We start from the raw sequence: 57671 nt of genomic DNA, 5'->3' as shown, positions 1-57671 counted from the left end.
CGACCGCGCCGGCTTTGCCGGAGCCGATGGTCCTACCCACCACGGCTGCTACGACCTGGCCTACATGCGCTGCATCCCCAACATGGTAGTGGCCGCTCCCATGAACGAGGAGGAACTGCGCAACCTGATGTATACCGCTACGCTGCCTGAAAACGCCGGCCCCTTCAGCCTCCGCTACCCGCGCGGCGAAGGCGTGATGCCGGAGTGGCGCAAGCCTCTGAAGAGACTGGCCATTGGCACCGGCCGCGTAGTGCGCGAAGGCCAGGGAGTGGCGGTGCTCAGCATTGGGCACATTGGCAACTACGCCGTAAAAGCCACCCAGAAACTGGTAGCAGAAGGACTCAACCCCGGGCACTACGACTTGCGCTTCTGCAAGCCCCTGGATGAGGAAATGCTCCATGCCATTGCGCGCCAGTACAAAGCCATTGTGACGGTAGAAGATGGCTGCCTGCAAGGAGGATTTGGCGCGGCTGTGCTGGAGTTCCTGGCCGACCACGGCTACAGCCTCCCCGTAAAGCGTCTCGGCATCCCCGACCGGATTGTAGAGCACGGCACCCAGGATGAGCTCTACAAAGAATGCGGTTTCGACGCCGACGGTATTGCTGCCGCCCTGCGCGAAATGGCGGGAAAGGTAGAAGCAACCACAAGGCCTGAACCCACCCTGGTCTAGCAGGGATGCCCCTGAATGGTTTCCTTATAATTTGATGTTCTGGTAAAAGGACAAGTCCCTTGCGTGAAATAATGCCTTTGGTGATTGGAATAATAATGTATTCAAAATAAACTATGGAATAGTGAACCAATATGAGGAGCTTAACCGTTCATGTGCGGAACACAGTTCTCTTAATTACCAGATAACCCTTCGCATGAAGATTTTCTACAACCTCACTTTCTTGGTGGTTCTGCTTCTGGGTGGCACTATTCATGGTGCACTGGCACAGTGTTCCTCCAACTTTTCGTTGGTTGCCCCCAATTCTGTTACCGGGCAGAAGGTAACCAATGGTACCAACCTGGGAAGTTTCACTTACTGTCCAGGCACATCATCTTCCACTTCCAATCGTGTTATCATTACGCTGGAAGCCCAGACTGGAGAATCAATTTTTGAACTCCGGGATGCTGCGGGTATTGCTGTGCCGCAGGGCAGCGGTAACGGTGGGAATTTCACGGTTACGCTTGGGCCAGTGTTACAAACGGCGACGCTCGACAACCTCGTTGCCACGGCTAATACAAACACGGTCACGTTTACGCTGCCTACTGCTTCCTCCGGCCGCACGTATCAGCTTACCAGCCGTCTTACCAGTTGCTCCAACGATAAGTTCGACGTAATAGCCTTCAGTTCTAGCCCGGTTCTGAGCCTGACGGCTTCGCAAAGCGGCTCTACCGTTAGTGGTACCGTTTGCCCCAATACCACGGTGCGGTTGACGGCCGCCGTGAACGGCGAGACCCCGCCGGCTGGTACCATCTACACGTTCTACACCATCAACGCCAGTGGTACCGAGACCATTCTGAAATCTTCTACGGATTCGTTTGCAGATGTTGTTCCGACCACTAGCACCAACTACTACGTGCGCGCCAATACCACTACCTGCGGTAACAACACGGTGCAGACTATCAATGTAGCCACCAACCAGATTACAGTAGCATCCAATGCCGTGGGGGCTGTTTGCCCCGGTACGCCGGTTACAATATCGGCCAACAATCTGGTGGCCAACTCTTCGTATACGCTTGTAAATGCGGCCGGTACTACGGTGGCCACAGCAACTTCTACCACCGGCGGAACGGTTTCATTTACGGTTACACCCAGTGTTACCACTACGTACACCGTCAGAGGGGCTATTCCGAGTTGCTCCAGCGGCGCGGCGCAAGGCTCCATTACAGTCAATGCCAACAGCCTGTCCCTGACTTCCAACGATGCCGATAACACCATCAGCCGCGATACTCCCCAGTCGGTGACACTTGCGGCCGCCAATGGCGCCTCTGGTTCTACCTACACGTGGACGGCTACGATAGGGGCTACCACCACTACGCTGCCTACCACCACCAGCTCCATCACGGTGACCCCCCAGCGCACGACTACGTACGCGGTGACGGGTACTACGGCCGCTGGCAACTGCACCAGTACACAGAATCTCACCATTACTGTGACTGGCACGCTGCCCGTTGAACTCACTGGCTTTAAAGCCGTGTGGAGCGCCGCGGGCCCCAGAATAGTTTGGGCTACGGCCTCCGAGCGCGACAACCATTACTTTGAGGTGCAGCGCAGTATAGATGGGCAGACCTTTGTGGCGGTGGGCAAGCGTAGCGGGGCCGGCTCCACGGTAGCCCGCACCGATTACAGCTACGTCGATGAAGCCATGGCCAAGGCTCCTTTCGCCCGGCTTTACTACCGCCTCAAGCAGGTTGACCGAAACGGAACGGCTGCCTTATCTGATGTTAGCACGGTGCAAATACCCGTTAGCGGCCGCCCTTTGCAGGTAACGGCTTATCCTAACCCTTTCGAACAGACGTTAAAAGTGTCGTTGGGTGAGGCCGCTACCGGTACGGCTCTGGTACGGGTATATGATATGATGGGCAAGTTGGTGCTCACACAGACTTTGAGCATCAAGGCTGGCGTGAGCGTGTACGAAGTTTCCCGTCTTTCGAGTCTGGCCCCCGGCCTTTACTACTTGTCCGTGCGCCAGGGCGAGCAGCAGCAGATGCTAAAGGTGCGTCGTCGCTAGTCTTTCTTTCTCCTACCACAAAAAAGCCAGGCCTACCGGTCTGGCTTTTTTTGTGACTGCCTGTTTTCTCGCCTCACCAGTCGTAAGGAGCAAAAATGCCTGTGGGGCTTCAGTAACGAATTTTTACTCCGTCCCCAGCTCGGCCTGCAGCGTGTGCAGCTCCTGCTGCATGTGGGTGATGAGCTCTTCGAGCCCGGCCACAGTTTCCGAAATTCGTGGTAGCAGCACGGCTGCGTCGAAGGGCTGGCGCCAGACGTCCAGCTCCTGCACGGTGGGCAGCAGGCGAAACACTTCCAGGTGCTCCAGGCTGGGCTTGAGCTTGTGGGTGGCGGCGCGCATAGCATCCGAGCTTTGGGCGGCAACGGCCGCTTCCAGCTCCGTAATGGCTTCCTGGCAGCTTTCGATAAAAGACTCCAGCATCAGCACGGTAAAGGAGGCGTCGCCCTGCCCGATTTTGTGCACAATGTCGAGGTTATACAAAGCCGGGGCCGGGGTGGGCGCCAGAGCCGTAGCCGGTGCCGGGCCTGGTTCCAGGGTGCTTTCGCCAAGGGTCCAAAGGCACAGGAGCTTCAATAGCTCTTCTTCCTGGAAAGGCTTGGCCAGGTAGTCGTTCATGCCCGCTTTCAAGCATTTCTCCCGCTCTCCTTTAATGGCATTGGCCGTGAGGGCAATAATGGGCGTGACAAGGCCCAGCTGGTGCCGCAAATAGGCCGTCGCTTCCAGCCCGTTCATAATCGGCATCTGCACGTCCATCAGAATCGCATCGAAGGCGTGGTCGCGGGCCAGCTCCACGGCGGCGGCCCCATTCTCGGCTTCCACTACCACCAGGCCGGAGTTTTGCAGGAAGCCTTTGGCAATCTGCCGGTTGAAGTGGTTGTCTTCCACGAGCAGCACCCGCTGGCCCCGCAGTCTTTCCCGGGTGGCCGAGGTAATCAGCGTTTTCTGGGGCAGATCGGCGGCCGTACCAATGGCTAGGCGCAACGTAAACTGGCTGCGCGTGCCCTGGTGCTTCTGGCTGTCGATTTCAATTTCTCCGCCCATCAGGTTTACCAGCCGGCGACTAATGCTCAAACCCAGGCCCGTACCGCCAAACTTGCGCGTCACGGAAGAGTCTTCCTGGCTGAACTCATTGAAGATATCCACTAGGTAGTCGGCGTCGATGCCAATACCCGTATCAGCTACCACAAAGCGCAGCAGCACATCCGTATCGGTGGCGTCCAGCAATTCGCACCGGATGGCTACGGCGCCTTTTTCCGTGAACTTGATGGCGTTGCCAGCCAGGTTCAGCAGCACCTGCGTGATGCGGTACGGGTCGCCCAGCAGCACGGGCGGCAACTGGTCGTCGGCCACTACGCCAAAGCTGAGGCCCTTTTCTTCGGCCCGGAAGTGCAGGCTTTTTTCCACCTGCTTCAACAAGGTCACGGCGCTGAACCCGATGCGCTCAATCAAGAGCTGGCTAGCCCCGATTTTCGACAAATCGAGGATGTCGTTCAGAATAACCAGCAGGTTTTCGCCGGAGGTGGCAATGGCGTGCAGGTAGTTCTGCTGCTCGGCGTTGAGGGGCGTTTTGGCCAGCAGCTGGCCCATGCCCAGAATGGCGTTCATGGGCGTCCGGATTTCGTGGCTCATGTTGGCCAGAAACAGCTCTTTGGCCCGGGCCGAGTCCTCGGCCTGGTCTTTGGCGGCGCGCAGATGGTTTTCCAGGCGCTTTTGGTGGGTGATGTCGAGGGTGATGCCAATGGTGCCGAATACCTTGCGGTCGTCGCCGTAGAGGGGTGCCGCACTCACCAGGAGCCATTTGGTGTCGCCGGTTTTGCTGGTAATCACCAGCTCGTAGGTTTCCGATTCGCCCAGCTGCCGGCGCCGGTCTTTCTGGCGCATCATCTCCAGATCCGTGGGGCTAAGCATGTACATCATCACGGGCTGAGCCTCAAATTCCTCCCGGGAGTAGTCGGTGATGTCGCAGAATGCTTGGTTGACGTAGGTTACCCGCAGATCGAGGTCCATTTCTACAAGGCCCAGGTTCATGTTTTCGATGATGCCTCGGTATTTCTCCTCCCGCCGGCGCAGCATGTCCTCGTTGTTTTTGCGCTCGGTAATGTCCTCAAACTTCCAAAGGTGACCGATGTAGCGGCTTTCTACGAAGATGGGCGCGAAGTCACACTGCAGGGTGCGGCCGTCATCCAGCACAAACAGCTCCCCGGTAACCAGCTGGCGGCTTTGCACAATGGCCGTGTAGCGGGCCAGGAATGCTTCGGGCTGCAGAAACCGGTGCTGGATATCCTGGCCCAACAGGGAGGTATCGTAGCCAACCAGCTGCTCGGCCGTGGCTTCCAGCCGAAAAATGCGGCATACGGCTTCATTGGCCAGCACCACGCGCCGGTGCTCATCTTCCAGCAGAATGCCCTCCTGGAAGTTGGAAATAGTAGTATACAGGCGCAGGGTGCTGGCCTCCAGGGCCGCCGTGGCCTGCTTCACGGCTGATATATCGGTGTGTACCCCCGTCATGATGAGCGGGTCGCCCTGAGCGTCGCGCTTGGTGATGATGCCGCGCGTGAGCACCCATTTATAGGAGCCATCCTTGCAGAGCAGGCGGCGCTCTACCGAATAAAGCGGCGTTTCGCCGCGCAGGTAGGCGTTGGCCGCTTCCAGGCTCAGGGCCTGGTCGTCGGGGTGCACGTGGTGCTGCCAGGTAGGGAGCTTGGCAAACTCCTCCTCGCTGTAGCCCAGCATGGTGCGGTACGCTTCCGAGAAGTAATCCTCCCCGGTTTGGTAGTTGAACTCCCAGGCGCCGTCGCCGAACCGCTCAATGGCCGAACGCCAGCGCTGCTCGTTGGCCTGCACGGTTTCCTCGGCGTTTTTTAGGTCGGTTACGTCCAGCAGAATGCCGCTGTAGAGGCGGCCGTGGGTGGCAGACGGCGAGCAAACGGCGCTGCCCCGGCACCAGCGCATGGGCTGTCCGGGTACCAGCAGGCGCCCCTCAAACGACCATTCGCCGCCCAGGCGGCGTACCTGGCGCAGGGCTTTATGCCAGCCGGGGCGGTCCTCTGGATGCAGAAAATCAACCAGATGGTACACCTGCTCGGGCAGCAGGCCAAAGATATTGGCAAGCTGGGGGCTGATGTAGCTGAGGCCAAATTGTTCGGGGCTCAGCTCACGCCACTGAAAGAGTACGCCCGGAATGTGTTCGGTGAGGTAGCGGAACCGCTCTTCCCGCTCCAGTAGCATATCTTTCCACTCGGCAATATCTTCGAGCAGACCCACAAACAAGTCCTCCGACCCGTGGCTTGCCGGCAGGGGCTGCACTTGCAGACGCATCCAGCGGAGGGCGCCACTAGCCTGCTGGAACGGCGCTTCGTAGCGCAGGCGCCGGGCCGTAGCCAGCTGCTGCCGGAACACTTCCGGGGTGGTGCCGGTACCAGCCAGCGCACTGATAAGCAAATCGGGGACCTGCTGGGGTGCCGTAAACCCAAACAGCTGCTGAAAACCCGCATTTATCCACGTAAGCTGCCCGGCGGAGTTGAGCACAACGACGGCATCAAATACTTCTTCCAGCAAAGCAAAATCCCGTTGCCAGGAATCAGCTGGTATTATAGGCGGTGCATTCACGGACGAATAGAGCGGGCGGGTAAACGAATGGGGTAGGTGTGAGTCCCAAGAAGTAAGGTACTACTTGCCACGCTATATACTAGAAGCCGCCGATGGGATTTCTAAAAAAGGCCGGACTATGCTTTGTTGGGGGAAGCCTAGCAGCTTCCAAACCTGGGCAACTACACTGCGGGAGCGGTAGACAAAAAATAAATAGATGTATGTACACGTATGTAGGTACATTATTCATATCTTTGTTCTACTACTCCGCCACCCAGCGCGTAGGTTATTTTCTTCGTCTACCCTCACTTTTTCCTTTCAGCACCATGGCTACTACCAAATGGGTTATCGACCCCACACACACTGAAGTTCAGTTCAAGGTAAAACACCTCGTCATTTCTACGGTTACGGGCTCGTTTAAGCAGTTTGCCGGGGAAGCTGAAACCGAGGAGGATGACTTTGCAACGGCTAAGGTTCGTTTCACGGCCGATATCAGCAGCATTGATACCAACCAGGAGCAACGTGACCAACACTTGAAGTCGGGGGATTTTTTCGACGCAGAGTCGTACCCTCAGCTCATTTTCGAATCTACTTCGATGCAGAAAACCGGGGAAGGGGAGTACCAGCTGTTGGGCAACCTCACGCTGCGAGGCACCACGAAGCCCGTTACTTTGCAGGTGGAGTACGGCGGCTCGGCTACCGATTTTTACGGCAACCAGAAAGCCGGTTTTGAGGTGAGCGGTAAGATCAGCCGCAAAGAGTTTGGCCTTACTTGGGACGGGATTACCGAAGCCGGGGCCATTGTGGTGGGCGACGAGGTAAAGCTGTTTGCCAATGTGCAGTTTGCCAAGCAAGCCTAGTAAGCCGCGCCCGCCGCAAAAAAAAGACTCCCGGCCCCGGGAGTCTTTTTTTTGCGGCGGGCGCGGCTTATACGAATATCAAAGGCGCCAAGTTGCCTATCTGTGGCGTAAGCACCGCCGTAAAAGTGCGTTCAGAAAGTGAAAAACAAAGGTAGGTGCCCATAGCAGGACTTGGGCCCACGCAAGGTGTGATTTGTGTTATTCTAATATAATGTAACCAAAATACGAGTTGATTTTCGGCTTAACTACCTGTTATGCTGCAATAGCAGACAATCGTGAATTATGAAGTATTGAAGTAAATTTTGTATATTTGTGGACAGGTTTCTGCGCTGTGCCCTTACCACTTCGTTAGCAGTCTGACACTTAAAAAAATATATTATGAAAAACTGGTACTCCCTTTTGAGTTTGCTGAGCCTGTTGCTATGGGCAGGCCTAAGCACCAGCTATGGCCAGTGTTCGGGAAAGCTGGACCTGATTTATCCCACCACTACCGGTACGGCCACGCTTACGGTAAACAACGGTAACGGCTCGGCCACTACCACTACCTGTCCTACTACAGCAAATGGTGGCGCAGTATTGCTGTCGTTTAATGGGGATTCAGATTCCAATATCTTGGTTGAGGCGATAACCACCGTGAATGGTGTCCAGCAAACCACGACGGTGCAGTCCTATTCTAACGTGCCGGCCTATACTGTGAATAGCATCACGGTGACGCCGAGTACCACTACTACCTACCGGGTAACTGCTACTACTACGGCATGTCAACAGACGAAGACAACTGTTGCTTCCATCTCCGTTACGCCTTCGCTCAGACTCAGCGCCACCAACAATGTCACCACTATTTGCTCGGGCACAAGCACGGTACTCACGGCTACGGGCGGCGTGGCCGTGCCTCCGGCAACCCAAGCTGTGTATACTTTCTCGGGTCCCGGTATCACTACACAGTCAAACACGACCGGCACCCTTACGGTAACGCCCACTGTTACTTCTACCTACACCGTTACGACCAACACGGCCAGCTGCGGCACTGCCACCCAGCAGATTACGCTGGTGGTGCCCACCCTCACGGTAACGCCCGCAGCGCCCGGCATTTGTGCCGGTAGCCCGACTACCCTCACGGCCGCTTCAAACCTTACCGGCGGCACGTACACCTGGACGATTCCGGCCACTGGAACCACCGTGGGCACCGGGGCTGCCATTACCGTAAGCCCTACGGCTACTACCACGTACCGTGTAACCTATAGCGGGACTACCTGCACCAATGCGCAAACGAGAGACGTAACGGTAACGGTAACGTCGACGCCGACACTGGCCGTAACGCCTACGTCGGCTACTACCTGTGGCACGGGCTCTACCGTGCTCACGGCTAGTTCCAACATCACGGGGGGCTACCTTCACCTGGTCGCCGGCTACGGGCCTGAGCGCCACCACTGGCGCTACGGTTACGGCTTCTCCATCCGTTACAACCACCTATACTGTGACGTCGGTAGTGTGCGGCCAGACGCTAACCAAGCAAGCCACTATAACGGTACTTACACCCCCAACGATCACGCCGATTGTAGTCAGCCCTAGTACAACTATTTGTCAAGGCACGCAAATAACCTTATCAACCTCTGGAGCAGCAAGCTATACTTGGACAGTAACTACTTCGAGTGGTACGTCGACAATTTCATCGACCGCGAGTACAATTAATCAAATACCCTCAGGGACCACCACATATTCCGTGATAGGAAGGACGTCTGCAGGTAGCAATTGCACCTCAACTGCTCAACAAATTACGATTACCGTGAACCCCACGCCCGTTATCAGCAACATTGCCGTAAGCCCCCCTTCCACGGTGTGCTCTGGCACGCAGGTGACGCTGACGGCTACGGCTAGCAATGCGACATCGTATGCCTGGACGGCGACGACCAATGGTGTGACGACTTCTGCTGGCACGACGGCGGCCATCACCGTGACGCCTTCAGCCACGACGACCTACTCGCTGGTAGCCAGCAATGCCAACTGCTCCTCCACTGCCCTGACGCGTACCATCACGGTCAATCCCACGCCCACTATTACGGCTATAACGGGTGGTCCGGCTTCCGGAGCTACCTGCTCGGGCACGCCCTTCACGCTGGCTACAACCAGCGCAAATGCTACCTCCTATACCTGGACGCAAAAGATTGGGAGTGCTAACGCTACTACCCTGGCCGAAACCGGTAGCACGCTTTCCGTAACACCTACGGCTTCTACCGCTACTACGTACGTATATACAGTAGTCGGCAGAACGGCGACCTGTACCTCAAGCTCACAAACCCTGACATTTACGGTCAACCCCCAGCCGACCGTAAGCGCTACGGCTATTGCCCCCGAAATCTGTGAAGGCAATGGGACTGTGCTGAATGCCCTGGGCGCTTCTACTTATACCTGGTCGCCCAGCACGGGGCTGAGTGCAACCTCCGGCTCGTCGGTATTCGCTTCGCCGACTACCACCACCACGTATACCGTAACGGGGACCAACAGCAGTGGCTGCACCAACACGGCTACTGTTACGGTAACCGTAAATGCGGTGCCTACCATCGTGGTAACGCCGGCCTCGGGTACCAGCCCAGCCACGCTCACGGCCAGCGGAGCAAATACTTATAGCTGGTCGCCGGCTACGGGCCTGAGTTCTACTACTGGTGCTACTGTGGTAGCCACCCCGACCACCACCACCACCTACACCGTGACGGGCACTTCCGGTACCTGCACCAACTCCAAGCAGGTGACGGTGAGCGTACCACTGCCGGTGACACTGGTGAGCTTCACGGCTACCTGGACCGGCACCAGCGCTAAGCTGGTCTGGGTTACTTCCTCGGAGAAAAACAGCGACTATTTCGCCATTGAGCGCAGCCTCGACGGAAAAAACTTCCGTACCATTGGGCAGCAGAAGGGCGCCGGCAACACGCTGGCTCGCACTACCTACCAGTTCGTGGATGGCAGCATTGTAGCGGCTCCCGGCAGCCTAGTGTATTACCGCCTGCGTCAGGTAGATGTGTCGGGGGAGACCAACTTCTCGGATGCCAAGACACTGCAATTGCCCGCTACAGCGCAGGCTTTCAAAGCAACAGTATTCCCCAACCCCTTCGAGCAAGACGTGACGGTGCAGATATACAGCGTAGGTCAGGTCCCCATCACCTGCACCGTGCAGGATGTACTGGGCCGGACGCTGCTTACCCGTACGCTAAAGACGGCTACGGTAGGGCTGCAGGAGATTCCGCTGCCGCAAAGTGCTGCACTCGGGGCCGGAGTTTATTACCTCACCGTTCAGCAGGGCACGCAAAAGCAGGTGTTGAAGCTGAGCCGCAAGTAAGCACATTAGCTTAAAAGGCCACAGAAAAAGCCAGTCACCTTTGGGGCTGGCTTTTTCTGTGGCCTTTACCTTTACGGGCAAATCCTGGGGTTACCAGGCTCACGTCGTTGTCGTGTTTTTGCTGCTATGTCTACTTCTTCCCCTGTTATTCTGTTTCTCCACGGTTTTGCTGAGTCGCGCGAAGTGTGGACGGAGTTTACCCGCGAGTTTCCCGATCAGTACCGTCTGCTCACCCTGAATCTGCCCGGACACGGTACCAACGTACACGACATCCGCGACTACTCTATGGAGGCGCAGGCCCGCTACGTAGCTGGGCAGTTGCGCCAGAAAAATGTACCACAGGTTTTGCTGGTGTGCCACAGTATGGGCGGGTACGTAGCGTTGGCCTTTGCCGAGCGCTACCCCGAGATGGTAGCCGGGCTGGTGCTGTTTCACTCCACCGCCCTTCCCGATACCGAGGAAAAGAAAAGCAACCGCGACAAGAACATTGACTTTGTGCGCCGCCACGGGGTAGCCCGGTTTATGGAGTCTTTTATCCGGCCGCTGTTTGCGCCCGCCAACCGGGAGCGGCTGCTGGAGCCCCGGCAGCTGCTGGAAGACATTGGCCGCTCTACCCCCGAAGCCACTGTAGTAGGCATGTTGGAAGCCATGAAAAACCGACCCGACCGCACCCACGTGCTGCGGGAGGCCGCGTTTCCGGTCTTGTTCATAGCCGGCAAAGACGATGTAGCCGTACCCATCGACAGCCTGCTGCCCCAGCTGCTACTGCCGTCCCAAAGCCACGCATTGCTGCTCGATACTGTAGGGCATCTGGGCTATTTCGAAGAGCCGGAGCTGACGCGCCGGGCGGTGGTGGACTTTGCCGGGGTGGTCTTCGGGGAGGTGTAACGGAGGGTTTGCCGAGCTAGGCCTGGGCAGTGGCGGCGTTGTGGTTGCGGCGTCAATCAAGTAAAAAAGGCAGAACGCCTTAATTGCTCATGAACACGGACCAGTCGCCGGGCTCATAAATAGTGAATTGCAACCGAATGGGGACACTATTGACTAAATAGCTGATAGTGCCCTGGAAGGGAAACACCACGTTACGGAAGCCAACAAAGCCACTATTCTGGATACCACTCTGCTCCACGTTGCCACTGCTGCCCAACAGCTGTAGGTTAGTGATATTGGCGCCAGTGGCGTTCTGGGAGCGTACCAGCCGAATGGTTTGGCCTTCGCCCACGCGCTGAATGTTGGCGCGCGTTACGTTTTGTTGCTCTGTGATTTTAAAAGAGTTTAAGGCAACTGCTAAACTGTCGCGCTTGGTCCCACCGGGTATCTTACGCTTGTCCAAGGCAAAATAATACGTAAGCCCGGCCTGAACATTCATCATCTTGGTGAATGGCTGCCGGTTGATGATCTGGCTGAAATCCTGGTTAAACCGCACGTCCACCCCGAAGCCACCCGGAAGTTGGTAAGCGGCCTGGGTAATAAATCCTAGAGTTGAGTTGCTGTATACCCGATTCGAATTATCCGTTTGCCGGAAATATTCTACCTCGCCACTTGGCAGCAATGTGCGTTGTACGTTGCGTTGCGTTTGTAGCAGGATGCTATAGCGGGGGCCAAGTCCGAGGCTCCAGTTTTTGCCTTGGTAGTGAGCCAGTAACGGAATGTCCAGGTAATCCAGTTGCGCGTTGTCCTGCTCCAGATAAGAAGAACTACCTGCGTTGATGAGGGCGCCAGACTTGCTTTTATATCCTTTTCGTACCCATTCCAAGCCACTTTGCAAGGTTAACTGCTGCTGGGCTCGAAAAATCAGATTCACCCCGGCATATTGGTGAGAAACCGAACGGTACCGGTTGCCTTCAAGGCCGTTTAACCGCGAAAAACTCATGCCAGCCCGTGGTCCAATAGCTACGCGCTGGGCATAAACGGCTGTAGAAAAAGTTATTAGTATTGAACAGAGGGCGGGAGTGAAAAAACGCATCGGTTTCAATAATGAGAAGATAAAAAGTTGAAAATTTTTTACGGAGCTAAAAGTACTCCACAGGAAACGCGCAACAAGCAGCCGGCACACCGAACCCCAGCGGGTATGCTGGCTTGGTAAAGCTGTAACTAGACAGATCTTAGTGAACCATTATGAAAATCGACGTTTGTAGAAGACTAGGCAATCTGTACCAGACCGATTCATCTGCAGGAAAAAGCGGGCAATGGAAGCTGCTCGTGCCATAGAGTTGATTGGGCACCAAGGACTGCCTCAAGCAATTCTTGCCACCAGTCTGCAAATACATGCATTTGTTCTACACAACATTGGGTAAGTGTTTCAGTCGATGAATAACGACCTGCCACCCGAGTACGTAGCACAATCTCACCCACGAGTACAAAAAAGCCCCGGAGCAATTGCTCCGGGGCTTGTAAGGCTACCACTCGGGGTTACTTCAGCAGCCCCATCTCCAGCATTTTCTCGGCAATCTGCACGGCGTTGGTGGCGGCCCCTTTGCGCAGGTTGTCGGCCACTACCCACATATTGAGGGTGCGAGGCTGGGACTCGTCGCGGCGGAGGCGGCCCACCAGCACGGCGTCTTTGCCGTGGGCGTCTTTGGGCATGGGGTACACGTTGTTCTTCACGTCATCCACCAGTTCTACGCCCTCGGTGCGGGCCAGGATTTCGCGCACCTCGTCCAGGTCAAATTCCTCGGCAAATTCCACATTCACGGCTTCGGAGTGGCCGCCCATGACGGGAATGCGCACGGTGGTAGCCGTTACGCGGATGGAGTCGTCGCCGAAGATTTTCTTGGTTTCCTTCACCATTTTCATTTCCTCCTTGGTGTAGCCGTTGTCCTCGAACACGTCGATGTGGGGCAGCACGTTCAGGTCGATGCGGTGGGGGTAGGCCGGGTTGGAAGCCGTCTGCCCGGCCCGCTCTTCCAGGAGCTGATCCACGGCCTTTTTGCCGGTACCCGTTACGCTCTGGTAGGTGCTCACCACAATGCGCTGCACTTTGTAAGCGGCGTGTAGCTGGTTGAGGGCCACCACCATCTGAATGGTAGAGCAGTTGGGATTGGCAATGATTTTATCCTCGGGGGTGAGGTCTTTGGCGTTGATTTCCGACACCACCAGCTTTTTGGTGGGGTCCATGCGCCAGGCCGAAGAGTTGTCGATAACTACGGTACCCACGGCGGCAAAGCGCGGGGCATGCTCCTTGGACGTAGTGCCGCCCGCCGAGAAAATGGCTACCTCCGGACGGGCCGCAATGGCGTCGTCCATGCTCACCACCTTGAATTTTTTGCCCTGGAACTCGATTTCCTGACCCACCGATTTCTCGGAAGCCACCGGAATTAATTCCGTGACGGGGAACTGGCGCTCGGCCAGTACTTTCAGCATTTCACCCCCGACCAGGCCGGTGGCGCCAACGACAGCTACTTTCATACGATTTACAGGGTTTATCGGGTGTAAATGTACACTAGCATCCGGATTGATTTCTCGGTATATTTCTCCCGTCTCCGATTTCTAACGACGCATCTGCTACCCTAAACGGCTGTCCCTGTGCGCTTACTCTTCTGTTGTCTGCTCGCGCTTCTGGCGCTGCCCGCTGCCGCCCAGCTAACGGAATCATTCACCGACGGCAACTTTACCCAGAACCCCGCTTGGGCCGGCGACGCCGCCAGCTTCGAAGTAAATGCGCAGCTCCAACTACAGACGAACGGACCCGCTACCACCGGCACGGTGCTGCAGCTGTCCACGGCCAGCACCACGGCCAATGGGGCTACCTGGGAGTTTTATGCCAATCTGAAGCTGGCCACCAGCTCGGGCAATTATGCCGATGTGTGGCTGCTTTCGGAGCAGGCCGACTTGAAAGGAGCCGGCAACCGCGGCTACTTTGTGCGGCTGGGCGGTACCCCCGATGAGGTGAGCCTGTTTCGGAAAGACGCTACCGGCAGCCCCGTGTACGTGGTAAATGGCCGTGACCAGAGCCTGAACTCCGCCACCAACAACCTCGCACGGGTGCGAGTCACCCGCTCCCTGGCCGATGGCTGGACGCTGGAAGTAGACTACACCGGCACGGGGCAAAGCTACCAGCTGGAAGGCATCGGCGAAGACAATACCTACCTGCAAAGCAACTACCTGGGCGTGCTGCTCACGTATTCGTCCAGCAACAGCCGCAATTTCCTGTTTGATGATTTCAAAGTGACGGACCGGCTGGCCCCAAGCGTGGTGCGCGCCACGCCTACCGCCGCCCGCCAGCTCGACGTGGTGTTTGATGAGGCTGTAGCCACCCCCCAGGCCACTGGCAGCTACCAGCTCAATGGCGGCCCCGCGGTGCTCACGGCTACGCGGGATGCGCAAAACCAGAACGTAGTGCACCTCACCCTGGCCGCTGATCTGCCGACGGGCAGCAACGCCCTCGTGCTGCGCAACATTGCTGACCTGGCCGGGAACGTACTAGCAGGGCCTTTTACGCTGAGCTTTACCAACAGTGGCTTCGCCATCCTGCCCGGCGTAAACCAAGTCATCATCACCGAAATACTGGCGGATGAAACGCCGGTAGTGGGCCTGCCCGCCTCGGAGTACCTGGAAATCTACAACCCCACCGCCAACATCATCAACCTGAGCGGAGTGCGCCTGCTCAAGCCCGGAAGCAGTGGCAACCCGGCCGTGTTTCCGGCTACCGCTACTTTGCTGCCCGGGGAGTATGCGGTGGTGTGCGGCAGCACCCGTGCCGAGCAGTTTGCCAGCTACGGCAAAGTGTTCGGGGTAAGCAATTTTCCCAGCCTCAGCAACGGGGGCGACCAACTGGTGCTGCGCAGCCCTACGAGCCAAACCCTGTTTGAGGTGCGCTACTCGGATACCTGGTACAAGGATTCGGAAAAGCAGGAAGGAGGCTGGGCGTTGGAGATGATAGACACGACTAACCCGTGCGGGGGCCTCGAAAACTGGACTTCCAGTACCGACCCCAGCGGGGGCACACCGGGGCGGGCCAACGCCGTGCGTACGGCCAACGCCGACAATCGGCCGCCGGCTTTGCAGCGCGCCCTGGCTCTCACAGCTGCCTCCATTCGGTTGTTCTTCAGCGAAAAGCTGGACAGCGTAGCAGCAGCCAACCCGGCGCTGTACAGCGTCAGTGGGCAGAGCATTGCGCAGGTAGCGCCCATCAGCCCCGATTTTCGCGCTATAGACCTGACCCTGACTTCGCCTTTGCAGCCCAGCCAGCCCGTAACCGTGAGTGTGCAGCGCGCCACCGACTGCGTGGGCAATGCGACGGGCGCGGCTGCCACGGCTACGGTGGCCCTGCCTTCCGCCGCTGCGCGTGGCGACGTAGTCATAAACGAAATCCTGTTTAACCCCCGCACCGGCGGCTACGATTTTGTGGAGCTGCTCAACCGTTCGGCTAAGTACATCAACCTGCAGGGCTGGCAGCTAGGAAACGAGAAGCCTGATGGCGTCGTGGATGCCTCCGCCATCAGTGAGGTGCCTTTCGTGCTAGCCCCGGGGCAGCTAGTAGTGCTTACGGAGCGGCCCGATGTGGTGCAGGCCCAGTACCCGACCAGCGCCGAGCCAACCGCCTTCCTGGAGGTCGATGACCTGGCTACGTTTCCCGATGATGCGGGCATCGTTACGCTGTTTGACCGGAGCGGGGCGCCTTTCGAGCGGGTACCGTACAGTGCCAAGCAGCACTTGGCTTTGCTCGATGATGTAAACGGCGTGTCGCTGGAGCGCATCCGGGCCGATGGGGGCAACGACGCGGCCAACTACCACTCGGCGGCGGCCAGTGTGGGCTATGCCACGCCGGGCCGGCGCAACTCGCAGTTGCAGGAAGACCCTGCCGGCACCAAGCTATTCAGCGTAGAACCGGAGCTGTTCACGCCCGACGCCGACGGCCAGCAGGACTTTACAACCCTCAACTACACGCTCGACCAAACGGGGTATGCCGCAAGCGTGACCATCTACGATGCCCAGGGCCGGCCCGTGCGCAAGCTGGTGCGCAACGAAACCCTGCCTACCAAAGGCTTTGTGCAATGGGACGGCCTCACCGACCAGGGCCGCAAAGCCGGGGTAGGCATCTATGTGCTGCACATTGAGCTATTCCGGCCTAATGGTGGCACCAAGCGCGAGTACAAGCGCACCGTGGTTGTAGGGGCGCGGTTCTGATAGCAGCTCGGGCCTTGGCTTGCGGGCGATGGATAGGAATGAATGGTACCTGTAAACCTGCCTACGCGTGCTAGTGCCGGTACGTGAAGCCCACGAAAAACTCCCGCTCTGCTTCTCTGGAAAGCGCCAGGTGAGTGCCCAGGTCGGCCTGGAAGTTCTCCCCAATGGAGATGATGGGGGCTAAGTTGAGGGAAGACCGCCAGCCTGCGTGGTGGGCATCCCATTGCGTAACGCCTTCAACCAGGAAGCTGAACATCTCCGTGAACTCGTGGTCCAGCGCTACCGACGGCATTACCCGCACATAGTGGCTGTGCGCTTCCTGGTCGTAATTCAAATCTGACTCCAGCTGCACATCGAAGTTCCATTTATGTGGGAGCTCCACGTTCATGGGCACAATGAGGCCGCCTTCCACCGCCCCCTGCCCACTGGTAGGTAGGCGGGTGTAGGCTATGGTGGCCAGGGCAACAGGACCCTGTTGGTCGTCGCCCAGGAAATTATGCTTAAGTCGGAACGCCATATCGCCGAAGCTGGCTTGCCGCTGCCAGGGCGCATCGGGGGCGGGGCGCTCCTTGGCTATTTTATAGAGCGGCACTTCCAACTGCACATCGGTGCGGCGGCTCAGGCCCAGCTTGGCTACGGCATACGCGGCTTTCCAGGTCCGCTGCTGCTTGCCGTCCTCGCGCGAGTTAATCAGGCGCAAGGCGTCGGTTTCGAGCTGAAAATGGCCGGCATCCACCGTAAAGGGGCTTTCGGTTACCCCGGGCCGGTCGGGCCGCAGGGGGCGCAGCTGGGTGCGCGGTACGGGCTTAAACAGATTGAAGTGTGCGGAGTCGTAAGGGCAGCTCTTGGGCTTGTCCTGGGCCTGAGCTGCGCCCGAAATCAACAGGCTAGCTGCGGCCAACACGTAAAAAGTATGCATGGAGTAAGGCGGGAAGGAGGGAGGTGCCGCCTGATACGTACCCATGTCAGAAGAGGGTGCAAGTGTCGAGCTGCCTTTTTACCCCATGCAGATACAGCGCCGCCTACAGCGCGTAGCGCACTCCCAAAAACACACGTCGGCCCTGCAAAGGAGCGTAGTTGTAGCTTGTATCGAAGGTATATCCCTGGGGATTATCGGTTCCCACCTGCTTGTCGAAGGGGTCGAAGGGGCGCAGCAGCACGTGGCGCGGCAGGAAGTTGAAAAGGTTTTTGATGCCGCCGTACAGCTCCAGGCCTTCCCGCAGCTTGTGCGTTGCCTGCACATTCTGGAGGGCAAACCAAGGCGAGCGGCTGGGGCGGGAGTCATTGGGGAAAACCGGTAGGGGCATAGGACTACTCACCTGCCCGGTATAATCCAGCGCCAGGCCCAGCTTCTGCAGGGTGTAGCTGATGGCCCAGGTGCCGGAGAAAGGCGGAGAATGTACCTGGGCCACCCGCCGGCTGGGTTCCTCGGCCGTAGCGCGCTCCTGCCGGAAGACATCCAGTAGGGTTACGCCCAGCATTACCTTCAGGGGGCGGGCAAAGGCAAACTCCGTGTTCAGCGTGAGCCCGCGACTGACGGCATACCCTGCCAGGTTGCGGTATACTATCTGGTTGGGGTTGGTGTCGTAATCGGGGCTGATTTTGTTGGTGAAATAGGTGTAGAACGCGCTGGCATCGAAGGTAATGGTGCCGCCCGATGCCGTGGGCAGAAACCGGTTGTAGTTCACGTTCACGTTCCAGCTGCGCTCGGGCTTCAGGGCTTCGGGCACTACCACTTCGCGGGCCCCGGTTAGCGCCGCGTGGTCTTCGGTGAACAGGTTTACCACCCGGTAGCCGTTGCCTAGCCCCACCCGCCACACGCGGCTGCCGTCGGGGCGGCCCCACTTGTAGTTCAGACGGGGACTCAGGATGCTGCCGTGCCGGGAGTTGTAATCGTAGCGCAAGCCAGCCAGCAGCGTAGCATCGGGGGTAAGGCGCCATTCATCCTGCACAAAGGCTCCGGGCAACTGAATGAGGTCAGGCTGGTTTTGGGCGGGCTCGGTGCCGCTGGCCGTAGCCGGGGTATTGTCATCGTACCAGGTGGTGCGGTAGGTGGCGCCCGCCAGCAGGCTGTGCCGAATGCTGAGCTCCCGCGCCCAGGTGAGCTGCCCAAAGCCTACGCGTTGCGTGGCCCGGTAAAGCGTGGTGCCATAAGCCGAGTTCTGCTGATGCTGGTTGAAGGTGCCGCTGACGATAATGCGCTGGCCGCGCACTGGCAGTTGGTACTGCCCCAGCAACTCGTAGCGGCTGGTGTACACGCTTTCCCCGTAGATACTGTCGCCCCCGCGGTAAGTAGGATTCCAGCCCAGCTGCCCGCCAAACCGGTCCTCGTAGTAGTAGCGGCCGGCCACATTGGCCACGCGCTGCTCGGGCCGCGTCCAGCTCCATTTGTTGAACACGGATACGCGTTGCTGGGTAGGCACGTCCGTGAAGCCGTCCTCGTTCACGTCGCGGCGCTGGGTGTAGTGGTACAGGCTGGTGCTAAGCAGGGTGGAGGCCGAGCCTATTTTGCGGGCAATGCCGAGGTCCAGGTTGGCGTCGCGGTGGGAGGTGGCCAACACGTCCACGGAAAGGCGCGGGGCTTTTGCCGGATTTTTGGTGATGACGTTGATGAGCCCGCCCACGGCTTCGGAGCCGTACAGCGTAGAGGCCGGCCCTTTCACTACTTCCACCCGCTCAATCAGGCTACTCGGAATGCCGCTCAGGCCATACACCGTGCTCAGGGAGCTAACCAGGGGCATACCGTCAATCAGCACCATGGTGTAGGGCCCTTCCAGCCCGTTGATGTGGATGTCGCCGGTGCCGCACACGTTGCAGTTAAGCTGCGGCCGTACCCCATTAATCATGGCCAGGTTTTCAAATAGGCAGACCGCCGGGTTTTTGCGAAACAGCTTCGGCGAGTACAGCTCCACCGCCACCGGCGACTCCCCACGCACCACCTCGTTCAGGGTCCCGCTCACCACTACCTCGCCCAGTGCATTGGAATTGGGGTTGATGGTCAGGTTAAGCGTAGCAGTTTGCCCGGCGCTGATGGTTACGTTGCGCTCCGCCGTCAGATAGCCCACGGCGCTGGTTACCACCGTGTAGGTACCAACCGGCAGCGCCAATAGGTGGAAGTGGCCGTGCTCATCGGCCGTGGTACCCAGGGTCGTCCCTTTCAGGCCAACGCTGGCAAAAGGTACTTCTTTGCCATCCGCGCGCACCACGCCCTGCAGCTTGCCGGTGCTTTGTGCCTGCGCAAGGATAGCCACGCATAGTCCTCCAATAAGCAGTAGCAGGTGTTTCATTTTAGTGGTGTCTATTCTTTTATTTAGATGCGTCTAAAATCTTGGTCAAAAAGAAAGCGCGACTTCGAACGAGCCGCACTTTCCGTTATCAGCCGAAGAACGTCTCGTACAGCAGGTACAGGTTCAGGGCGATGATGATGGCCGAAACCAACCACGCCAGCCCCTGCACCCAGGGACGATTGACGAACACGCCCATTTTGGCCTTGCTGCCCGTGAACATGACCAGCGGCACCACGGCAAAGCTCAGCTGCAGGCTCAGAATCACCTGGCTCAGCACCAGCAGCTCGCCCGTACCTTTTTCCCCGTAGATAAGCGTAACCACCAAGGCCGGTACTACGGCAATGGCGCGGGTAATCAGGCGGCGAAGCCAGGGCCTGAGCTGCAGGTTTAGAAAGCCTTCCATCACAATCTGCCCGGCCAAGGTTCCCGTTAGCGTAGAGTTCTGGCCCGAGGCTAGCAGCGCCACGGCAAATACCACTGAGGCAGCTCCCGCGCCCAGCACCGGCGTCAGCAGCTCATAGGCCTGGTTGATATCGGCTACATCGTGGCGGCCGTTGTGGTGAAACGCCGCAGCGGCCGTAATCAGAATGGCGGCATTTACGAAGAAGGCCAGAAACAAAGCCACCGTGCTGTCGATGGTAGCAAATTTGATAGCCATGCGGCGGCCGGGCTCGTCCTGTACAAAGGCTCGGGTTTGCACAATGCTCGAATGCAGGTAGAGGTTGTGAGGCATCACCGTGGCACCCAGAATTCCGATGGCCACGTAAAGCATGCCCGGAGTGGTGACTACCTCCGGCCGAGGCACCAAGCCCGCCAAGATGCCGAAGTAATCGGGGTTGGAGACAATTATTTCGTAGAGGAAGCACCCGAAAATCAGCACAATCAGGCCGGCCACGATGCTCTCGATAACCCGGAAGCCTTTGTTCTGGAAAAACAGCACAACCAGCACATCCAGGATAGTAAGCACCACCCCCCAGGGCAGGGGCAGGCCAAACAGCAGGTTCAAGGCTATGGCTGACCCAATGACTTCGGCCAGGTCGCAGGCGGCAATGGCTATTTCACAGAACAGCCACAGCACCATGGAAACCGGCTTGGAGAAATGGTCCCGGCACGCCTGGGCCAGGTCGCGCCCCGTAACAATACCCAGCTTAGCCGCCAGGTGCTGCAGCAGCATGGCAAACAGGTTGGAAATCAGAATCACCGACAGCAGCGTATAGCCGAAGCGGGAACCGCCGGCAATGTCGGTAGCCCAGTTGCCGGGGTCCATGTACCCCACGGCTACCATCAGGCCCGGCCCCCAAAAAGCCATCAGCTTACGCCAGAAAGAAGCACTCTGAGCGGGCACCTTGATGCTGGCATACACTTCCCGCAGCGACGGGGCCGTGCGGGGACGCTTCCAGCCGGCTTCGGCGGGTGGGGCAGAAACCGGCAAGGCTTCCTCGGCAGGCATAGGGTTTGGCGTAGGTAGCGTTACCGGCATAGGAGCAGAATTGACATCAGGTACAGGAATAGATGTATTTGCAGTCACAAAGGAAGCAATTTTTAGGCTTGTCTAAATTTATTTTTAAGACAGTCTACTTACTGTATTTGTTTTAAAAAGTTACGTATAGCCCAGGATGCCGGGATTTTGTCGGAATTTTGCTCTTTGAGCCGGGGTTAGTTCGTGGTAAAAAACGAGCGGCTGGCTTTTCACGTAGCGCTGCCTATGTTTTCGTTGCCCCTTAAAACGCGCTATGCCTTACTGTCCCTCGTTGTCAGTATTCTGCTGGTTGCCATCAAGTTCTACGCCTGGCTGCTAACCCGCTCCCAGGCTGTGCTGACGGATGCGCTGGAGTCCATCATCAACGTGGTAGCCAGTGGCTTTGCCCTCTACAGCATCTACCTGGCCAGCCTGCCCCGGGACGAAAATCACCCCTACGGGCACGGCAAAATTGAATACCTCTCGGTAGGGTTCGAGGGCGGGCTCATTCTAATGGCGGGCGTGTATATCTTCTACACGGCCCTGCAAGCCCTGCTGCACCCCCACGCCATTGCCCGGCCCGACTGGGGCGTGGTGTTGCTAGCCTTTACGGCCCTAGTGAACCTGGGGGTGGGTTTTCTACTAATCCGGGCCGGGCGCACGCACCATTCGCCCACGCTGGTAGGCGACGGGCAGCATTTGTACCTTGATGCGGTAAGCACGCTGGTATCCTGCGCGGCGCTGGGGCTGGTCGTTTTCACCGATAACGTGGTGTATGACTCCGCCGCAGCCTTACTGCTCGGGGTGTTCATTGTGGTGAATGGCTACCGCATGGTGCGCCGCTCGGTTTCGGGGCTGATGGATGAAGCCGACGAGGCCACGGTGCAGAACGTGGTAGCCGAGCTGCAGGAGCACCGGGAGCCAGCCTGGATAGACGTGCACAACCTGCGCGTGGTGCGCTACGGGGCCGATCTGCACATCGACTGCCACGTGACCATGCCCTACTACTTTAGCCTGGAGCAGACCCATGCGCAAGTGCACCGCATTGAGCAGCTGGTAAACCAGGAGTTTGCCGTGCCCGTCGAAATGTTTGTGCACGCCGACCCCTGCACATTTGCGGCCTGCTCGCACTGCCACATGCCGGACTGCCCGGTGCGGCAGCACGCCTTCGCGGAGGAAATAACCTGGACGCTGGATAACGTGGTGAAAAACGAGCGGCACCAGCTGCCGCTTGATAACTAATCAGCCATAGCACAAAGCAGGGAAATAGTACGGGCTTACCGCACCAGTTCGACCCAGCCTTTCACCGGCGCGCCCACGGCGGGCGTCAGAATAAAGTAGTACAGGCCAGCCGGGTTCTTTTCACCCTTCCAGTTGTTGCGGTAATCGGCAAACTCCTGCACCAGCCGCCCCCAGCGGTTGTACACCCGCAGCCCGCTGCCGGGCGGCAACGCATCAATCACAAAGGCATCGTTGATGTTGTCGCCGTTCGGGGAGAAAACGTTGTAGGTCTGCAAGGGGCGGGGCGCTACGTAGGGCACTACCTTCACCACCAGCACCCGGTTTTGCACGGCCTTGGCCGGACAGGCATTGTCCTCGATGCGCAAGGGAATCCGGAACGACTTGCCCAGGTAGGCGGCCGGGGGCTGCAACCGCAGTTTCCCTAAGGGCTGGGCTGTCTGGTTGCCTGCTAAGGCAAAATTACCAACCTGAGCGGGCAGCAGCTCGGGGTTCTCCACGGTGGGCTGAGCTGGATCCAACTCGGGGTAGGCAACGGTGAGCAGGTCAGCGGAGTTGGGGTCGGTGAAGGCTACCTGGGCCTCCGTGAGCTGCCCAACTGGCACTTCAATCAGCGTAGAGTCGGTGTTGAAGATGCGAGCGGCGGGGAAACCGGGCGCCGTCACGAGTGGCACGTTTGGTACCTGATTAGCCTCACAGTCCAGCACCACCACGAGCATGTCGCGCCGCACGGAGCCGATAAACTCCCACTTCCCGCGTAGCTGGCGGTATTCGCTTACCCGGGCTACCAGTACATACTTGTTCTGAGCCTGCTGCCCGATGTCCAGCCCTGGCGTGTACAAGGCGGGTCGGAACGTGACGCTGCGCCCAAAGTCGTTGATGCGAAAATCGGGGGAGGCCAGGGAGCTGCCGCTGGTGCAGGTGCCCCGCGCGAAGGATGGAATGGGAAACGCGGCCGAATACGCCCCGCCGGGGTCAATTACCTGACACTGCGGATTGGTGTTGTCGACGCTGCCGGGGTAGCGCGCCCAGGGCGCCGGGCCGGCGCACACGGCCAGCGGGTCGGCCAGGGTGTACACCAACGAGTCGCCATCGGGCTCGGTGGCGGAGAAGGTGAGGGTGGTAAGCTGGCGCCAGCAAACGAAGGGCACGGGCGTATCCTGACTTAGAAACTGCGGGGAGGTATTCTCCACCACTTCCCCGTTTACCAGGGTGCGCAGCCGGGCTTCAAAGTGCAGGGGCCGACTTTCGGAGTCATCTACATTGGCCACGGCGGGCCGCTGAGGAATGGTCACGTAGAGCAGCCACTCGGCGTCGGGGGGCAAGGTCAGCGTGGCCTCGTAGCGGGCCGTCTGGAAGTTGGTGCGGAGCCGGCTGCCGCAGGGGGTGCCCACCGCCGAGCAGTAGGGGTTGCCCATGGTTACTTCGCCCACGCGCTCCAGCAGGATGTCGCCGCTGCGTGGGTCGGGCTCGGCACAGCCAGTGCCGCTGGCGCGGTAGTAGAGGCGCAGGTCTGGGTTGAGCGGCTCGCCGGAGCAGTCCCGGAAAAACTGGCAGCTTACCCGGTACTGGTTGTTGCCCAGGGCCTGGTAGGTAAGCTGCCCGCCCTGGGCGTGGGAGGCCCAGCCTCGCTGCGAACCTACTCCCAAGAGCATCAGGGCCAGTAGGAACACTCCCCAGGGTAGTTGAAGCTTGCGGGCGAAAAGTCGAGGCATATAATCAGCTTACTGACGCTATGCCGGCAAACATCGGGCGGCGGCCCCGACTATCCTAACGAGCCGCCGCCAATTTGCAGCGCTACTGAACGACCAGCCGCTGCCGGTAGGATTGAGCGGGGGTTTCCACCACGGCCTGGTATACGCCGGTGCCCAGGGGCGGCAGCGTAATACCATGGGTTTTGCTGCCCGCCTGAAGGGCTTGCGAGGCCACCGTGCGCCCCAGGGCATCCTGAATCAGCAGCCGGGCATTCGAGCGGAGTGGTACCGGCAACTCCACGCTGAGCTGGCGGTGTGCCGGGTTGGGCCAGAGGGTGAGAGGCGCCGCCACGGGCCGACGGGTGGCGGTGGGCACGTAGGCCAGGTTTTCCAGGGCGAAAATCCGGTCGTCGGTAGGGGCGGGGGCAGAGCGGCCATCCTGGTTGCTGGTGCTCAGAAACACCCGGCCCTGCGGCGACACGCAGATGGCGCGCATCCGCCCCACCGGCTTATTCCACAAAACCACCGGGTCGCTGCGCAGGGCATTGCCAGCGGGGTTGAGCGGGAGCTGCAGGAACTGACCGGCTTTCAGGCTTACCAGCAGCAGGGAGTTTTGCCATTCGGGAATGGCGGGGTGGTCGTAGTAGGTGAGGCCGGCTACCGCTAGGGTAGGCGTCCAGGCCACCAGGGGCTCGTGCACATTGTTGGCGGTGCAGAAGGTAGCCTCGGCCGCCAGGTTGCAGAAGCCCTGCACGGTGGGCCAGCCATAGTTGCGGCCTGCCTCAATCAGGTTTACTTCGTCATCGTTGTCGGGGCCATGCTCCGAGCTGTATACCTGCCCCGATGGCGCTTGGACCAGCCCTTGGGGGTTGCGGTGGCCCAGAGTATACACGTAGCTGCCGGGGGGAGGATTGTCGGCGGGGATGGTGCCATCCAGGTTCAGGCGCAGGATTTTGCCGTTCAGGCTGGCCGGGCTCTGGGCTGCCGGTTGATTTTGGGCGTCGCCGGTGGTCATGAGCAGGGTGTGGTCGGGCAGGATGAGCAGGCGGGAGCCGCTGTGGGTACTCACGGCCGGAAGATTGCCTAGCAGCACCTGCGGCTCGGTGAGCGTGGTGCCATTGTAGGTGTAGCGCACGAGCTTCTCGCGCAAATTCCCGTCGGTGTAGTTATACACCACGTACACGTAGGGCGAGGTGGCAAAATCTGGGTGAAGCACCATGCCGAGCAAGCCACTTTCCCCGTTTTCCGTCACGTCGGGCACGGTGAGCAGGAGGGTGCGCTGGCCGGTTTCGGGATTGATACGGCTGATATGGCCCGGGCGCTCCGTCAGCCACAGGTGGTTATCGGGGCCCCAGAGCATTTCCCAGGGCGTATCAAGACCGGTTGCCACCGTGCGGACGCTCACGGTAGTGGCGCCTACCTGAATGGTGGAAGGCTGAGCCTGGGCAATGCTCTGCCCGAAAAAAAACAGCAACAACGCCGTGTACAAACGTTTCATAAAGCGGTAACTAATAGTGGGAGTAGCCGAAAACCCGGCGAATAGTCAACCTACGGAAAATTGCGTAGGTGGTAGCGGCTGCTAGCTTTGTTTTCCATTGTCTGCTTTCCGCCTTATGCCAACCTACCAGCATCCCAGCAACGGCTTCACCATCAGCACCGACCCCGAGCGGCTTGACGTCGACGCCATTCACCGCTACCTGGCCGAAGACTCTTACTGGGCCCAGCAGATGCCGCGGGAAACTCTGGAAAGAGCCCTGGCCCACTCGCTCAACTTTGGCCTGTTTGCCCCCGATGGTCGCCAGGCTGGCTTTGCCCGCCTGATTACCGACCATGCTACGTTTGCCTGGCTCTGCGACGTATTCGTGCTGCCCGAGTTCCGGGGACAGGGCTTGTCTAAGTGGCTAATGGAAGTGGTGTGGGCGGCGCCCGAAATTCAGGGAGTGCGCCGCTCCATGCTGGCCACGCTCGATGCCCACGGCCTGTACCACCAGTTTGGGTTTCAGCCCCTGGCCAGCCCCGAGCGGTACCTCGAAATCAAGCGGCAGAACCCCTACGGTGCCCCCACGGCCAACTAACCGGGCGCTTCCGTCGTTGCTCACCCAACCTGCACTATCGCCCCGCGCACTCATGGCCATAACCCTCGAAGCCCAGTGGCACCGCCTGACGGGCGCCATCGTGCCGGATGCGTCCCTTCGTCAGGCTACGCTGGCGAAGCTCACCAAGTGCTACACCGCACCCGAACGGCACTACCACTCTCTGGTTCACATTCAGGACCTGCTGCAGACTATTGACCAACACGCTGCCCGCCTGCACGACGCCGACGTAGTGCGGCTGGCCGCCTGGTTTCATGATGCCGTGTATTCCTCTATGCGGCAGGACAATGAGGCGCGTAGTGCCGTGCTGGCCCGGGAATTTTTGCGACACAGCACCTGGCCCGCCCTTCGGCAGGAGCGGGTGGCTTACCTGATTGAGCGCACCAAAGACCACACCCTGCCCCAGCCCGCCGCGGATACCGACCTGCATTTCTTCTTGGATGCCGATCTGCAGGTACTGGGCCGGCCCGAAGCCGAGTACTGGCACTATGCCCGGCAAATACGCCAGGAATACCGCCTGGTACCCGATTTTATGTACCGGAGTGGCCGCAGCAAGGTGCTGGAAAAGCTGTTGGCTTCGGCCCCGCTTTACCGCACGGCAGCGTTTCGGGAGCGGCTGGAAGAGCCCGCCCGGCGCAACTTACGGGCCGAGTTGCTGGCCTGGGAGCAGGGCGGGCTCTAAGTTTTTTCGGGCCGGAGTAGAACCGCTGCAAGGAGCTATGCGCCTTGCTTTCGGCTGCGTAAGTTGCGGGTGGTTTCGTCCTTCCCCGCCCACTATGCGCATTGGTATCCTCACCGTTTCAGCTTTTTGCTTTTCCGTCCTCCCCGTCACTGCCCAGCAGCAACCAACTGCTCCCAAGCTAGGGCCGCTCACGGTTGATAAAATTATGCGGGAGCCGGCCCAGTGGCTGGGCGGCCTGCCCTCGGCTCCTTACTGGAGCGAGAATGGCAAGCAGATCTACTTCCAGTGGAACCCCACCAAAGCTCGCCGCGACTCGCTGTACGTGGTAAACGCGGGCGGCGGCACCCCGCGCAAAGTGTCGTTGGCGGAGCAGCGCAGCCTGCCCGCTAATCGTGGCCGCTACGACCAGCGCCACCTGCGCAAGGTGTACGAAAAGGACGGCGACATTTACCTACTGGACCTGAAAAGCCAGCAAGTGCGGCGCGTAACCAACACAGCCGAGCGCGAAACGGAGGCTGATTTTGCCCTGCAGGACAAGGCCGTGAGCTACGTGCGCGGCGGCAACCTCTACACCTGGGACCCCGCCACCGGCGAAACCGTGCAGCGCACCGACTTCCGGCGCGGCAGCAAGCCCGGCCCCGGCGAAATGGATAAGTCGGCGAAGTTCCTGCGGGCGCAGCAGTTGGCCTTGTTTCAGGTAATCCGGCAGCGCGACCAGGATGCAAAGGCGCGGGAGCGGGCCCAACGGGCCCTGAACCGGCTGCGCCCCAAGGGTATCTGGCTGGGCTCTAAAACGGTGGAAAACCTCCAGCTCAGCCCCGATGGTCGCTACGTAACCTATACCTTGGTGCAGGAGCCGGCCGCCGATAAGCTGGCTTTGGTGCCCAACTTCGTGACGCTGTCCGGCTTTACGGAGGATATTTCGACCCGCTCAAAAGTAGGAGCTCCGCAAACGGCCTACGAGCTGGGTATCTACGACATCGGCCGCGACACCACGTTTGTGCTGGGCTATAAGGACCTGAAAGGTCTCGACGAACTGCCCGCCTACCGCAAGGAGTACCAGCTTTCCGCCTCAGCTCCCACCGATACGGCCAAAACCAAAAAGGCCGCCAAGCCGGCTATGGAGGTTCGCCGGGTGGTGCCCTACGGCCCGTTCTGGTCCAATACGGGGCAGCGCGCTTTTCTGGTGGTGCGCTCCGCCGATAACAAGGACCGCTGGATTGTAGCCCTCGACCCCACCACGCAGAAAATCAGCCTGCTCGACCGACAGCGCGACGAAGCTTGGATAAACGGTCCAGGTATCGGCTATGAGGCCGGCAATGTGGGCTGGCTCCCTGACGGCCGGCGTATCTGGTTTCAGAGCGAGGAAACCGGCTACTCGCACTTGTACACCGTGGACGTAACCACGGGGCAGAAAAAGGCGCTGACCAGCGGCAAGTTTGAAGTACAGGATGCCCGGCTAAGCCTCGACAAAAAAAGCTGGCACCTCACGGCCAACAAAACCCACCCCGGCGAGCAGCACTTCTACCGCATGCCCGTGGAGGGTGGCCCGCTCACCCAGCTAACCACGCGCCCCGGCGCCAACGAAGTAACCCTTTCGCCCGATGAGAAAACGCTGGTGGTGCGTTACAGCTACGCCAACAAGCCCTGGGAGCTGTTTGTGATGCCCAACAAGCCCGGCGCTGCCATGCGCCAGCTCACGCACAGCACCACGCCGGAATTTGAAAGCTACCCCTGGCGCGACCCGGAAATCATTACCATCAAAGCCCGCGACGGGGCCGACGTATACGCCCGCCTCTACCGCCCGGCTACGGCCACTGCGCAAGGGCCGGCCGTCATTTTTGTGCACGGGGCCGGCTACCTCCAGAACGCGCACAAGTGGTGGAGCCAGTACTTCCGCGAGTATATGTTTCATAACCTGCTGGTGGATCAGGGCTATACCGTGCTGGACATTGACTACCGCGGCTCCAGCGGCTACGGCCGCGACGTGCGCACGGGCATCTACCGCTACATGGGCGGCAAGGACCTCAACGACCAGGTCGATGGGGCCAAGCTGCTGGTGGAGAAATATGGCGTGAGCCCCCAGCGCATCGGCATCTACGGCGGCTCCTACGGCGGCTTTATCACCCTCATGGCCATGTTCACCCAGCCCGACGTGTTCAAGGCCGGGGCCGCGCTCCGCTCCGTCACCGACTGGGCCCACTACAACCACGGCTACACCGATAACATCCTCAACGAGCCCTACAACGACTCCCTGGCTTACGCCCGCTCCTCACCCATCAACTACGCCGAGGGGCTGAAAGGCGCCCTGCTCATGTGCCACGGCATGGTCGATACCAACGTGCACTTCCAGGACATCGTGCGCCTGTCGCAGCGGCTCATTGAGCTGAAAAAGGAAAACTGGGAGCTGGCCGTATACCCTGTGGAAGACCACGGCTTTGTGGAGCCCAGTTCCTGGACCGACGAGTACAAGCGCATCCTCAAGCTGTTTGATACCAACCTGAAGCCGGCTGTTCCCGTCAGTCGTTAGTTATCCTAGCCCTATTCCTGGTCGGTGTCGGGGCTGAGGCGGTAGCCTACCGTGAGCTGCAGCTGGCTAAGCCGGTACACGTAGGCGTAGTTGCTGCTGCTGATTACCTGGTTGGTGTTTTTATTGAAAATCACGGAACTGATGGTAGATACATCGGTAACGGAGGTGGTACTCGTTTGCCGCCGCCACGCCAGGCTGCCCTGCAGGCGTCCGCGCCGGTAGCCGGCCTCCAAGTAAAATCCATCTAGCCCGGCCGGCATCGTAAAATCCCGGCGGTCGGGCAACCCCGTGCCTTTGTACGTGCGCTGAATGCCCTGGGGGTAGGTGACGGCGGCATCCTGGAAACCGGTGCGCGTGAGGAGCACGCCGCCGCCCGCCAGCAGGCTGCCTTTGCCCGCTGCTCCAAATACCCGCAGTCCCGCCAGCAAACTAAGCTGCGTGCCTTGCTTGAAGGCGTAGGTCTTGGTAGGGAAGGAGGCAAATCCTGTGTTTACCGTGTGGCTGGAAGAGTTGCCGAGCGCCAGTTGGGCTTCGCCGTGCACCGCCAGAGTGCGGCCTGGCATCAGCACATCCAGGTACAGGCCAGCGGCAGGAGTCAGTTGCCGCCGCTTTACGGCCGCTAAATGAGCTTGCTCCAGCGTAGCCTGCTGGAAGTCCCCGGTGACGAGGCCCACAAGGCCCGTGGACTGGGCATTGGCAAAGGAGCCCGTGCCTGGGCCGCCCCCCAGTACCACACCTCCATCTAGGCGCAAGGTTGGCTGCCGCGCCGACTTCGCAGGCCGGACAACCAGTGCGCCCAGGCAGGCTTGGTTGTAGGTGGAGAGCAGGCGGGTGAGGGCTGCAGGCGTGTAAGCCAGGGAGCCCCAACCCGACGCTACGGCCGGGCAGTCCGGCTGCAGAAACAGGCGCAGCTGCTCCCGGTAGTTGTTGATGGTGACGAGCGTCTGGCTGCCATTGGCGGCGGTGCGGGAAATTACCCGGCTTACCAGCTCCAGGGGCGGAGCATTGTCTTTCAGCACAAAATAGTGCGGGGTGGTGTCCTCGAAAGCCGATAGCAAGGTGACGGGGCCCAGCACCAGCACCTCCGTCACCAGCGTGTCGGTTTGGAGCCGCGTCATGGCGTTGCCGGGTACTACGTTGGCCTCCCGCCCTTCGGCGGCCGCGTCGTACTGCAGCGGCAGCACCCGCCACTGCCGCCCTCTCAGGAGTCCGAACCCCCGCAGCCGACGGGATGGTACGTCGAGGATGGGGGCTGTGGCCGTGGTGCGGTAGCGCAGCCGGTCGGGTCCGGCCTTCCAGAACCGGTTTTCCAATTCCACGCGCAGGGTGTCGCCGGTTGGGGAAATCACGTAGCCCGGCTCAAAACGCTGAGCATGCACAGTCTGGCTTAGTGCCCCTAGCAGTAGTAAAAGCAGAAAAAAGCCTAAGCGGAGAAAGTAAACTGGGATCATGAAAGCCAGAGTAGGTAGAAAGCAGATAAAACGTCTTAAAGATAGAGTCGTCAACAGGCCAACACAAAGCAATGCTTGCGCGGCCCGAGGAGCAGGTAAATCAAGAAAAATTAAAGCAGCTAAAAGCTAATTAAATAGGGGAAGGGTTAAAAAAATAAGTAGGTTGGACCGTTTTTAACCACCTATCCATTTTATGTCTGCACCTGCTTACTATCAACCTTCCGGCCGCTTCACCGTGAGCGGCGTCTTATTACTGGTCATTCTGGGGACCGCAGCGGCGGTGCCGTTGGCCTTTGTGTATGTGTATGCCATCTGGTACATTCCTTTCATCTACATCAACTTATTTGTTACGCTGGGCTTCGGGTTGCTGCTGGGCTATGCGCTGAAAACCCTCACCAAATCCGGTAAGCTGCGGAGCCCGGCGCTGGTGGGCTGGCTGAGCTTTGCCCTGGCTTTGTGGGCGTGGTACCTGCAGTGGTGCGTGTACCTGACGCTGCTTTTTGGCGCCGGCGAAACCGAAAGCCTGGGCAGCCGGGCATCCTTCACGCATACCACCTTCGAAGCCGACGTGTTCCTGGGCACGCTGCTTAACCCGCCCCTGGTATTGGGCATGCTGCCCCGCCTGGCTGATGAAGGCACCTGGAGCATTTTCGGGGTAACCATCAGCGGCATTTTCCTCTACCTGGTCTGGCTGGCTGAACTGCTGATTCTAGTCTTGCTGACGTGGAATATGCCCCGCAGCCAAGCCGAGGTGCCTTTCTCGGAACTGGCCGACGAATGGGCAGAAAAAATTACGCTGCCTCAGCCCGCCACGCCATTTGCCGATGCCGCCGCGACCAAGCTCGCGCTGGAAACTGCCGACTGGAACCACCTGCAACCGCACACGGAGCCGGATGGAACAGCCCATTTTGGGCGTCTGCACTTCTTCCGCGCCCCGTCCGACCCCGACTGCTGCTTTCTGTCGCTGGAAAACGTAGCCATCGAAACCGATAACAAAGGCAAGGCATCGGAAAAAACCACCGACGTGCTGGAGTACCTGCGCGTGCCGCCCCGCGTTTGCCAAGAACTGTCCACCCGTTTTGGTGCCGTACCGGCTTAGCGCTTCCGGCCGCCCGTACCGTTGCCGCTGACAAGTTCGGACCCACTTTTCGCGCACCGCTTGCGCTTTGGCCTAAATTGCGCGGGCGCCGTGCGGAATTCGCGGGCGGCCCTCGTCTCCATGTAGAAAACTTGTAGCTTTGCGGCCTGCCTGATTCTCAAGAGGCAGGGTGGGGCTGCCGGCCCCTCGCGTACTTCTACCTTACAAGCTGATGCCGTACCTGTTCACCTCCGAATCTGTTTCGGAAGGTCACCCTGATAAAGTAGCCGACCAGATTTCCGACGCCATCCTCGATGAATATTTGCGTCAGGACCCCACGGCCAAAGTGGCCTGCGAAACGCTGGTAACCACCGATTTCGCCCTGGTAGCCGGCGAAATCAAATCCACGGCCCACGTAGATGCCGAGCCCATTATACGGGAGGTGATTCGCCGGATTGGCTACAACAAGCCCGAGTACCTGTTCAACGCCGACACGTGCGAGGTGATGAACCGCCTGCACGAGCAGTCGGCCGACATCAACCAGGGCGTGGAGCGTGCCGTGGCGGAAGAGCAGGGCGCCGGCGACCAGGGCATGATGTTCGGGTACGCTACCAAGGAAACCGAAAACTATATGCCCCTGGCCCTGGACCTCTCGCACCGTTTGCTGCGCGAGCTGTCGGCCATTCGCAAGGCTGGCCAGGAAATGACGTACCTACGCCCTGATGCCAAAAGTCAGGTGACCATCCGCTATGCCGACGACAACACGCCGGAAGCCATTGAAACCATTGTGGTGAGCACTCAGCACGATGATTTCGATGCCAGCGAGGAGGCCATGCTGGCCCGCATCAAGGAGGACATCATTAACATTCTGATTCCGCGGGTGAAAGCCCAGCTGAGCCCGGCCGTGCAGCAGCTGTTCACAGCCGATATTCAGCACCACATCAACCCCACCGGCAAGTTCGTCATCGGTGGTCCCCACGGCGACTCTGGCCTCACCGGCCGGAAAATTATTGTCGATACGTACGGCGGCAAAGGCGCCCACGGGGGCGGAGCCTTCTCAGGCAAAGATTCCTCGAAAGTTGACCGATCTGCCGCGTATGCAGCTCGGCACATTGCCAAAAACCTGGTAGCGGCCGGCGTGGCCGATCAAGTGCTGGTGCAGGTGGCCTACGCCATTGGCGTGGCTAAGCCAGTAGGCGTATTTGTGACCACCTACGGCACTACCCATGCCACGGGCGCCGATGGGCAGAAGCTCACCGACGGGCAGATTGCCAACAAAGTGCAGCAACTGTTCGACCTGCGCCCCTACGCCATTGTGCAGCGCCTCGGCCTGCAAAACCCAATTTTCGCGGAGTCGGCAGCCTATGGGCACATGGGCCGCCAGCCCGGTACCAAGCAGGTACAAGGCGCCGATGGCAGCACCCGCACGGTGGAAACCTTCACCTGGGAAAAGCTCGACTACGTAGATCAGATCAAGGCGGCTTTTGCCCTCTAATCCGAAGCGCTGTGCAACGCTTGGCTATGTACCTACAAGCCTTTCTGCCCGCTGCCCGGCCCGTTCGGTTGGCCTTAGGGGCACTGGCTGCTTATAGCATTTTCCAGGCGGGTAAGTGCGTGGGCGAGCTGCTGTATTACCTGCAAGCCTAAGTCCCGCGCTTCTGCCACAGAAAAGCCCCGCCTGATCTAGTCAGGCGGGGCTTTTCTGTGACTGCATAAATGGCCCGGGTCGGGCCGTTGCATCAGTGGCTGAGTAGCTTTTCCTTGTATTTGGTAATCTGGCGCTTGAGGCTGTCGGCGGCGGCGTCGGTGGCGGCTTCAAACGTGCCGGCGTCTTCCTGCGCAAACAGCATGGTGCCGGGCACCAGTACTTTTATTTCTACCGTTTTGTTGGCTATGCCATCCTTGTTATTGAGGCGCATAATTACTTCTCCTTCCGTGACACGGTCGTAGAAGGTTTCCAGCTTATCTAGGCGCTTCTGGATGAAGTCGAGCAGTTTCTGGTCGGCGTCGAAATGCACCGATTGCATCTGTACTTTCATCGGTAGTGGGGTTAGGGAGTAGGAAAAAAGAGAAACAACTAGGCCTTGGGATGGGCCTTTTCAAAAACCGCCTTGAGCTTATCAATCGATAAGTGAGTGTACACCTGCGTGGCGGCCAAGTTGGCGTGGCCCAGCAGCTCTTTAATAGCATTCAAATCAGCGCCTTTGCTGAGCAGGTGCGTAGCAAAAGAGTGGCGCAGCACGTGCGGGTGCTGCTGGGAGGCAGCCGTCGTAATCTGGCTTAAATAGTGCTTCACGGTGCGATACACAAACTTTTCGTAGAGCGGTTCCTGCTTGTTTGTAACGAGCAGGGCTCCCGCGGCGTTGCCCACGGCGGGGAATTCCCGCTGCTTCTGCGCTATATAGCGTTCCAGCACTAAAACCAGGGAAGGGTTGAGGGGCACGATGCGCTGCTTGTTGCCTTTGCCCGTCACGCGTACGGTACGGCCCGGCAAACTCAGGTCGTCGTGGCGGATTCCAATCAGCTCGGAAAGCCGGATGCCGGTGCCGTAGAGCAGTTCCAGCACCAGCTGGTCGCGCGTGCCCTCAAAGGTCTCCGGAAATTCAAAGGAGTTCAGCAGCCCATTCAGCGAGTCTTCCGGCACAAAGTCGGGGAGCTTCTTGGCCATCTTCGGGGCCGTAATGCGCAGCATGGGGTTTTTGGCGATGATGCCGGTGCGCAGCAGAAACTTGTAGTAGGAGCGCAGGCAGGCAATTTTGCGGTTCACCGTCCGTGGGTCCAGGTTTTGCTGCATCAATTCCACAATCCAGGAGCGGATGAGGGTATGATCGGCCTGGGCGGGCTCACCCAACTCGTACGTGGCAGCCAGGTACTCTCCAAACTGCCGCAGGTCGGTCTGGTAGGAGAGGAGCGTGTGCGGGCTATAGCGCCGCTCCGACCGCAGATACGAAAAAAATAACTCCATACGCCAGGTGCCGACTGTTCAGGTCGGGATACCCAATGTATGGAATATATTCGGAAAGTACGAACGCGAAAAAACCGTCTGAAAAGCTGGAATAGCCCTTCAGACGGTTTAAACCGTGACCACGTGTCGCGTCAGTTAGTTGGCGTCGTTGCCGTACGTTACCTGCTTGTAGATAGCCTTTTGCTTCTGCTTGCGGTTCGTGATAGACGGCTTCTGGAAGAACGTGCGGCGACGCAGTTCTTTCAATACGCCGGTGCGCTCAAACTTCTTCTTGAAACGCTTGAGGGCGCGGTCAACCGACTCGTTTTCTTTGATTTGGACGATGATCATATGGTCAATGAGGTTGAAATTCTTCTGGGAAGGGCCGCAAAGATAATCACAGATTTCACAGATTAAAAACGAATTACGCAGATTTTCTGCTGAGAGCTAGGGCCCTTATCCGTTTCATTCATTTTATATTCGTTCAATCCGCGGTCCTACTTGAGAATGGTGCGGGCAATAACGAGCTTCTGAATTTCGCTGGTGCCCTCGCCAATGGTGCACAGCTTGGCGTCGCGGTAGTACTTCTCGGCGGGGTAATCCTTGGTGTAGCCGTAGCCCCCAAAAATCTGCACCCCTTCGTTGGCCGTGCGCACCGCTACTTCCGAAGCATACAGCTTGGCCATAGCCGACTCCCGGTTTACGTTCAGGCCGCGGTCTTTCATATCGGCTGCCCGGTAGGTGAGCAAGGACGCCGCTTCAATTTCGGTGGCCATATCCGCCAGCTTAAAGCTGATGCCCTGGAAGTTGCTGATGGGCTGGTTGAACTGGTAGCGCTCCTTGGAGTACTGCAGGGCGGCCTCGTAGGCGCCTTGCGCAATGCCCAAGCTGAGGGCCGCAATGCTGATGCGGCCGCCGTCCAGCACTTTCAGGGCCTGCACGAAGCCGTCCCCTACCTTGCCAATTACGTTTTCCTTGGGTACGCGGCAATCCGTGAAAATAAGCTCGGTGGTTTCGGAGGCGCGCATACCTAGCTTGTCTTCCTTGCGTCCGGCCTCAAAGCCCGGTGTCCCGCGCTCCACAATAAAGGCCGTCATGGCGTGGGAGTCGCCCACTTCGCCGGTGCGGGCAATGACTACGGCCACGTTGCCGGTTTTGCCGTGCGTAATAAAGTTCTTGGCCCCGTTCAGCACGAAAAAGTCACCGTCTTCCACGGCTACCGTGCGCATGTTGCCGGCGTCGGAGCCCGTGTTGGGCTCGGTCAGGCCCCAGGCACCTATCCACTCGCCGGAGGCCAGCTTGGGCAGGTACTTGTGCTTTTGCTCCTCGGAGGCGTGCTGCAGGATGTGGCCGGTACACAGGGAGTTGTGCGCCGCCATGCTCAAACCAATGCTACCGTCAATTTTTGCCAACTCCGCAATGGCCGTTACGTACTCGGTATACCCGAAGCCGGATCCTCCATATTCCTGGGGTACTAATACGCCCATTAATCCTAATTCGCCAAGCTTGTGAAAGACCTCGGCCGGGAATTCCTGGGTTTCGTCCCAGCGCATCATGTGCGGTTTGATGTGGGTGGCGCCAAAATCGCGCACCATCTGCGCAATCATTGTCTGGTTTTCGGTTTCTACCAGTTCCATGTACGTAAAAGTTTGGGTGGGAAGTATGTAAGAGCGTAACCGGCAAAGGCCGGGTTTGGGTTTGCGAAGCTACCAGTTTTGCCGCAACCAATGAGGCCGGGCCGAAGTCCGCAGAACCCGCTAATTTTGAATCCGCAACCGTATTCGGTTACTTTGAAGGTTTTTAAGAAAAAATTTACTGTCGTCCGGCTTCCTCAGAGGTCGGATTTGTTTTCCTCCTTGGCTTTCTCAGCCTACATGCGCACTTCACTTCCCCGACTGCTCTGCTGGCTTTGGCTGGCTCCGCTGGCCTTGCTGGCTTCCTCCTGCGCCACGTCCAAGACGTACACGCAGAACATCATGCTCCGGACTGAAAACTCCACTTCCGTCGATACAGTTCGTCTGCGGAAGGCCCTGAGCCAAATTACCAGCAACTATGTTATCCGGCCCAACGATTACATCCAGGTGCGGGTGTACACCAACAAAGGTGAGCGGCTGGTAGACCCCAACGGGGAGCTGCGCTTCGGGGTACCGGGCAACCAGAGCGTGGCCACGGGCTCCAGCCAGAGTGGGGGTGGGGGAGCTGCGGCTACCCTGCGCGGGGGCGACTTGGGCAGCCGCCCCGCCGGCGACTCGGAGTTTCTGGTGCAGAGCGACGGACAGGCCAAGCTGCCCTTGGTGGGTACTGTGCGCCTGAGCGGCTACACCCTGCTGCAGGCCGACAGCCTTTTGCAACTGCAGTACAACACCTATTATAAGGATGCTTTTGTAGCTACGCGGGTAACGAACAGCCGGATATTCGTGTTAGGCTCGCCGGGTGGCCGGGTTGTACCGCTTTACAACGACAACATGAACCTGCTGGAAGTTTTGGCCTCCGTGGGCGGTATCGATGGTACTGGTGGTGGGGGCGGCGGAGTTCGCTACGGCAAAGCCTACAACATCCGACTGATTCGGGGAGATTTGAAGAACCCGATGGTACAGGTGATAGACCTCTCCACGATTGATGGAATGCGGCGCGCCGATTTGCGCATGCAGCCCAACGATGTTGTATACATCGAGCCCGTACGCCGCCCGTTCCGTGAGGCTCTAGCTGATGTTGCCCCCATTCTACAGGTGGTAACTACAGTAGTAACCACTGTGTTGCTGATTATTAAACTCTAACATAGAAACGTCGGACCAGAAACCTTGAAGGTTCCTGTAGTAGGCTGATCATACCGCTAAAGCTGGAATGGCAATAAACGAAAACGCTGAGTTAGAAGATCTAATCCGCAATTCTGGCGGAACACCCCCCGTGGAGGTACAGGCGGAAGAGGAAAACACCGGTATTGACACCACCACCCTGCTCATGGTGGCTCGGCGGAGTCTGCCCTGGATGATGCTACTGATTTTGCTGGGGCTGGCAGCGGCCTGGACTTTCTTACGCTATACTAAACCTCTGTACAAATCCTCGTCCACCCTCAAAATTGACGAAAAAGAGGATGCTGGTGCTTTAGGATTGGGTCTTGGTGCTGGTGCCGAAGCTCGGCAAAACATGAACAATTTGTCGGGAGAAATAGAGCTCATAAAATCTAATCTTATTTACCGTCAGCTTAAAGACTCCCTGGACCTAGATGTGAACTATTACTCTCAGGGTACAGTGCTAGAGAGTGAACTATACGGCATTTCACCTTTCCAGGTCAATTACACTATAACTGATCCATCGTTATACAATACACGATTTAACGTACTCTTTACCAGCTCTACTAAATTTCAGCTTTCTCATGAAGGGCATGAAGCAACCTCTGAATACGCTATTGATGTACCTATTGAGCTACCTGGTATTACGCTGTACCTGTCCAAAAACAAAAACTTCACGGAAGATGCGTTAAACCGTAGCTTTCAATTTGTCATTCGAGACGACGCATCCATCAATCGGTATTTCGACGAGAACCTCACCGTTGAGATTGTGAATCCTGAAGCCAGTACTATTAGTATTTCCTTTAAGGACCATAATCCGCGCAAGGCCCGCGACATCGTCAACCGCATCGATACGGTGTACCTGGTAGCCAAGCTCACGAAGAATACCCAGAGCCAGCAGCAGATTATGCAGTACCTTGACAAGCAACTGGAGCTTACCCGCGACAGTTTGCAGCGCGCCGAAATTGCTCTGCAGTCCTTTGCCAAGCGGGCCAAGATGTACGACGTGCGCAGTGGCGTGCAGACAATTACCGACCAACTCGACGAGCAGGAAAAGGAGCAGCAGGCGCTGCAGCGCCGCCTAGAGCTGCTCACCAGCGTGGCCCGACTTACGTCTCGCGACCGGATAGCCCGCGATGAGAATGCCAGCATCGACCAGAGTGTACCGGGCTTGTCCCAGTTGGAAGACCCCGTGCTTACCCAGCAGATAACGGAGCTGAACGCCGCCCAGCAGGACCTGCGCCGGGTGCTGCGCTCCAACACCGAAGCCACCGAAGCCGTACAGCTGCGCCGCGCCAATGTGGCGTATGCCAAGCGCAACGTGCAGGAGTCTTTACAGCAAAGCCTGCAGATGGTGCGCGAGCAGCTGGCTACCCTCAATCAGCAACGCGACAAGCTGAACAGCGAACTGCAGGTGCTGCCCCAGCGCGAAACCGAGCGGGCCCGCCTGCAGCGCCCCTTCGACCTGTACGAGAAATCCTACCTGATGCTGATGGACAAACGGGTGGAGTACAGTATTGCCAAAGCCGGTACCACCCCCGATTTCCAGATTCTCTCGCCCGCTTCCATGCCCATGGCGCCCATCTCGCCGGTGCGGCTGATGATTTATGCCATTGGTTTGGCCGGGGGCATTTTTATGGGGCTGGCGCTGGTGGCCGTGCGCTACTTTATGCACAACAGCGTTACCAACATCCGGGAGCTGGAGCGCAATACCGTGGCCCCCGTACTTGGGGTTATCCCGACCTACGACAAGGAAAAGCTGCTGGTCTCGAAGCTGATTGTAGATAAGAATCCGAAATCGGCCATATCCGAGTCCATCCGCTCCATCCGGACGAACCTGGAGTTTATGGCTTCCTCGAAAAAGAAGCGCCTTATCTCCATCACGTCGACCATCAGCGGGGAAGGCAAAACCTTCGTGGCGGTAAACCTCGGAGGCATTATTGCTTCCTCCGAGCAGCGCGTCGTGATTCTGGATCTGGATATGCGCAAGCCCAAGGTGAACCTAGCCTTTGGGGCGGAAAACGTGAAGGGCATCAGCACCATTCTCATCGAGCGCCATACTTGGCAGGAGTGCGTACAGCACACGTCGATTCCCACGCTGGACTTCATTTCGGCCGGCCCAACCCCGCCCAACCCTTCGGAGCTGATTCTGAGCCCAAAGTTTGATGAGGTTCTGGCGGAGTTACACCAACACTACGACGTTATCATGATTGATACGCCGCCGGTAGGCCTCGTAACGGACGGCATTCTGATTATGCGGAAAGCGGATATCCCAATCTACATCGTTCGGGCAGACTACTCCAAGAAGATCTTCCTCAAGAACATCAACAAGCTGATTCGGACCAATGGCTTTACCCGTTTGGCGACCATCCTCAACGATGCCCGCTCGAGTGGCATGTATGGGTATGGGTATGGCTACGGCTACGGGTATGGCTATGGCTATGGCTATGGCTACGGGTATGGCCAGGGTTACTACGAAGACACCCAGGAGAAGCTTTCCTGGTGGAAGCGGTTCCGCAAACTCTTTGCGTAACCCGCTATGGCATCCTGGCTCCGCAAACTACTGGGTGCACAGCCTGCGGCAGCGGCAGCTTCTTTCGCTGCGCTGGGCACGGATATGCATTCCCACCTTCTCCCGGGTCTTGATGATGGGGCTGAAACGGTAGAGCATTCGGTAGAGCTGCTGCGGCGGTTACGGGCGCTGGGCTACCGCAAGCTTATCATGACGCCGCACGTGATGGGCGACTTCTACCGCAACACGCCGGAGGGCATCCGGGGGGCGCTGAGCCAGCTGCAGCAAGCCGCCCAGGCCGCGGGTGTCACGGATGTGCAGCTGGAGTGCGGCGCCGAGTACTACCTGGACGAGTGGTTTCTGCGCCGCCTCGAAAACGGTGACGAACTGCTCAGCTTTGGCGGGGCCCGGAAATACCTGCTCATCGAAACATCTTACCTGAACGAGCCTTTCAACCTGGCGCAGGTAATATTTGAGCTGAAGTCGGCTGGCTACCAGCCGGTGCTGGCTCATCCCGAGCGGTATACGTACCTCTACAGCAAGTTCGAGGAACTGCCCCGGCTGCGGGAATCGGGGGTGCTACTGCAGGTAAACCTGAACTCCCTGAGCGGGTATTATTCCGCCGGAGCCAAGCGCGTGGCCGAAAAGCTGATAGATGCCGGCCTGGTAGACATGCTCGGTACCGACGCCCATCACCTCAAGCACCTTGATACGCTGCAGCACAAAGTGCTGCCTACGGACTACTTAGCCAAAGCCCTGGCGTTGCCTTTGCTCAACAGCAGCCTGTAAGGCAAATTGCTTCCCCATTCTGCTTAAGTGGAGCCAGACATTGTCGCTTCACTGCCGGGCAAGCCCAGGACCCTCGTACCTTTACACCTATGATATTTGTTACCGGGGGCAGCGGCTTAATTGGCTCTTTCCTGATTCCGGCCCTGGTGGCGCGGGGCGAAAAGGTACGCGCACTTTACCGGCAGCACATTCCTCAGACACTGGCTGCGCTGGGAGTAGACTGGGTGCAGGGCGACCTGCTGGACCCCTTGCTGATGCGTCAGACGCTAGCGGGCGTGACGCACGTGTTTCACTGCGCGGGCCTGGTATCCTACGCCCCCCAGGACGAGGATGCCCTACTCCAGATAAACGTGGAGGGCACCGCTAATGTGGTAGATGCCTGCCTGGAGCAAGGCGGTATTCGGTTGTGCCACGTGTCGTCGGTAGCGGCCCTGGGTGGGGCGGCCACCCCCGAAGGCGGCTCCCTGGTGGGGCCTCAGGTGCTGGACGAGGCGGCAAAGTGGGACCTGGGCGCAGCCCATTCGGCGTATGCTACCTCCAAGTACCTGGGCGAGCTGGAAGTCTGGCGCGGCATTTCCGAGGGGCTTGCCGCAGTTATCGTCAACCCATCCGTGGTGCTGGGCCCGGCCGACTGGACCCGCAGCAGCACCCGGCTGTTGCGCTACGCCCACCAGGAGCACCGCTTTTACACGCCCGGCACCATCAACGTGGTGGATGTGCGCGACGTGGTAGACCACATGCTGCGGCTCACGCTGGATTTGCCGGTGCAGAACGAGCGGTATGTGCTTAGTGCGGCTGCCCTACCTTTGCAGGAGGTACTAAGCCAAGCCGCGCGCTGCTTTGGCAAAAAGCCACCCACTACGGCCGTGCCCGACTGGGCCGCCGAAGTTATCTGGCGCGCTGAACACGTGCGCGGAATGCTCACGGGCAGCCGGCCCCTCATCACCAAAGACACGGCCCGTGCTGGCCGCCAGCAGCTCGTCTACAACGCCGCAAAAGTGCAGCGCGCAACCGGGTTGCCTTTCCGCTCCGTAGCCGATACCATTGCGTGGTGCTGCCAGGAATTGCAGCGGAACGTAGCAACCTCCGGTGCGGTTGTTGTATCTTAGGCTGCTAGCCTATCTGTAGACAGGAGCAGGTATATTTTCCAGGAGAAACTGCCTTTTTGGCGGTTTGCTCTGCCGATTGCAGGAACATGAGAATGAACGAGAATTTTGAGGACCGGGACGAAGTGCTGGACATCGTGCGCCGTTTTGAGCAGATGCTGTCCAGCAACGAGCCGGTGTTTTTTGATTTGGCCGACTTTGAGAATATTATCGACCATTACACTTCCAATACCCAGTACGATAAGGCCCTGCAGGCGTGTGAGGCCGCTATAGCCTTGTACCCATTCAGCACCGAGCTGCTTATCGACCGTTCCCAGGTGCTGGCCATGAAAGGGGAGTACACCGCCGCCGCCGACCAGATTGAGAACGTGGCGCTGCTGGACCCCGACAACCCCGATGTGGCCGTTACGCGCGGGATTATTGCCACTCAGAAAGGGCTTTTCTCGGAAGCCGTAGCGTATTTTCTCAGCGCCGTGGAGCGGTTTCCGGAGCGCGACGACATTCACTTCAACCTGGGGCTGGCCTACCAGAGCTGGCAGAAGTACAAGAGTGCCGCCAAGCACTACAAGCAAAGCCTGCGCCTGAACTCCGACAACGACGTGGCGGTGCAAGAGCTGCTCTACTGCCTGGAAGTGAGCGACCGGCTGGAAAAAAATCTGGAGTTCTTCCGCCGCTTCACCGACGACGACCCCTATTCGGCCATTGCGTGGTACAACCTGGGGCAGGCCTACTTCCGGGCCGGCAAGTTCGACGATGCCATTAGCGCCTTCGACTACGCCCTGCTCATCGACGCCAAGTTTTACGAGGCCCACGGCTACCTGGCCAGCACCTACGTGAGCCTGGAGCGCTACCGCAAAGCCATTGAGGAGTTTGAGCTGAGCTACGAGCCCGGCAACCCCACGCCCGAGGCTTTGTGCAACATTGGCGAGTGCCACGAAAAGCTGGCCGAGTGGGACAAAGCCCGCCGCTTCTACCAGAAGGCCATTGACTTGGACGCAACCATGGACGAAGCCTGGTTTGGTATCGGCATTGTGCTCATTGCCCAGAACCGCGCGTTTGAGGCCATTCACTTCTTTCGCAAAGCCGTGGCGCTCTACGATGAAGGCTTGGAGTACTGGATGGCCTTGGCCGCCGCCGAGTATCAGGTCGGCAACATTGTGTCAGCTATTGAGGCTTATGACAAGGCCACGCAGGTAGCGCCCGATAACAAGGATGGCTGGCTGAACTGGAGCATCATTCTCTACGAGCAAGGCAACTTCGACGGCGCCATCGACCTGATGCGCAATGCCGTGGAAATCCAGCCCGCCGAGGCCGAACTGCACTACCGGCTGTGCGCCTACCTGCTGGCTGCGGGCCGCTACCGTGAAGCCTACGAGACGCTGGAAAATGCCTTGGTCCTGGACTTCGACAAGCACCGCCTGCTGTTTGACTACTTCCCCGAGCTGGAGTCACAGAAGGCCTTGGCGCGGCTGATCGAGCAGTACCGCAAGTAGAAAGCCAGGAGCTTGGCTGATGGCTACCGCAGCAGCAAGTTGTTGCTGGTGAGTACATCAGCCAAGCCCTTGAGCTACCAAGCCCCCAAGACCCGAATTTCAGGTGTACTTTTGCCCGCGTTGTTGTTCCGGGCGCGCAAGGCTTGGTTTCAACTCAAGCCTTTAAGACCCAAGACCCCAAGACCCTAGTACATGAATTACGAACTGACCCAACTTCCTGAGCGCACCCAAAAACCCCGTGAGCAGGGCTTTACCATGGTAATGGACAAAGGCTCCAGCGTGCGGGAAGTAGAAGACTTCCTGGAAGTAGGGGCGGCGTACACGGATATTGTGAAGCTGGGCTGGGCCACTTCCTACGTGGCCCCCAACTTGGAGCGCAAGCTGGCCGTGTACCGCGAAGCCGGCATTCCCGTGTATTTCGGTGGTACACTGTTCGAGGCCTTCATCATTCGCAATCAGTTTGACGACTACCGCCGCCTGCTTGACAAGATGGGCATGGAGTATGCCGAAGTATCGGACGGGTCCCTGGACCTGAACCACGACAAAAAGCTGGACTTTATTCGTCAGCTTTCCGGTCAGGTGAAGGTCCTGTCGGAAGTAGGCTCCAAGGATGCGGAGAAGATCATTCCGCCCTACAAGTGGATTTCGCAGATGAAAACGGAGCTAGAAGCCGGGGCCGTGAAGGTCATCGGCGAAGCCCGGGAAGCCGGTAACGTAGGCCTGTTCCGTAGCACCGGCGAAGTGCGCTCCGGTCTGGTAGAAGAAATTCTCACCCAGATTCCTTTCGAGAAGATTATCTGGGAAGCCCCCCAGAAAGCCCAGCAGGTGTGGTTTATCAAGCTGCTGGGAGCCAACGTGAACCTGGGCAACATTGCCCCCAACGAAATCATCAGCCTCGAAACCATCCGGCTGGGCCTGCGCGGCGACACGTTCCTGGATTTCCTGGACCTGGAAAACGTAGACGAAATGTTCAAACCCGAGCCTAAAGTGCAGGGTAAGCCGGGTACCTCCATGCCGCGCGGATAATTCTGCCGACCTTTCAGTTGACCACTAACACCTACGGTAGTAGTATTCCTCACGAAAGCTGCTTGTCCGAAGGGTATTCTGACTGGTATCCACTAACCAAGGGTAAGTAAGTCGTCAACTTCTGGCCGAGAAAACAAGTACAAGAAAAAGCCGGGCTATCCAGTAGCCCGGCTTTTTCTTGTACTTGTTTTCTCGGCTTTCTCACATGAACCAACTGATATCGGGCTTTTCGCTGGCTGCGCTGGCGGTACTAGCGGCGTGTGGCTCCCAGCCCAGCCAGCAGGAAAAAGCCAAGGCCCAAGCAGAAACGCCGGCCGCTACCGTGTCTACGGCAACGGCGTCTGTCGAGCTGCCCGCGCCCTACGCTACCAAATCCACTACAAAGCGCAGTAAGGTGATTGGCTGGCCGGCGGGTAAGGTGCCCACGGTGCCGGCGGGTTTCCAAGTGACAGAGTACGCCGGCAACCTCGAAAGCCCCCGCAATACCTACGTGCTGCCTAACGGCGACGTACTGGTGGCCGAGGCCAACACGGTGCCCTCAGACGCCAAGGAGAAAGCCGCTGCGGCCCTCAAGCTGGATTCATCTAAATCCCTGCGTCTGACGAGTGCCAACCGGATTACGCTGCTGCGCGATGCTAACAAGGACGGCCGCCCTGAGGTACGGGCTGTGTTTCTGCAAAACCAGGAGCAGCCGTTTGGCATGTTGCTGCTACATGGCTTTTTCTACGTGGCGAATACCAATGGCGTCTGGCGTTATCCTTACACGCCCAACCAAACGGCCATTAGCGGCAAAGGCGAGAAAATCATGGAGCTACCCAAAGGTGGCTACAACAACCACTGGACGCGCAACCTGGTGGCCTCGGCCGATGGACGTAAAATCTACGTGAGCGTGGGCTCCGCCTCCAATGTAGCGGAGCATGGTATGAAGGAAGAGCAGCGCCGTGCCAATGTACTGGAAATAAACCCCGATGGCTCCGGTGAGCGGATATACGCCAGCGGCCTACGCAACCCTGTAGGCATGGACTGGGCTCCGGGTACTACCACCCTCTGGACGGCCGTGAATGAGCGCGACGAGCTGGGTGATGAGCTAGTTCCTGATTACCTGACGAGTGTGCGCGAAGGGGGATTTTACGGCTGGCCCTACGCATACTTTGGCGCGCACGAAGACCCGCGCCGCAAAGGCGAGCGGCCCGACCTCGTAGCCAAAACCCTGGTGCCTGAGGTTTCCCTGGGCCCGCATACGGCTTCGTTGGGCCTGGCTTTCTATGATCAGAAAAGCTTTCCGGCCAAATACCAGAATGGTGCCTTTATCGGGCAGCATGGCTCTTGGAACCGGGCTACGTTCTCGGGCTACAAAGTGGTGTTCGTGCCGTTCCAGAACGGCAAGCCCAGCGGCCCAATGGAAGATTTTGTAACCGGGTTCGTAGCCGACGAAGCCAAAAAAGAAGTGTATGGACGCCCCGTGGGTATTACCGTCCTGCCCGATGGCGCCCTGCTCGTGGCCGACGATGCGGCCGGCAAGCTCTGGCGCGTAGCAGCGGAAGGGTAGAGGTTAGGGCGTTCATGCTGAAAGGCGTCAAAGTTTGACGGTTTACTGCCGTATTTTCGCGCAAATCTGCGGCCTATGAAAAAGCTCTTGAGCTACCTGTTTCCGTTTACGCGCCGCGTGCCTTCGGCTGTGAGTGGGGAGCTGGAAGTAACCCTTTACCAAGGCCGCAAGGTGCTCGACTCCCGCACCGCCAACTACTCGTACGGGGCTCTGCAGCGGGTATTGCGCTTTGGGTTGCAGCAGATTCCGCTTGAAGGCATACACCACGTGCTGCTGCTGGGACTCGGCGGCGGCTCCGTTATTCAAACGCTGCGGGAGGAGCTGCACTACAAACGGGCCATTACCGCCGTGGAGCTCGACCCGGTCGTTATTCAGGTGGCAGCCGAGGAGTTTGGCATTGTATCCAGCCCCACGCTACAGATCATCCAAGCCGATGCCTTTGCCTGGGTAGAGCAGGCCCGCGGAGCCTTCGGGCTGATTATCGTAGATATTTCCATCGACAGTAAAATACCCGAGGAAGTATTCAGTTTTGCGTTCTGGCAGGCACTGCACAGGCTGCTTAGCCCCGGAGGCTATATATTGCTCAATGCCATTGAAGCCGCTTCCCACGCCACCCTTATCGGAGCCCTGCGGCCACAGGCTGCCCAGTTAGGCCTGGACTTGCACGTGCACCAGGCGGTCGAAAAAATTAACCAGCTGCTGGTGGCCCGCAAAGCCTGAGCGCGGGCCCGCATGATATATGCAGCCGGCCTGCTTTCTTTGTAGCGCGGTTGTTCGCGCCTTTCTCTACGTTGATGGACTTTCTCAAACAGATTCTTGATTTCATTCTGCACCTCGATAAGCACCTGGCCGAGATAATCCAGCAATACGGGGCGTGGACCTACGCTATTCTGTTCCTGATTATTTTCGTGGAAACCGGGGTAGTCATCCTGCCTTTTCTGCCCGGCGACTCGCTGCTGTTTGCCGCCGGCTCCCTGGCCGCCCTGCCCGATACCCCACTGAATGTGTGGGTGATGATCGGCCTGCTGATTCTGGCCGCCGTGCTGGGCGACACGCTCAACTATCACATCGGCGACTATTTGGGGCCGCGCGTGTTCCGTGAAAATTCCCGGTTTCTGAAGCGGGAGCATCTGGAGCGCACCCAGGCGTTCTACGAAAAACATGGGGCCAAAACCATCATTATTGCGCGGTTTATTCCCATCATCCGCACGTTTGCGCCATTTATTGCGGGCGTGGGCACCATGAGCTACGGGAAGTTTCTGAGCTACAATGTAGCAGGCGCCGTGCTGTGGGTGACGCTGCTGACCGGTGCGGGCTACTTCCTGGGCAGCCTGCCCTGGATTCAGCAGAACTTTGGCTTGTTCACCATTGGCATCATCGTGGTATCGGTGCTGCCAGCTGTGTGGGAGTTCGTGAAAGGGCGTATTTCGCCCCGGCCGCAGTAAGGAGTTCCTTCGATTTTCCGGCAGAAAAACCACTGTAGCGTTTGGGGCTGGAGTGGTTTTTTTGTTGATTACAGCCCGCTTTTCCGGTAGCTATGCCCACATACGGATTGTTAGGTCGTACCCTGACGCACTCATTTTCCCAGACCTTCTTCACCCAGAAGTTCCACAACCTGGAGCTGACGGACCATGCCTATGAGCTGTTTGAGTTGGCATTTATTGAAGAGCTGCCGGCTCTGCTACAACGTCATCCGGAGCTGCGGGGCCTGAACGTCACCATTCCCTACAAGGAGCAGGTGTGGCCTTACCTACACGATACGGCTGCTTCCGCCGCCCGCGTGGGCGCGGTCAACGTCATCGAGTTCCGCGCCGATGGTCAACTGATTGGGCACAATACGGACATGATTGGCTTCCGGGAGTCGTTGCGCGACTTTCTGCCCCGGGGCTTTGCGGGGCGTGCTCTGGTGCTGGGCAACGGTGGCGCATCGAAAGCCGTGGAAGTAGCCCTGCGCGACCTGGAAATCGGGTATTGGGTGGTTTCCCGGCACCCACTTGGTGCGGGCCTCACCTACGAGGAGCTTACGCCCGACTTGGTACAAGGCCATACGTTGATTATCAATACTACGCCTCTCGGCACGTACCCTTTTGTAGAGGAATGCCCCAAGCTACCGTATGAGGCCCTAACCGACCAGCACTACCTCTACGACTTGGTATACAACCCGCGCGAAACCGAGTTTATGCGGCGCGGTCAGGCCCGGGGGGCCAGCATCAAAAACGGGTTTGAAATGCTCTGCCTGCAAGCCGAAGCCGCCTGGGACATCTGGAAAAGGTAATGAGGTGGCAGGCAACAAGGACTGCGCTATCGTTGCGAGGCCGGGCCGGAGCCACTTGTCCTGAAGACTAGTTGGGCCTAAAACCCAGAAAGCCCCTGACTTCTGCGAAGATGTCAGGGGCTTTCTGGGTTTTAGCGTTAAAACAGGTGGACGTTTTCTACAGTGCGGCTTATTGTGTCTGCTGGCAAGTAAATGCTGCCTTCATAAGCTACTGCCCGCCTTTGCTGCCACCTTGCTTGGAGTCGTCGTTCTGGATGGTGCGGCGCTGGCGCTGGGAGCCGCTATCCAGCTTACCAAAACGGTAGTTGAAGGACAGGCGCACGCCCCGGTTGTACTGAAACCAGGTGCCCGTGCTGCGGAACTGGTCGGTTTCGGTGGTGTTGCGGAAAGCCCGCCCATTCTGCAGAAAGTTGCTGGCGTTTAAGGTGAGGTCAGCCTTTTCCTTGAGCAGGGTACGCTTGACGCCCACGCCGTACCAAATGCCACCAGCGTAGCGCGACTGCAGCTGCACGCCGCCGGTCCAGCCGCCGCCGAAGCCCTGCAGGGAGTACACTTTGCCCAGCTTCAGCGACGTATTCAGGTTCATGGAGCCATTCAGGCGGCTGCTCGTGCGGCTGAGGGCGGCGCTGTAGATGCGGGTGTAGTCAGTGTTGAGGTTGCTGCTGATATCCCAGCCCTGCACGGGCTTCCAGGAGCCGTACAGGCCCAGGCCAAAGGTGGTGTTGGTGGCGAGGTTGCCGAAGGTGGTTTCGGTGCGGGCCAGCTCTTCGTTATAGCGGTTGAACTCCTCAATGGAGTTGCCGGTGCGCCGCGTGTAAGTCGATACGTTCAAGGACATTTTCTCCCCAAATGTGCCGTAGCTCAGCTCGTAGGAGTCCGTGATTTCGGGCGAGAGGTTGGGGTTGCCGTAGCTGATGCTGCTGGGCGTACTCTGATTCACGTACGGGTTCAGGTAGTAAATCTGCGGGCGCTGAATGCGGCGGGAGTAGCTGAAACGCAGTGTCTGGCCCGGCTTCCCCAGAGCACGTGACACGCTCAGGTTGGGCAGCACGTTGAGGTAGTCATTCGAGAACCGGCCGTTTTCTCCCTGAAACTCCCCCCGAATGTCGGTGCGCTCCAGGCGGGCACCCAGGCTGAAGTTGTACACCGAGTCGAGCGTGAAGCCGTAGGTAGCGTAGGCCGCCAGCACGTTTTGGTTGTAATCAAACGCATTGGAACGGCGCACACTGCGTACGAAGTCGGGCTGCACGCGCGTGAGCAGCGTATCCAAACTATAGTCGCTGCTAACGGTGCGGCGGATGGTCTTGGCCCCGGCCTCCAGGGTGCTGGTCGGGCTGAACGGGTGCGTGTAGTCGGTTTGGAGGGTGGTTTCGGTGTTGCGGGCCAAGTTGTGGCTGCGCTCCTGGTATTCCAACGGCCCCTTCTGCACATCGGCGGCGTGGTACTGATCGAGGCTGTATTCCTGGGTGTTACGGTTTTGGGTGTGCTGGGCCAGCACGCTCCACTCGCGGCGGGGCTGGGCTTCGCCAAAGGTGCGCGTGTAGCCCGCGTTCAAATCGTAGTTGCGGAACTGGAATTGCTGCACAATGTCGCGGGAGTACAGCGTATCGAGCGAGAACTGCCCGGGTGCCGACGGCGTGGTTTGCCGGTACTGGTTGAACAGTTCCTGGGGCGAGCTGCTCTGGTACTGGTTGCCGTTGCCGCTCAGCGTGAAGCTGTGCAGGGGCGAAGGGTCGTAGGTGAACTCCACCTGCCCGTAGCCGCCCTTGCCAATATTCTCTGATACGCTGCGCTGCTCCAGCTGCCCCAGCACCTGCCGCTCCCCGTCCGGGCTAGGCACAAAGTCGGTGCGGGTGGTGCTGGAGCGGTAGGGGTAGAGGTTCCGGAAGCCGGTAAGCTTGGTGTTCACGCCAAACTTACCGCGCTTGGCGTTGAGAGAGCCATTCAGGCTTTGGTTGCGGTTGCCGGCGGTAGCACCCACGCTGCCGTTGGTGCCTTGCAGGGAGTTCTTCTTCAGCACAATGTTAATGACGCCGCCCGACCCTTCGGCATCGTACTTGGCCGAGGGCGACGTGACGACTTCAATGGCCTTGATCTGGTCGGCCGGAATCTGCTTCAGGGCTTCCGCCAGGTTGCCTGAGAGCATGGCCGAGGGCTTGTTGTTGATGAGAATGCGCACATTGGACGTGCCGCGCAGCTGCACGTTGCCGTCCCCATCCACGTTTACCATGGGCGTTTTACGGAGAATGTCCGAAGCCGTGCCGCCGGCGTTGGTAGCATCCTGGTCGGCGTTGTACACGAGGCGGTCGGGCTTGCTTTCGATGACGGGCCGCTCCCCGGTCACGGTCACCTCGCCCAGTTTCTGGGTGCTGGCCGTAAGGGTAAAGGGGCTCAAGGCCGTGGCTTGGCTGGTTACCGTCACGTTCTCGATGCGCGTGGCGTACCCCACAAAGCTGAGCTGCAGACGAAAGGAGCCGGCTGGTAGGTTTTTCAGCTCGAAGCGGCCCTGCTCGTCCCCGGTGGAGGAGGCCAGAGGGGCCGTGCCCGCGGCCGGCAGCAGCACGATGGTAGCGTATTCCACCGGTTTCTGGGTGGCCGCGTCCAATACCTGACCGGTGAGGCGGCCCGTGCCCTTAGTAGCGGCTGGGGTGGTAGGCTGCGCGGCAGTTTGTGCCAGGGCGGTAGGGGCAACCAATACGGCCAAAAGGGCCAGCGTGGCAAAATGCTTCATGCAGGAAACGGATAGGGAAAGAATAGCGCGACAAAATGAATAAGCTGTGGTAGCTGGGCGGCATGGGCCACGGCCGCCAGCCCTCCGGTAGTTTAAACCTGACAGGAGATGCGGGAAGCACCCGCAACGTTGCACGCCGCAAACGAAAAAACTGCCCAACGCATTGCGCCGGGCAGTTTTCAGCTTTAGTAAATCGTTAACTCGGGGCGCGGGTGTTACGGCTGACCCTGGCCGCCGCTTTCCCCGGCTTTCTGGTCGTCGTTGCGGATGCTGCGCTTGGGGCGCTGGGGCTTGTTCTCGAGCTTGCCGAAGCGGTAGCTGAAGGCCGCCCGCACGCCGCGGTTGTAGATGAAGGTGGTATTGCGCGAGTCAGAAAAGCCGTTGTTGAAGTCATTGACCAGCTTCACGTAGCGCGTGAAGGGGTTGTCGGCGTTGAGTGTGAAGTCGCCTTTACCTTTCAGGATTTCCTTGCGCAGGCCAATGGAGTACATCTGCCAAGCCGAGCTTTTGCCCTGGAGCTGAATGCGGGGCGAGTTGAGCATGCCGAAGAACTGCAAGCTCAGGCCTTTGTCGAACTTATAGCCCGAGTTGATGTTGGCCGAGTACACTACGCCGGAATTTTTGCCGCGCTGGCCCAGATCCGTCAGCGCCTGGCTGAACAGATACACGTAGTAGGTGCTCACGTTGCCGCTGATATCCCATTTGGGCAGGGGCTTGAAGGACCCAAACAGGTTGAGGCCGTAGGTCTGGTTGCGGGCCACATTGCCGTAGGTGGCTACTACCCGACCATCGTCCTCGGTCTTGTTGATGCGCTCAATGGCGTTGTTGGTTTGCCGGGTGTAGAGGGTCACGTTCAGCACGGAGCTCTTCACGAAGGTATTCCAGTTCAGCTCCAGGTTATCGGTAAACTCGGCCCGCAGCTCCTGGTTTCCCACGGAGATGTTGCGCGGGTCGGATTCGTTGCGGTAGGGGTTCAGGTAAAAAATGCTGGGCCGCTGAATCCGGCGCGAGTAGCTGAGGCGCACCGTAGAGCCGGGCTGCTTGAGGTTGCGCGTGAGGGCCACGTTGGGCAGCAGGTTGGTAAATTCAAGACCGAACGGCTTGTCCTGGTTCTGGAAGTTCCCCTGCAATTCCGTGCGCTCCACGCGGGCGCCCAGCCGCACATTGTAGCTTTTGCCCAGGGGCGTGGCGTAGGTGGCGTAGCCGGCCTGCACGTCCTGGTTGTAGTTGTAGACGTTGGTCAGCGTACTTTCTTCCGCGAAGATGCCATCTGCCTCCGCCCGGCTCACGCGGTAGTCACTTTCCACCGTGCGCTTAATCAGCTTGCCGCCAAACTCCAGGGTCTGCTTTTCCTTGATGGGCAACACGTAATCGGTCTGGATGGTGGTTTCCAGGTTGCGGGCCGTGTTGGGGCTAAACTCCTGAAAGTCCGGCGTGCCGTCGGCGTTGGCATCTACTAGGGAGAACTGATCCACGTCGTAGAAGCGGTAGTTGCGGTTGCGGGAGTGCTGGGCCAGCACCGTCCACTCGCGGCGGTTTCCCTGCCCAAAGGTGCGGGTGTACGTGCCCGTCAGGTCGTAGCTCTGGGTGCGAAACTTCTGCATTGTTTCGCGCTCGTAGTTGCCCAGCCGGGCGGTGCCCGCCACTTGGTCCCCCTCCGCCAGGCGGTAGGTATTGTCGATATCGACGTCGAAGCGGTTACGGAACAAGCTGCCGTTCAGGGCCAGGCTGAGGGCGTGGTTCGGGGCCGGCTCATAGTCCAGCCCAATGCGGCCGTTGCCGCCCCCGCCCATGCCAAACCCGTCGTTGCGCTGGCGCAGGAAGCCAGTCGTCAGCATGCCGCTCTTATTGCGCACATTGAGGTCGGTGCGGTCCACTTCCTGGTCGCCGGGCGCGTAAAACGACCAGCCATTCAGCGCCGATGAGAGGCTGAGCTTGCCCTTGCGGGCGTTCAAACCCAGGTTGCCGTTGGAGTTGCGCGTGCCCACGGCCAGGCCCACGTTGCCGTTGATGCCCTGCAGGTTGTTTTCCTTGAGCACGATGTTCACGATGCCGCCTGAGCCTTCGCCGTCGTACTTGGCCGAGGGCGAGGTAATCACCTCCACGTTCTTGATCTGGTCGGCGGGCAGCTGCTTGAGGGCCTGGGCCAGGTCGCCGGACACCACGGCCGAGGGCTTGCCGTTGATGAGCACCCGCACGTTGGCCGAGCCGTTCAGCTGCAGGTTGCCGTCGGGGTCCACACTCAGCATGGGCGCCTTGCGGAGCACATCGGCGGCGGTACCCCCGCGGTTGGTAGCATCCTGGGCCGCGTTGTACACCAGTCGGTCGGGCTTGCTTTCCACCACGGGCCGCTCCCCGGTCACGGTTACCTCGCCCAGCTTCTGGGTGCTGGAGGCCAGGGCTACGGCCGGAACCGTGGTTGAACCATCCGTGACCGTTACGGCTACCGTTTGGGCCGCGTAGCCAATGAAGGTAATCTGCAGGCGGTAGGAGCCAGGGGCCAGCCCCTTTAGCTGGAAGCGGCCCCGGTCATCGGCTACCGTCCCATCGACGGGCGTTTCGCCGGTAGCGGGCAGCAAAGCCACGGTGGCATACTCTACGGGCTTCTTGGTGGTGGCGTCGAGCACGGTGCCTTCCAGGCGGCCAGTGCCTTTGGGCGCCACGGGTACGAGGCTAGGTGGGGTGGAGCGGGTGGCACCGGGGGCGCCAGCGGGCACACCGGTTGGCGCCTGCGCCAGGGCGGGGGTTGCCAGCAGGGATGTCAGCAACAGGGGAAGATACGTGTGTTTCATAGCTGTCAGAAAAGAAGTGCGCAAACAGGGCGGAAGAGAAACAGGTGCGGCAGCAATGCGCGCAACAGGTTAACGTGGGGTGTAAGCTGGAAGAATTGCTATAAGTAGATATCCAGGTAGATCCAAGGACCGCAAAAGTACCGGAGGGGTTGCCAGAGCGTATGGGTAATCCAACCAACCGGCCGGAAGGCAGCGTGAACGGGCCCGCAGACCGAACGTATGCGCCGGAGCTAGGCCGTGATGGGGCGGCGCAGCAGCAGGATGTAGCCCAGCACCAGCGCCCCGGCAAACCAGGCCAGGCTATACCACTCGTGGGGGGCCAGCTCGTGAGCCACCACAATGCCCTTTACTTTATCGAGGCGTAGGGCCACCGCCGTGCCTAGTGGGGCTGCGTACGGAATCTTGTCAGCATGCTCCCACTGCAGCAAGGCAATAGTGGATACCACAGCGCCCATGCCAATGCCCACCGGCACCACAAAAGAGCGCCAGAACAGGCTCACGATGTACTGCACGGCCAGCAGCCCCAGCGTAGCCACGTACGTGCGCATCAGCATCCAGCCAATGGTTTCCAGCGGAATAGCGTGGCTCTGGAATCCTAGCTTGGGCCGTACCAGCATCAGGAGCGCGCCAGCCCCCAGCAGCAAGCCGGCAAAGAGCAGCAGCGCCACTGCGTTCAGCGCCAGCAGTACCAGCAGCTTGGAAACAAATACCGCCCCGCGGCCTACTGGCTGGGCATACAGGTGTTTCCAGGCCGTGGCTTTGGTTTCGACGTGCACGAGTAGGCTGGTGAGTAGCACCACAAACAGGGGCAAGAGCAGGGTGCCGGCCGTTTGCCAGGAGCGCATCAAAAAGCTCGGCCATGGGTCGGTGCCCGGCTTGATGATGGCGTGCCCCTTGAAAAAGTAGATAGAAAACACCAGCAGTACGGGCAGCGCCCCACTGAACAAGGTGAGCCGCAGGGCCGCCGTGCGCCGCAGCTTCAGCACGTCGGCCTGCAGGCTGCGGCGCAGCTGGGTGAGGGGCGAAGGGGCCGTGGGCAATGCCAGCAAAGAGACGGGAGCAGAGAGCGTAGCCATTAGGAAAGAGCGGTTTCGGTGAGGTGTAGGAAGGTTTCTTCGAGAGAGGGCTGCTCCAGGCGCAGCCCGTAAAGCGGCTGCCCGGCGCCTACCACGGCGGCGGCTACCTCGGCCGTTTGGGCGGGAGTGAGCATGGGCAGCCACAGCGTACCCTGGCCTACTATCTGGGCCGCGCCCAGCAAGCGGGGCAGCAGGTTGCGGCAAGTGTCGGCGCTGTCAGTTTCGAGCACCAGGCGGGCTCGGCCGGTTTGGAGGCGCTGCAGGTCGGGCAGGCTGCCCTGAAATACCATGCGCCCCTGTTGAATCACGCCCACGTGGGTAGCTACTTTCTCTATCTCACTGATGAGGTGGCTCGATACAATAATGGTTTTGCCGTGGTCGTCGCGCAGGCGCCGCAGCAGCTCCCGCATGTCGATGATGCCGTTGGGGTCGAGGCCGTTGGTGGGCTCATCCAGCAGCAGCAGGGCAGGGTCGGAGAGCAGGGCAGTGGCCAGACCCAGGCGCTGGCGCATGCCCAGGGAATACTCGCGGGCCGGGCGGCGGGCCGCATCCGTCAGGCCTACGATTTCCAGCACCTCGGCCGTGCGGTGGGCCGGCACCCCGCGCAGGCGGCGGGTGGCTTCCACGTTTTCGAAGCCCGTGAGGTGGTCATAGAGCGAAGGGTTTTCGATGAGGGCCCCCACGCGGCTGAGCAGGGCCACCCGGTTCCGGCGGAGCTCATACCCAAACAGGTAAACCGAGCCGGCGGTGGGTTGCAGTAGCCCCAGCAGCAGCCGCATGGTGGTGCTTTTGCCGGCCCCGTTGGGCCCCAGAAAGCCGTAGATGCTGCCGGCCGGCACCTGCAGCGGCAGGTTGTGCAGAATAGGACGCTTGCCGAAGTGGAAAGTCAGGTCGCGGGTTTCGACCAGGAGCGGAGCAGTTGAGTTCATAGCGCAGAAAAGCAGAGTAGACGGCAGCAAACGTAGCAGCTGCGGGCGGCCCTGCTCCGGGTATTCAACCAAGCCCCCTACCTTTCCCGGCAATGGCGTTTTTTGTGGCCTGAACCTGGAAAACGGCCCGCCAAGTGACCTTTACAGCTGGCCAGGCAGGTTGAGGGCGGAAAGTGCGCCGTTGGTTGAGGCCGGGCGGGGCGTTGGTTGAAGATGGTCCCGGCAAAACCAGGCGCCTGCCTATCTTCCGGAGTGCAAACCGTTGCTTCTTCTCTTCTGGGGGCGCCCTCGGCCCCCGCTTCGCCAAGCCGCCGCGCCCGGCTGCGCGCCTTTTCCCGCCTGGAGTGGTGGCCCCGCTCCGAGGAAGCCGCCGTGCCCAAATGGGTGCACTTCCTGTTTTGGGGTGCCCTGTTGCTACTCGATGGACTGGCTATCTACAACAACCTCAACGCTGCGGCCAAGTACCGCATGCCCCAAAACCAGCTGGTGCTGCGGGCCCTGCTCACCAATGTGCTATCGGCGAGTATATTTTACTTCAACTGGATGGTGCTGGTGCCGGGTACCGTGGGGCGGGGCCGACTCTGGCCTTATCTGGGTGGGGTGCTTTTGCTGCTGGCCGCCTACGTGCCCCTGCGCTTTGGCGCTTCCAGCCTGGTGGGTGGCGGCGCCCAGGACGCCCAAACCAGCGCGCAAAAGCTGACGATGATTATTCCGTATACCCTTATGGGGCTGAGCACCATCTTCTTCAGCTCCGGCCTGCGGATTACGGGCGACTACCTCAGCGGGCTGCGCAACCGCCGGGAGCTGGAGCGCCAGCAGCTGCTCACGGAGCTGGCCATGCTCAAAACCCAGATCAACCCGCACTTTCTTTTCAATACCCTCAACAACATCTATTCCCTCACCAGCCGGAAGTCCGACAAAGCCCCCGAGGCCGTGCTGCGCCTGGCCGAAATCATGCGTTACCTGCTCTACGAAAGCAGTACCGATACCGTGCCCCTGAGCCGGGAGCTGGCTCACCTGCACAGCTTTCTGGACTTGCAGCGCCTGCGCCTGCCAGCGTCGGCGCCCGAGGCTATCCGCTTCGAGGTGGAAGGTGCCGGACCCGACTGCGCCCATCCCATTGCCCCGCTGCTGCTGTTGCCCCTGGTCGAAAACGCCTTCAAGCACGGCGACCTGGCCGCCCGCCCCGTAGCCGTGCACATCACCCTGCACCTGGCCTCCGATGGGCTGCTGCGCTTTTCAGTGCTCAACCACGTAGCCCCTGCCGATGCCGAAAGAGAGTTGCCGCGGCAGCCCGGGGGCGTGGGACTGGTAAACCTGCGCCGGCGCTTGGAGCTGCTGTATCCCAGCCGCTACGCCCTGGATGTGCAAACCACGCCCGGCCAGCACCTCGTCACCATGGTGCTGCTGCCTTAAGGCTTCGCCGGGTAGCAGCCAAAGCCCGTGCAGCGGGTGCGTCTGCCTGCTAACGAATACAAGCCTGGCTCCCGACTGGTGGCTGCCCCAGCGGCTATGTAGG

42 protein-coding genes (1 of these 42 cut by a window edge) are annotated in these 57671 nt (G+C 59.2%); 25 read left to right on the top strand and 17 right to left on the bottom strand.

Going from position 1 to position 57671, the window contains the following annotated elements; translation table 11 throughout:
• On the top strand, positions 1 to 670 hold the end of the coding sequence (gene dxs / locus FY528_RS03035; RefSeq protein WP_149069517.1) for a 1-deoxy-D-xylulose-5-phosphate synthase. The gene continues 1274 nt to the left of window position 1, outside the view; 670 of the gene's 1944 nt are visible here — the last part of the coding sequence; its start codon lies off the left edge, out of view; it ends in the stop codon at positions 668 to 670.
• 508 nt (positions 671 to 1178) lie between these two features.
• A complete protein-coding gene (locus FY528_RS03030; RefSeq protein ID WP_187631978.1) occupies positions 1179 to 2717 on the top strand; it encodes a T9SS type A sorting domain-containing protein in 1539 nt (512 codons plus the stop codon).
• A gap of 123 nt (positions 2718 to 2840) precedes the next feature.
• Here the strand turns inward: FY528_RS03030 and FY528_RS03025 are convergent, their stop codons facing one another.
• Positions 2841 to 6275, bottom strand: coding sequence for a PAS domain S-box protein (locus FY528_RS03025; RefSeq protein ID WP_187631977.1), 3435 nt, complete (start codon positions 6273 to 6275; stop codon positions 2841 to 2843).
• A gap of 356 nt (positions 6276 to 6631) precedes the next feature.
• On the opposite strand from FY528_RS03025, the gene FY528_RS03020 reads away from it, so the two are divergent.
• The 4 genes from FY528_RS03020 (at position 6632) to FY528_RS03010 (ending at position 11387) form a co-directional block, all read left to right on the top strand.
• Positions 6632 to 7165, top strand: a complete 534-nt coding sequence (locus tag FY528_RS03020; RefSeq protein ID WP_149069514.1) for a YceI family protein — start codon at positions 6632 to 6634, stop codon at positions 7163 to 7165.
• A gap of 378 nt (positions 7166 to 7543) precedes the next feature.
• On the top strand, positions 7544 to 8737 hold the full coding sequence (locus FY528_RS21145; RefSeq protein WP_187631976.1) for an Ig-like domain-containing protein: 1194 nt from the start codon (positions 7544 to 7546) through the stop codon (positions 8735 to 8737).
• Between the two features lie 214 nt (positions 8738 to 8951).
• The gene (locus tag FY528_RS03015) at positions 8952 to 10499 is read left to right on the top strand and encodes a T9SS type A sorting domain-containing protein (protein WP_187631975.1); all 1548 of its coding nucleotides are present in this window, start codon (positions 8952 to 8954) and stop codon (positions 10497 to 10499) included.
• 126 nt (positions 10500 to 10625) lie between these two features.
• The gene (locus FY528_RS03010; protein ID WP_149069512.1) at positions 10626 to 11387 is read left to right on the top strand and encodes an alpha/beta fold hydrolase; all 762 of its coding nucleotides are present in this window, start codon (positions 10626 to 10628) and stop codon (positions 11385 to 11387) included.
• A gap of 79 nt (positions 11388 to 11466) precedes the next feature.
• On the opposite strand, the gene FY528_RS03005 is transcribed toward FY528_RS03010, so the two are convergent.
• On the bottom strand, positions 11467 to 12462 hold the full coding sequence (locus FY528_RS03005) for an outer membrane beta-barrel protein (protein WP_149069511.1): 996 nt from the start codon (positions 12460 to 12462) through the stop codon (positions 11467 to 11469).
• A gap of 446 nt (positions 12463 to 12908) precedes the next feature.
• Positions 12909 to 13904, bottom strand: coding sequence for an aspartate-semialdehyde dehydrogenase (locus FY528_RS03000; protein WP_149069510.1), 996 nt, complete (start codon positions 13902 to 13904; stop codon positions 12909 to 12911).
• Positions 13905 to 14021: 117 nt separating this feature from the next.
• On the opposite strand from FY528_RS03000, the gene FY528_RS02995 reads away from it, so the two are divergent.
• Positions 14022 to 16625 (top strand): lamin tail domain-containing protein, encoded by a 2604-nt coding sequence (locus tag FY528_RS02995; RefSeq protein WP_149069509.1) that lies wholly within the window; start codon positions 14022 to 14024, stop codon positions 16623 to 16625.
• Positions 16626 to 16695: 70 nt separating this feature from the next.
• On the opposite strand, the gene FY528_RS02990 is transcribed toward FY528_RS02995, so the two are convergent.
• From FY528_RS02990 to FY528_RS02980, 3 genes are all read right to left on the bottom strand, one after another.
• Positions 16696 to 17544 (bottom strand): transporter, encoded by an 849-nt coding sequence (locus FY528_RS02990; RefSeq protein ID WP_187631973.1) that lies wholly within the window; start codon positions 17542 to 17544, stop codon positions 16696 to 16698.
• 103 nt (positions 17545 to 17647) lie between these two features.
• Positions 17648 to 19912 carry a TonB-dependent receptor gene (locus FY528_RS02985; protein WP_149069507.1) on the bottom strand — a complete coding sequence of 755 codons (2265 nt, stop codon included), beginning with the start codon at positions 19910 to 19912 and terminating at the stop codon, positions 17648 to 17650.
• 88 nt (positions 19913 to 20000) lie between these two features.
• Complete coding sequence (locus tag FY528_RS02980; protein WP_149069506.1) at positions 20001 to 21362, bottom strand: Nramp family divalent metal transporter; 1362 nt, start codon at positions 21360 to 21362, stop codon at positions 20001 to 20003.
• A 255-nt stretch (positions 21363 to 21617) separates the two neighbouring features.
• On the opposite strand from FY528_RS02980, the gene FY528_RS02975 reads away from it, so the two are divergent.
• Positions 21618 to 22613 carry a cation diffusion facilitator family transporter gene (locus FY528_RS02975; RefSeq protein WP_149069505.1) on the top strand — a complete coding sequence of 332 codons (996 nt, stop codon included), beginning with the start codon at positions 21618 to 21620 and terminating at the stop codon, positions 22611 to 22613.
• Positions 22614 to 22648: 35 nt separating this feature from the next.
• Here FY528_RS02975 and FY528_RS02970 read toward each other — a convergent pair whose 3' ends face one another.
• Both FY528_RS02970 and FY528_RS02965 read right to left on the bottom strand, forming a co-directional pair.
• Positions 22649 to 24325, bottom strand: coding sequence for a T9SS type B sorting domain-containing protein (locus FY528_RS02970; protein ID WP_149069504.1), 1677 nt, complete (start codon positions 24323 to 24325; stop codon positions 22649 to 22651).
• 82 nt (positions 24326 to 24407) lie between these two features.
• Positions 24408 to 25802: a PQQ-dependent sugar dehydrogenase gene (locus FY528_RS02965; RefSeq protein WP_187631972.1), complete on the bottom strand. Its 1395-nt coding sequence runs from the start codon at positions 25800 to 25802 to the stop codon at positions 24408 to 24410.
• 115 nt (positions 25803 to 25917) lie between these two features.
• Between FY528_RS02965 and FY528_RS02960 the strand changes: the two genes are divergently transcribed.
• The 3 genes from FY528_RS02960 (at position 25918) to FY528_RS02950 (ending at position 29609) form a co-directional block, all read left to right on the top strand.
• Positions 25918 to 26379: a GNAT family N-acetyltransferase gene (locus tag FY528_RS02960; protein ID WP_149069503.1), complete on the top strand. Its 462-nt coding sequence runs from the start codon at positions 25918 to 25920 to the stop codon at positions 26377 to 26379.
• A 52-nt stretch (positions 26380 to 26431) separates the two neighbouring features.
• On the top strand, positions 26432 to 27079 hold the full coding sequence (locus FY528_RS02955) for an HD domain-containing protein (protein ID WP_149069502.1): 648 nt from the start codon (positions 26432 to 26434) through the stop codon (positions 27077 to 27079).
• Positions 27080 to 27173: 94 nt separating this feature from the next.
• Positions 27174 to 29609 carry a S9 family peptidase gene (locus FY528_RS02950; protein WP_149069501.1) on the top strand — a complete coding sequence of 812 codons (2436 nt, stop codon included), beginning with the start codon at positions 27174 to 27176 and terminating at the stop codon, positions 29607 to 29609.
• Between the two features lie 11 nt (positions 29610 to 29620).
• On the opposite strand, the gene FY528_RS02945 is transcribed toward FY528_RS02950, so the two are convergent.
• Positions 29621 to 31060 (bottom strand): hypothetical protein, encoded by a 1440-nt coding sequence (locus FY528_RS02945; RefSeq protein ID WP_149069500.1) that lies wholly within the window; start codon positions 31058 to 31060, stop codon positions 29621 to 29623.
• A 193-nt stretch (positions 31061 to 31253) separates the two neighbouring features.
• Between FY528_RS02945 and FY528_RS02940 the strand changes: the two genes are divergently transcribed.
• From FY528_RS02940 to FY528_RS21470, 3 genes are all read left to right on the top strand, one after another.
• Positions 31254 to 32159, top strand: a complete 906-nt coding sequence (locus FY528_RS02940) for a hypothetical protein (RefSeq protein WP_149069499.1) — start codon at positions 31254 to 31256, stop codon at positions 32157 to 32159.
• A 211-nt stretch (positions 32160 to 32370) separates the two neighbouring features.
• On the top strand, positions 32371 to 33633 hold the full coding sequence (gene metK, locus FY528_RS02935; RefSeq protein WP_149069498.1) for a methionine adenosyltransferase: 1263 nt from the start codon (positions 32371 to 32373) through the stop codon (positions 33631 to 33633).
• A gap of 26 nt (positions 33634 to 33659) precedes the next feature.
• Entirely contained in the window at positions 33660 to 33785 is a 126-nt protein-coding gene (locus tag FY528_RS21470) for a hypothetical protein (protein WP_262383890.1), read from the top strand.
• Between the two features lie 92 nt (positions 33786 to 33877).
• Here FY528_RS21470 and hpf read toward each other — a convergent pair whose 3' ends face one another.
• From hpf to FY528_RS02915, 4 genes are all read right to left on the bottom strand, one after another.
• Positions 33878 to 34177: a ribosome hibernation-promoting factor, HPF/YfiA family gene (gene hpf, locus FY528_RS02930; RefSeq protein ID WP_149069497.1), complete on the bottom strand. Its 300-nt coding sequence runs from the start codon at positions 34175 to 34177 to the stop codon at positions 33878 to 33880.
• 38 nt (positions 34178 to 34215) lie between these two features.
• Positions 34216 to 35103 (bottom strand): tyrosine-type recombinase/integrase, encoded by an 888-nt coding sequence (locus tag FY528_RS02925; RefSeq protein WP_149069496.1) that lies wholly within the window; start codon positions 35101 to 35103, stop codon positions 34216 to 34218.
• A 135-nt stretch (positions 35104 to 35238) separates the two neighbouring features.
• Positions 35239 to 35433: a 30S ribosomal protein S21 gene (gene rpsU / locus FY528_RS02920; RefSeq protein ID WP_149069495.1), complete on the bottom strand. Its 195-nt coding sequence runs from the start codon at positions 35431 to 35433 to the stop codon at positions 35239 to 35241.
• 146 nt (positions 35434 to 35579) lie between these two features.
• A complete protein-coding gene (locus tag FY528_RS02915) occupies positions 35580 to 36719 on the bottom strand; it encodes an acyl-CoA dehydrogenase family protein (RefSeq protein WP_149069494.1) in 1140 nt (379 codons plus the stop codon).
• Positions 36720 to 36956: 237 nt separating this feature from the next.
• On the opposite strand from FY528_RS02915, the gene FY528_RS02910 reads away from it, so the two are divergent.
• The 10 genes from FY528_RS02910 (at position 36957) to FY528_RS02865 (ending at position 48624) form a co-directional block, all read left to right on the top strand.
• Complete coding sequence (locus tag FY528_RS02910; RefSeq protein ID WP_187631971.1) at positions 36957 to 37859, top strand: polysaccharide biosynthesis/export family protein; 903 nt, start codon at positions 36957 to 36959, stop codon at positions 37857 to 37859.
• Between the two features lie 784 nt (positions 37860 to 38643).
• Positions 38644 to 40407, top strand: coding sequence for a GumC family protein (locus FY528_RS02905; RefSeq protein ID WP_187631970.1), 1764 nt, complete (start codon positions 38644 to 38646; stop codon positions 40405 to 40407).
• Positions 40408 to 40491: 84 nt separating this feature from the next.
• Positions 40492 to 41175 carry a tyrosine-protein phosphatase gene (locus tag FY528_RS02900; RefSeq protein WP_222931782.1) on the top strand — a complete coding sequence of 228 codons (684 nt, stop codon included), beginning with the start codon at positions 40492 to 40494 and terminating at the stop codon, positions 41173 to 41175.
• Between the two features lie 89 nt (positions 41176 to 41264).
• Positions 41265 to 42284, top strand: a complete 1020-nt coding sequence (locus tag FY528_RS02895; RefSeq protein ID WP_149069490.1) for an NAD-dependent epimerase/dehydratase family protein — start codon at positions 41265 to 41267, stop codon at positions 42282 to 42284.
• Positions 42285 to 42376: 92 nt separating this feature from the next.
• Complete coding sequence (locus FY528_RS02890; protein ID WP_149069489.1) at positions 42377 to 43774, top strand: tetratricopeptide repeat protein; 1398 nt, start codon at positions 42377 to 42379, stop codon at positions 43772 to 43774.
• A gap of 192 nt (positions 43775 to 43966) precedes the next feature.
• Positions 43967 to 44800: a phosphosulfolactate synthase gene (locus FY528_RS02885; RefSeq protein WP_149069488.1), complete on the top strand. Its 834-nt coding sequence runs from the start codon at positions 43967 to 43969 to the stop codon at positions 44798 to 44800.
• A gap of 205 nt (positions 44801 to 45005) precedes the next feature.
• Entirely contained in the window at positions 45006 to 46349 is a 1344-nt protein-coding gene (locus FY528_RS02880) for a PQQ-dependent sugar dehydrogenase (protein WP_149069487.1), read from the top strand.
• A 75-nt stretch (positions 46350 to 46424) separates the two neighbouring features.
• A complete protein-coding gene (locus FY528_RS02875; protein ID WP_149069486.1) occupies positions 46425 to 47069 on the top strand; it encodes a spermidine synthase in 645 nt (214 codons plus the stop codon).
• 74 nt (positions 47070 to 47143) lie between these two features.
• Positions 47144 to 47794, top strand: a complete 651-nt coding sequence (locus tag FY528_RS02870; RefSeq protein ID WP_149069485.1) for a DedA family protein — start codon at positions 47144 to 47146, stop codon at positions 47792 to 47794.
• 92 nt (positions 47795 to 47886) lie between these two features.
• Positions 47887 to 48624: a shikimate dehydrogenase family protein gene (locus FY528_RS02865; RefSeq protein ID WP_149069484.1), complete on the top strand. Its 738-nt coding sequence runs from the start codon at positions 47887 to 47889 to the stop codon at positions 48622 to 48624.
• Between the two features lie 208 nt (positions 48625 to 48832).
• Here the strand turns inward: FY528_RS02865 and FY528_RS02860 are convergent, their stop codons facing one another.
• From FY528_RS02860 to FY528_RS02845, 4 genes are all read right to left on the bottom strand, one after another.
• Positions 48833 to 51355 carry a TonB-dependent receptor domain-containing protein gene (locus FY528_RS02860; protein WP_149069483.1) on the bottom strand — a complete coding sequence of 841 codons (2523 nt, stop codon included), beginning with the start codon at positions 51353 to 51355 and terminating at the stop codon, positions 48833 to 48835.
• A 215-nt stretch (positions 51356 to 51570) separates the two neighbouring features.
• Positions 51571 to 54147, bottom strand: coding sequence for a TonB-dependent receptor (locus tag FY528_RS02855; RefSeq protein ID WP_149069482.1), 2577 nt, complete (start codon positions 54145 to 54147; stop codon positions 51571 to 51573).
• Between the two features lie 230 nt (positions 54148 to 54377).
• Positions 54378 to 55223, bottom strand: a complete 846-nt coding sequence (locus tag FY528_RS02850) for an ABC transporter permease (RefSeq protein ID WP_149069481.1) — start codon at positions 55221 to 55223, stop codon at positions 54378 to 54380.
• Positions 55223 to 56152: an ABC transporter ATP-binding protein gene (locus tag FY528_RS02845; RefSeq protein ID WP_262383889.1), complete on the bottom strand. Its 930-nt coding sequence runs from the start codon at positions 56150 to 56152 to the stop codon at positions 55223 to 55225. Before FY528_RS02845 ends, FY528_RS02850 begins: the two co-directional genes overlap by 1 nt.
• 252 nt (positions 56153 to 56404) lie before the next feature.
• On the opposite strand from FY528_RS02845, the gene FY528_RS02840 reads away from it, so the two are divergent.
• Positions 56405 to 57568, top strand: a complete 1164-nt coding sequence (locus FY528_RS02840; RefSeq protein WP_187631969.1) for a sensor histidine kinase — start codon at positions 56405 to 56407, stop codon at positions 57566 to 57568.
• Positions 57569 to 57671 lie beyond the last annotated feature (103 nt).

The sequence above is a fragment of the Hymenobacter lutimineralis genome, assembly GCF_008271285.1.
GTDB lineage: Bacteria > Bacteroidota > Bacteroidia > Cytophagales > Hymenobacteraceae > Hymenobacter > Hymenobacter lutimineralis.
The sequence above is the reverse complement of the archived record's forward strand: the minus strand, read 5'-3'. Positions and strand labels throughout refer to the sequence as shown.

Coding starts and splice junctions, on each gene's coding strand:
- FY528_RS02900 (WP_222931782.1), top strand. CDS start 40,492: ATGCATTCCCACCTTCTCCCGGGTCTTGATGATGGGGCTGAAACGGTA.
- FY528_RS02940 (WP_149069499.1), top strand. CDS start 31,254: ATGTCTGCACCTGCTTACTATCAACCTTCCGGCCGCTTCACCGTGAGC.
- FY528_RS02890 (WP_149069489.1), top strand. CDS start 42,377: ATGAACGAGAATTTTGAGGACCGGGACGAAGTGCTGGACATCGTGCGC.
- FY528_RS02860 (WP_149069483.1), bottom strand. CDS start 51,355: ATGAAGCATTTTGCCACGCTGGCCCTTTTGGCCGTATTGGTTGCCCCT.
- FY528_RS02955 (WP_149069502.1), top strand. CDS start 26,432: ATGGCCATAACCCTCGAAGCCCAGTGGCACCGCCTGACGGGCGCCATC.
- rpsU (WP_149069495.1), bottom strand. CDS start 35,433: ATGATCATCGTCCAAATCAAAGAAAACGAGTCGGTTGACCGCGCCCTC.
- FY528_RS21470 (WP_262383890.1), top strand. CDS start 33,660: ATGTACCTACAAGCCTTTCTGCCCGCTGCCCGGCCCGTTCGGTTGGCC.
- FY528_RS02970 (WP_149069504.1), bottom strand. CDS start 24,325: ATGCCTCGACTTTTCGCCCGCAAGCTTCAACTACCCTGGGGAGTGTTC.
- FY528_RS02875 (WP_149069486.1), top strand. CDS start 46,425: ATGAAAAAGCTCTTGAGCTACCTGTTTCCGTTTACGCGCCGCGTGCCT.
- FY528_RS02985 (WP_149069507.1), bottom strand. CDS start 19,912: ATGAAACACCTGCTACTGCTTATTGGAGGACTATGCGTGGCTATCCTT.
- FY528_RS02965 (WP_187631972.1), bottom strand. CDS start 25,802: ATGAAACGTTTGTACACGGCGTTGTTGCTGTTTTTTTTCGGGCAGAGC.
- FY528_RS03020 (WP_149069514.1), top strand. CDS start 6,632: ATGGCTACTACCAAATGGGTTATCGACCCCACACACACTGAAGTTCAG.
- FY528_RS02925 (WP_149069496.1), bottom strand. CDS start 35,103: ATGGAGTTATTTTTTTCGTATCTGCGGTCGGAGCGGCGCTATAGCCCG.
- FY528_RS02990 (WP_187631973.1), bottom strand. CDS start 17,544: ATGCATACTTTTTACGTGTTGGCCGCAGCTAGCCTGTTGATTTCGGGC.
- FY528_RS02845 (WP_262383889.1), bottom strand. CDS start 56,152: ATGAACTCAACTGCTCCGCTCCTGGTCGAAACCCGCGACCTGACTTTC.
- metK (WP_149069498.1), top strand. CDS start 32,371: ATGCCGTACCTGTTCACCTCCGAATCTGTTTCGGAAGGTCACCCTGAT.
- FY528_RS02870 (WP_149069485.1), top strand. CDS start 47,144: ATGGACTTTCTCAAACAGATTCTTGATTTCATTCTGCACCTCGATAAG.
- FY528_RS03010 (WP_149069512.1), top strand. CDS start 10,626: ATGTCTACTTCTTCCCCTGTTATTCTGTTTCTCCACGGTTTTGCTGAG.
- hpf (WP_149069497.1), bottom strand. CDS start 34,177: ATGAAAGTACAGATGCAATCGGTGCATTTCGACGCCGACCAGAAACTG.
- FY528_RS02910 (WP_187631971.1), top strand. CDS start 36,957: ATGCGCACTTCACTTCCCCGACTGCTCTGCTGGCTTTGGCTGGCTCCG.
- FY528_RS02975 (WP_149069505.1), top strand. CDS start 21,618: ATGTTTTCGTTGCCCCTTAAAACGCGCTATGCCTTACTGTCCCTCGTT.
- FY528_RS02855 (WP_149069482.1), bottom strand. CDS start 54,147: ATGAAACACACGTATCTTCCCCTGTTGCTGACATCCCTGCTGGCAACC.
- FY528_RS02950 (WP_149069501.1), top strand. CDS start 27,174: ATGCGCATTGGTATCCTCACCGTTTCAGCTTTTTGCTTTTCCGTCCTC.
- FY528_RS02980 (WP_149069506.1), bottom strand. CDS start 21,362: ATGCCTGCCGAGGAAGCCTTGCCGGTTTCTGCCCCACCCGCCGAAGCC.
- FY528_RS02880 (WP_149069487.1), top strand. CDS start 45,006: ATGAACCAACTGATATCGGGCTTTTCGCTGGCTGCGCTGGCGGTACTA.
- FY528_RS02850 (WP_149069481.1), bottom strand. CDS start 55,223: ATGGCTACGCTCTCTGCTCCCGTCTCTTTGCTGGCATTGCCCACGGCC.
- FY528_RS02915 (WP_149069494.1), bottom strand. CDS start 36,719: ATGGAACTGGTAGAAACCGAAAACCAGACAATGATTGCGCAGATGGTG.
- FY528_RS02865 (WP_149069484.1), top strand. CDS start 47,887: ATGCCCACATACGGATTGTTAGGTCGTACCCTGACGCACTCATTTTCC.
- FY528_RS03000 (WP_149069510.1), bottom strand. CDS start 13,904: ATGAAAGTAGCTGTCGTTGGCGCCACCGGCCTGGTCGGGGGTGAAATG.
- FY528_RS21145 (WP_187631976.1), top strand. CDS start 7,544: ATGAAAAACTGGTACTCCCTTTTGAGTTTGCTGAGCCTGTTGCTATGG.
- FY528_RS02885 (WP_149069488.1), top strand. CDS start 43,967: ATGAATTACGAACTGACCCAACTTCCTGAGCGCACCCAAAAACCCCGT.
- FY528_RS02895 (WP_149069490.1), top strand. CDS start 41,265: ATGATATTTGTTACCGGGGGCAGCGGCTTAATTGGCTCTTTCCTGATT.
- FY528_RS03005 (WP_149069511.1), bottom strand. CDS start 12,462: ATGCGTTTTTTCACTCCCGCCCTCTGTTCAATACTAATAACTTTTTCT.
- FY528_RS02945 (WP_149069500.1), bottom strand. CDS start 31,060: ATGATCCCAGTTTACTTTCTCCGCTTAGGCTTTTTTCTGCTTTTACTA.
- FY528_RS02960 (WP_149069503.1), top strand. CDS start 25,918: ATGCCAACCTACCAGCATCCCAGCAACGGCTTCACCATCAGCACCGAC.